The 57671-nt window shown below is 71.6% G+C and carries 44 protein-coding genes and 2 pseudogenes; 23 read left to right on the top strand and 23 right to left on the bottom strand.

All coding sequences use genetic code 11. The features are described 5' to 3' along the window. Positions 1-392 precede the first annotated feature (392 nt). Genes ACFWWR_RS27355 through ACFWWR_RS27345 form a run of 3 tightly spaced genes read left to right on the top strand, consistent with a single transcriptional unit; the run spans position 393 to position 5186 of the window. A complete protein-coding gene (locus ACFWWR_RS27355; protein WP_384305819.1) occupies positions 393-1292 on the top strand; it encodes an oxygenase MpaB family protein in 900 nt (299 codons plus the stop codon). Between the two features lie 21 nt (positions 1293-1313). Continuing rightward, positions 1314-3554, top strand: a complete 2241-nt coding sequence (locus tag ACFWWR_RS27350) for a tetratricopeptide repeat protein (protein WP_383863245.1) — start codon at positions 1314-1316, stop codon at positions 3552-3554. Positions 3555-3608: 54 nt separating this feature from the next. After that, a complete protein-coding gene (locus tag ACFWWR_RS27345) occupies positions 3609-5186 on the top strand; it encodes a phytoene desaturase family protein (RefSeq protein WP_383863242.1) in 1578 nt (525 codons plus the stop codon). Positions 5187-5567: 381 nt separating this feature from the next. Here ACFWWR_RS27345 and ACFWWR_RS27340 read toward each other — a convergent pair whose 3' ends face one another. Further along, positions 5568-7367, bottom strand: coding sequence for a serine hydrolase (locus ACFWWR_RS27340; RefSeq protein ID WP_384305816.1), 1800 nt, complete (start codon positions 7365-7367; stop codon positions 5568-5570). Positions 7368-7610: 243 nt separating this feature from the next. On the opposite strand from ACFWWR_RS27340, the gene ACFWWR_RS27335 reads away from it, so the two are divergent. The 3 genes from ACFWWR_RS27335 to sigJ all read left to right on the top strand — a co-directional run bounded on the left by ACFWWR_RS27335 (position 7611) and on the right by sigJ (position 11301). Continuing rightward, positions 7611-8720: an NAD(P)H-dependent flavin oxidoreductase gene (locus ACFWWR_RS27335; protein ID WP_383873864.1), complete on the top strand. Its 1110-nt coding sequence runs from the start codon at positions 7611-7613 to the stop codon at positions 8718-8720. Further along, on the top strand, positions 8717-10270 hold the full coding sequence (locus ACFWWR_RS27330; RefSeq protein ID WP_383873866.1) for an acyl-CoA synthetase: 1554 nt from the start codon (positions 8717-8719) through the stop codon (positions 10268-10270). Before ACFWWR_RS27335 ends, ACFWWR_RS27330 begins: the two co-directional genes overlap by 4 nt. A gap of 164 nt (positions 10271-10434) precedes the next feature. Further along, positions 10435-11301 carry an RNA polymerase sigma factor SigJ gene (sigJ, locus tag ACFWWR_RS27325; protein WP_384305813.1) on the top strand — a complete coding sequence of 289 codons (867 nt, stop codon included), beginning with the start codon at positions 10435-10437 and terminating at the stop codon, positions 11299-11301. Between the two features lie 42 nt (positions 11302-11343). On the opposite strand, the gene ACFWWR_RS27320 is transcribed toward sigJ, so the two are convergent. Then, positions 11344-13755 carry a penicillin acylase family protein gene (locus ACFWWR_RS27320; RefSeq protein ID WP_384305810.1) on the bottom strand — a complete coding sequence of 804 codons (2412 nt, stop codon included), beginning with the start codon at positions 13753-13755 and terminating at the stop codon, positions 11344-11346. 132 nt (positions 13756-13887) lie between these two features. Between ACFWWR_RS27320 and ACFWWR_RS27315 the strand changes: the two genes are divergently transcribed. Beyond that, the gene (locus ACFWWR_RS27315) at positions 13888-15387 is read left to right on the top strand and encodes an acyl-CoA synthetase (protein WP_383873874.1); all 1500 of its coding nucleotides are present in this window, start codon (positions 13888-13890) and stop codon (positions 15385-15387) included. Positions 15388-15399: 12 nt separating this feature from the next. Here ACFWWR_RS27315 and paaK read toward each other — a convergent pair whose 3' ends face one another. The 8 genes and pseudogenes from paaK to ACFWWR_RS27275 form a co-directional block, all read right to left on the bottom strand. Beyond that, positions 15400-16695 carry a phenylacetate--CoA ligase PaaK gene (gene paaK, locus ACFWWR_RS27310; RefSeq protein ID WP_384305808.1) on the bottom strand — a complete coding sequence of 432 codons (1296 nt, stop codon included), beginning with the start codon at positions 16693-16695 and terminating at the stop codon, positions 15400-15402. A 162-nt stretch (positions 16696-16857) separates the two neighbouring features. Next, a pseudogene (locus tag ACFWWR_RS27305) lies at positions 16858-17874 on the bottom strand (tyrosine-protein kinase family protein); the annotation flags it as partial. Next, positions 17871-20726: a TIR-like protein FxsC gene (locus ACFWWR_RS27300; protein ID WP_383873880.1), complete on the bottom strand. Its 2856-nt coding sequence runs from the start codon at positions 20724-20726 to the stop codon at positions 17871-17873. The pseudogene ACFWWR_RS27305 and the gene ACFWWR_RS27300, both read right to left, overlap by 4 nt. Further along, entirely contained in the window at positions 20719-21651 is a 933-nt protein-coding gene (locus ACFWWR_RS27295) for an AAA family ATPase (RefSeq protein WP_383873883.1), read from the bottom strand. The genes ACFWWR_RS27300 and ACFWWR_RS27295 overlap by 8 nt, the downstream gene beginning before the upstream one ends. Then, positions 21648-23705, bottom strand: coding sequence for a hypothetical protein (locus ACFWWR_RS27290; RefSeq protein ID WP_384305805.1), 2058 nt, complete (start codon positions 23703-23705; stop codon positions 21648-21650). The genes ACFWWR_RS27295 and ACFWWR_RS27290 overlap by 4 nt, the downstream gene beginning before the upstream one ends. Further along, on the bottom strand, positions 23702-24667 hold the full coding sequence (locus ACFWWR_RS27285; RefSeq protein ID WP_384305803.1) for an alpha/beta hydrolase: 966 nt from the start codon (positions 24665-24667) through the stop codon (positions 23702-23704). The genes ACFWWR_RS27290 and ACFWWR_RS27285 overlap by 4 nt, the downstream gene beginning before the upstream one ends. A 208-nt stretch (positions 24668-24875) precedes the next feature. Next, entirely contained in the window at positions 24876-26705 is a 1830-nt protein-coding gene (locus ACFWWR_RS27280; protein WP_383873892.1) for a sulfatase, read from the bottom strand. 96 nt (positions 26706-26801) lie between these two features. Next, positions 26802-28442, bottom strand: a complete 1641-nt coding sequence (locus tag ACFWWR_RS27275; protein ID WP_384305801.1) for an acyl-CoA synthetase — start codon at positions 28440-28442, stop codon at positions 26802-26804. 179 nt (positions 28443-28621) lie between these two features. On the opposite strand from ACFWWR_RS27275, the gene ACFWWR_RS27270 reads away from it, so the two are divergent. The 8 genes from ACFWWR_RS27270 to ACFWWR_RS27235 all read left to right on the top strand — a co-directional run bounded on the left by ACFWWR_RS27270 (position 28622) and on the right by ACFWWR_RS27235 (position 35164). Then, positions 28622-29422, top strand: coding sequence for a crotonase/enoyl-CoA hydratase family protein (locus tag ACFWWR_RS27270; protein WP_384305798.1), 801 nt, complete (start codon positions 28622-28624; stop codon positions 29420-29422). 47 nt (positions 29423-29469) lie between these two features. Next, on the top strand, positions 29470-30411 hold the full coding sequence (locus ACFWWR_RS27265; protein WP_384305796.1) for a Zn-ribbon domain-containing OB-fold protein: 942 nt from the start codon (positions 29470-29472) through the stop codon (positions 30409-30411). Beyond that, a complete protein-coding gene (locus ACFWWR_RS27260) occupies positions 30412-31443 on the top strand; it encodes a thiolase domain-containing protein (protein ID WP_383873902.1) in 1032 nt (343 codons plus the stop codon). It abuts the gene before it with no gap. Then, positions 31440-32606 carry a thiolase domain-containing protein gene (locus tag ACFWWR_RS27255; RefSeq protein ID WP_384305793.1) on the top strand — a complete coding sequence of 389 codons (1167 nt, stop codon included), beginning with the start codon at positions 31440-31442 and terminating at the stop codon, positions 32604-32606. The genes ACFWWR_RS27260 and ACFWWR_RS27255 overlap by 4 nt, the downstream gene beginning before the upstream one ends. A gap of 84 nt (positions 32607-32690) precedes the next feature. Continuing rightward, positions 32691-32933: a DUF397 domain-containing protein gene (locus tag ACFWWR_RS27250; protein WP_383873907.1), complete on the top strand. Its 243-nt coding sequence runs from the start codon at positions 32691-32693 to the stop codon at positions 32931-32933. A gap of 130 nt (positions 32934-33063) precedes the next feature. Beyond that, positions 33064-33966, top strand: a complete 903-nt coding sequence (locus tag ACFWWR_RS27245) for a universal stress protein (protein WP_383873910.1) — start codon at positions 33064-33066, stop codon at positions 33964-33966. Positions 33967-34011: 45 nt separating this feature from the next. After that, complete coding sequence (locus ACFWWR_RS27240) at positions 34012-34611, top strand: CGNR zinc finger domain-containing protein (RefSeq protein ID WP_384305790.1); 600 nt, start codon at positions 34012-34014, stop codon at positions 34609-34611. A gap of 55 nt (positions 34612-34666) precedes the next feature. Then, positions 34667-35164, top strand: coding sequence for a hypothetical protein (locus ACFWWR_RS27235; RefSeq protein WP_383873916.1), 498 nt, complete (start codon positions 34667-34669; stop codon positions 35162-35164). Between the two features lie 5 nt (positions 35165-35169). Here the strand turns inward: ACFWWR_RS27235 and ACFWWR_RS27230 are convergent, their stop codons facing one another. Next, positions 35170-37137: an N-acetylmuramoyl-L-alanine amidase gene (locus tag ACFWWR_RS27230; RefSeq protein WP_384305787.1), complete on the bottom strand. Its 1968-nt coding sequence runs from the start codon at positions 37135-37137 to the stop codon at positions 35170-35172. Positions 37138-37407: 270 nt separating this feature from the next. Beyond that, the gene (locus ACFWWR_RS27225) at positions 37408-38550 is read right to left on the bottom strand and encodes an aminoglycoside phosphotransferase family protein (protein ID WP_383873922.1); all 1143 of its coding nucleotides are present in this window, start codon (positions 38548-38550) and stop codon (positions 37408-37410) included. Between the two features lie 244 nt (positions 38551-38794). Here ACFWWR_RS27225 and ACFWWR_RS27220 point away from each other — a divergent pair, with 244 nt between their 5' ends. Continuing rightward, positions 38795-40288 carry a hypothetical protein gene (locus ACFWWR_RS27220; protein WP_384305784.1) on the top strand — a complete coding sequence of 498 codons (1494 nt, stop codon included), beginning with the start codon at positions 38795-38797 and terminating at the stop codon, positions 40286-40288. Positions 40289-40342: 54 nt separating this feature from the next. Here ACFWWR_RS27220 and ACFWWR_RS27215 read toward each other — a convergent pair whose 3' ends face one another. After that, on the bottom strand, positions 40343-41773 hold the full coding sequence (locus ACFWWR_RS27215) for a PP2C family protein-serine/threonine phosphatase (protein WP_384305781.1): 1431 nt from the start codon (positions 41771-41773) through the stop codon (positions 40343-40345). Positions 41774-42185: 412 nt separating this feature from the next. On the opposite strand from ACFWWR_RS27215, the gene ACFWWR_RS27210 reads away from it, so the two are divergent. Beyond that, on the top strand, positions 42186-42599 hold the full coding sequence (locus ACFWWR_RS27210; RefSeq protein WP_383873931.1) for an SsgA family sporulation/cell division regulator: 414 nt from the start codon (positions 42186-42188) through the stop codon (positions 42597-42599). A 37-nt stretch (positions 42600-42636) separates the two neighbouring features. Here the strand turns inward: ACFWWR_RS27210 and ACFWWR_RS27205 are convergent, their stop codons facing one another. Together ACFWWR_RS27205 and ACFWWR_RS27200 are read right to left on the bottom strand one after the other, a co-directional pair. Then, positions 42637-43743 carry a chemotaxis protein gene (locus tag ACFWWR_RS27205; RefSeq protein WP_383873934.1) on the bottom strand — a complete coding sequence of 369 codons (1107 nt, stop codon included), beginning with the start codon at positions 43741-43743 and terminating at the stop codon, positions 42637-42639. A gap of 143 nt (positions 43744-43886) precedes the next feature. Then, positions 43887-45485, bottom strand: coding sequence for an alpha/beta hydrolase (locus tag ACFWWR_RS27200; protein ID WP_384305778.1), 1599 nt, complete (start codon positions 45483-45485; stop codon positions 43887-43889). Positions 45486-45766: 281 nt separating this feature from the next. On the opposite strand from ACFWWR_RS27200, the gene ACFWWR_RS27195 reads away from it, so the two are divergent. Continuing rightward, on the top strand, positions 45767-46477 hold the full coding sequence (locus ACFWWR_RS27195; RefSeq protein ID WP_383873940.1) for a chaplin: 711 nt from the start codon (positions 45767-45769) through the stop codon (positions 46475-46477). A gap of 101 nt (positions 46478-46578) precedes the next feature. On the opposite strand, the pseudogene ACFWWR_RS27190 reads toward ACFWWR_RS27195, so the two are convergent. Further along, a pseudogene (locus tag ACFWWR_RS27190) lies at positions 46579-46768 on the bottom strand (class I SAM-dependent methyltransferase); the annotation flags it as partial. Between the two features lie 36 nt (positions 46769-46804). Then, entirely contained in the window at positions 46805-47290 is a 486-nt protein-coding gene (locus tag ACFWWR_RS27185) for a nucleoside deaminase (protein WP_384305774.1), read from the bottom strand. Between the two features lie 158 nt (positions 47291-47448). On the opposite strand from ACFWWR_RS27185, the gene ACFWWR_RS27180 reads away from it, so the two are divergent. Further along, positions 47449-48225 (top strand): GNAT family N-acetyltransferase, encoded by a 777-nt coding sequence (locus tag ACFWWR_RS27180; RefSeq protein WP_384305772.1) that lies wholly within the window; start codon positions 47449-47451, stop codon positions 48223-48225. A gap of 66 nt (positions 48226-48291) precedes the next feature. On the opposite strand, the gene ACFWWR_RS27175 is transcribed toward ACFWWR_RS27180, so the two are convergent. Beyond that, the gene (locus ACFWWR_RS27175; protein ID WP_383873948.1) at positions 48292-48999 is read right to left on the bottom strand and encodes a TetR/AcrR family transcriptional regulator; all 708 of its coding nucleotides are present in this window, start codon (positions 48997-48999) and stop codon (positions 48292-48294) included. A gap of 136 nt (positions 49000-49135) precedes the next feature. Here ACFWWR_RS27175 and ACFWWR_RS27170 point away from each other — a divergent pair, with 136 nt between their 5' ends. Both ACFWWR_RS27170 and ACFWWR_RS27165 read left to right on the top strand, forming a co-directional pair. Then, a complete protein-coding gene (locus tag ACFWWR_RS27170; RefSeq protein ID WP_384305769.1) occupies positions 49136-50095 on the top strand; it encodes an NAD-dependent epimerase/dehydratase family protein in 960 nt (319 codons plus the stop codon). A 62-nt stretch (positions 50096-50157) separates the two neighbouring features. After that, positions 50158-51090, top strand: a complete 933-nt coding sequence (locus ACFWWR_RS27165) for an NAD-dependent epimerase/dehydratase family protein (protein WP_383873954.1) — start codon at positions 50158-50160, stop codon at positions 51088-51090. Between the two features lie 5 nt (positions 51091-51095). Here ACFWWR_RS27165 and ACFWWR_RS27160 read toward each other — a convergent pair whose 3' ends face one another. Both ACFWWR_RS27160 and ACFWWR_RS27155 read right to left on the bottom strand, forming a co-directional pair. Beyond that, positions 51096-51977, bottom strand: a complete 882-nt coding sequence (locus ACFWWR_RS27160; protein ID WP_383873956.1) for a GNAT family N-acetyltransferase — start codon at positions 51975-51977, stop codon at positions 51096-51098. 281 nt (positions 51978-52258) lie between these two features. Beyond that, a complete protein-coding gene (locus tag ACFWWR_RS27155; protein ID WP_383873959.1) occupies positions 52259-52525 on the bottom strand; it encodes a GlsB/YeaQ/YmgE family stress response membrane protein in 267 nt (88 codons plus the stop codon). 133 nt (positions 52526-52658) lie between these two features. Here ACFWWR_RS27155 and ACFWWR_RS27150 point away from each other — a divergent pair, with 133 nt between their 5' ends. Continuing rightward, a complete protein-coding gene (locus tag ACFWWR_RS27150; RefSeq protein WP_384305766.1) occupies positions 52659-53438 on the top strand; it encodes a phosphotransferase in 780 nt (259 codons plus the stop codon). A gap of 98 nt (positions 53439-53536) precedes the next feature. Here ACFWWR_RS27150 and ACFWWR_RS27145 read toward each other — a convergent pair whose 3' ends face one another. The 3 genes from ACFWWR_RS27145 to ACFWWR_RS27135 all read right to left on the bottom strand — a co-directional run bounded on the left by ACFWWR_RS27145 (position 53537) and on the right by ACFWWR_RS27135 (position 57205). Further along, on the bottom strand, positions 53537-53977 hold the full coding sequence (locus ACFWWR_RS27145) for an SPW repeat protein (RefSeq protein ID WP_383873965.1): 441 nt from the start codon (positions 53975-53977) through the stop codon (positions 53537-53539). A gap of 203 nt (positions 53978-54180) precedes the next feature. Then, entirely contained in the window at positions 54181-55554 is a 1374-nt protein-coding gene (locus ACFWWR_RS27140) for a cryptochrome/photolyase family protein (RefSeq protein ID WP_384305763.1), read from the bottom strand. A 73-nt stretch (positions 55555-55627) separates the two neighbouring features. Continuing rightward, positions 55628-57205, bottom strand: coding sequence for an SDR family oxidoreductase (locus ACFWWR_RS27135; protein ID WP_383873970.1), 1578 nt, complete (start codon positions 57203-57205; stop codon positions 55628-55630). Positions 57206-57407: 202 nt separating this feature from the next. Here ACFWWR_RS27135 and ACFWWR_RS27130 point away from each other — a divergent pair, with 202 nt between their 5' ends. Further along, positions 57408-57575: a hypothetical protein gene (locus ACFWWR_RS27130; RefSeq protein WP_383873972.1), complete on the top strand. Its 168-nt coding sequence runs from the start codon at positions 57408-57410 to the stop codon at positions 57573-57575. Positions 57576-57671: the final 96 nt, after the last annotated feature.

The raw sequence follows: 57671 nt of genomic DNA, 5'->3' as shown, positions 1-57671 counted from the left end.
AACGGCGGACGGGTGGCGCCGGCACCTGAGATGCTGACCACCCGGGCAGCTTGCTCTGCCTGCTGTCGCGCGTGGATCCGCCGAGGCGCGCGAGATCTTCGGGGCGCGGAGTTCCCTCGACCGCGGCGAGCTGATGGCCCTACGACAAGCCGCCGACCTCGCCGCGGCTGTCAGTGCGCTTCGGGTCTGCGGCGTGGTCCTTTGGAGGCATCACCGCACGGATCATCACCGGAGAGGCCTGAAGTTCCCGGCGAACCACCCCTGACCTGCGGTGTACCAAAGTGCCAACTGTCTCTCTGATTCTGTACTTCCAGTCGCAGAACCTCGTTGGCATCAGTGCAGGTCACAAACGGTGCCTGGTGCCGACTGTCGATCCTGGTCATACTGCTGACATGGCCGAACCCGGTTCAGGTGACCCAGGTCTCTTCGGTCCCGACTCGGTGACCTGGCAGGTGCACAGTGATCCGATGATGTGGGTCGCGGGCGTTCGTGCGCTCTACCTCCAGGCACTGCACCCGCGCGCGGTCCGGGGCGTCATGCAGAACTCGGACTTCGGGGCGGACGCCTGGGGCCGGCTGTTCCGCACCGCCAGCTTCGTCGGCACCACGACGTACGGCACCACCGAGGCCGCCGAGAAGGCGGGCGCCCGGGTCCGGAAGATCCACGGCAAACTGGGGGCGACCGACCCCGACACCGGTGAACGCTACGGCGTCGACGAACCCGAGCTGCTGCTGTGGGTGCACTGCGCCGAGATCGACTCGTATCTGCAGGTGGCGCGCCGCTCCGGCTTCCCGCTCACCGACGCGCAGGCCGACCGCTACATAGCCGAGCACCGGGTCAGCGCCCGCCTGGTGGGCCTCGACCCGGACGCCGTACCGGCCGACCGCGCCGGGATGAACGCCTACTTCGAGAAGGTCCGGCCCGAACTCGCCGCCGGAGAAGAGGCACGCGCGGTGGACGACTTGCTCCTCCGCCCTCCGACGCACCCTCTCCTCATCCCGGCGCGCGGGGTGCTGTGGCGGCGCGTGGCGCACCTGGCGTACGCCGCCCTGCCGCCGTACGCCCACGAGCTGTACGGCAGGCCGGCCCCGGAACCCTCCACCGTCACCCGCCAGTTGCGCGCCACGGGCACCCTGCTGCGCTGCATCCCCGCACGTCTGCGCTGGCAACTCCCGCCCAAACACATTCTGCGCGCCATGGCCCGCCTGGGCCCGGGCTCCCGACCTGCGCCGTACAAACTCGGACGACAGCTCGCCATACTGGACGAGTCAGGGGAGGGTGGGGCGCGGTGACGACGGGGGCGGTCGCAGGAGATGGGGGACAGCAGGCTTATCCAGGGCCGGTACCGGTTGCTCGACGTGATCGGGCGCGGTGGCATGGGCGAGGTCTGGCGGGCGCGGGACGAGTCGCTGGGCCGGCATGTCGCCGTGAAGTGCCTCAAACCGCTGGGTGCGCAGCACGACCAGGCCTTCACCCGGGTCCTGAGAGAGCGGTTCCGGCGCGAGGCCCGGGTGGCGGCCGCGCTCCAGCACCGGGGCGTGACCGTCGTCCACGACTTCGGAGAGTACGACGGCGTCCTTTACCTCGTCATGGAGCTCCTGGAGGGCCGTAACCTCAGCCAGCTCCTGGAGGACAACAAGCAGCACCCGCTGCCCGTGGCCGACGTCGTCGAGATCGCCGACCAGGTGGCCGCCGCCCTCGCGTACACGCACCGGCAGGGCATCGTGCACCGCGACCTGAAACCCGCGAACATCGTCCGGCTCACCGACGGCACGGTGAAGATCTGCGACTTCGGCATCGCCCGGCTCGGCGCGGACATCGGCTTCACCTCACGGCTGACCGGCACCGGCATCGCGATGGGCACCCCGCACTACATGTCGCCGGAGCAGATCGGCGGCGACGAGGTGGATCAGCGCAGCGACCTGTACTCGCTGGGCTGCGTGCTCTACGAGATCGCCACCGGGGCGCCGCCGTTCGACCTCGACGACGCCTGGGCGGTCCTCATCGGACACCGTGACACGCCGCCCCGCCCGCCACGCAGCCACCGCTCCGAGTTGCCCGCCTACCTGGACCAGGTCATCCTCGACCTGCTGGCCAAGGAGCCCGGACAACGCCCGCACGACGCGAGGGAGCTGGGCCGCCGGATCGACGCGGGCCGGACCACCCCCGCCTACGTGCCGACCGTCGTCACCCCGCAGCCGGACCTCGGCCCGCCCGAGCCCGCACGCCCCCGTGAGGTGCGCCTGCCCTCGTGGACGCGCGGCATGACCACCGGTCACAAGGCCACCGGCGCCGGCCTCGGCACCACGCCCCCGGACGCCGGAGCGGGCCTCACCGGCGAGTGGATCGCGCGCTCCCTCACGGGACGGACCGAGGAACCCGTACCGGACGCGCCGCCCACCCCCTCCGCGGAAGCGGTCACCGCACTCGCCGGACGGCACAACGCCGGGCTCAGTCTGGGACGGCTGGGCCGCTGGGCCGAGGCCGGCGAGGTGCACCGCGCGGTCGCCGCCGAACGCGAACACCTCCTCGGCCCCGACCACCCCGACACCCTGGCCAGCCGCTACGAGGTCGCCTTCACCCTCAGCCGCACCGGCCGCGCCGCCGACGCCTTGCGCGAGTACAAGCACGTCACCCGGGCCAGAAGCATCGCGCTCGGCCCGGACCACCCCGACACCCTCGCCGCCCGCCAGGAAATGGCGTACGTCCTCGGCCAGTTGGGCCGCCACTTCGACGCCCACCAGGTCTACAACTCCGTCCTCACCGCCCGCGAGCGCGCCATGGGCGCCGACCACCCCGACACCCTGCGCTGCCGCCACAACCTCGCCTTCAACCTCAGCAGACTCGGCCGCCTGGAGGACTCGTACCGCATGGCCTGCGAGGTGGCGGCCGCCCGCGCCCGCGTCCTCGGCCCGCACCACCCCGACACCCTGGTCACCCGCTACGAGGTCGCCTACGCGCTCGGCCAGTTGGGCCGCTGGCCGGAAGCCCTGCAGACCTACCGCGAGGTCGCCGAGGCCCGCGCCCAGGCCCTCGGCCCCGACCACGCCGACACCCTCGCCGCCCGCTACGAGATCGGCATCAGCCTCGGCCGCCTCGGCCGCAGCGCGGAGGCCCTCCAGCTCTACCGCGACCTCATCGACGACCGCACCCGCGTCCACGGCGCCGCCCACCCCGAGACCCTCCGCGCCCGGCACGGCCTCGGTGTCAACCTCGGCCGCCTCGGCCGCTGGGAGGAGGCCCTCGCCGAGTCCCGCGACGTGTGCGCCGTCCGCGAGCGCGTCCTCGGCCCCGACCACCCGGACACCCTGGTCAGCCACCGCGAGGTCGCCGTCGGCCTCGGCTGGCTCGGCCGCTGGCCGGACGCGCTCACCGAGTACCGGCGCGTCGCCGCCGCCCGTGAACGCGTCCTCGGCCCCGACCACCCCGACACCCTCGCCAGCCGCAACGACGAGGCCCACTGCCTGGAACAGCTGGGCCGGGGCGCGGAGGCGGTCGAGTTGTACCGGAAGGTGGCGGTGCTGCGGCAGCAGCGGGCGTCGGGCGGCCACTGACCCCGACGCGGTCCATCTCTGGCCGATGTGGATCACCCCGTGTTACCAAGAACCATGCCTGCACACGAGGGACACCCGGGACACCGCACGTACGACGCCGTCATCGTCGGCGGCGGCCACAACGGCCTCGTCGCCGCCGCCTACCTGGCCCGGGCGGGACGGTCGGTGCTGGTGCTGGAACGGCTGGACCACACCGGCGGCGCCGCAGTCTCCACCCGCCCGTTCGCCGGCGTGGACGCGCGACTGTCGCGCTACTCCTACCTGGTCAGCCTGCTGCCGAAGAAGGTCGTGCGGGATCTGGGCCTGGACTTCCGCGTCCGCACCCGCACCGTCTCGTCGTACACCCCGGTGGAACGGGACGGCCGGCCGACCGGACTCCTGGTCGGCGGGGGCGAGCGGCGCACCCGGGAGGCGTTCGCGCGGCTCACCGGCGGGGAGCGGGAGTACGAGGCGTGGCAGCGCTTCTACGGCATGACCGCCCACGTGGCCCAGCGGGTCTTCCCGACCCTCACCGAGCCGCTGCCCAGCCGTGACGAACTGCGCGGCCGCATCGACGACGAGGACGCCTGGCGGACCCTCTTCGAGGAACCGATCGGGGCGGTGATCGAGGACCGCTTCAGCGACGACCTGGTGCGGGGCGTGGTCCTCACCGACGCGCTCATCGGGACCTTCGCCGACGCCCATGACCCCGCTCTCCCGCAGAACCGCTGCTTCCTCTACCACGTGATCGGCGGCGGTACGGGCGCCTGGGACGTGCCCGTGGGTGGCATGGGCGCCCTCACCGACGCCCTCGCCACGGCGGCTCGTGACGCGGGCGCCGTCCTCGCCACCGGGCACGAGGCCACGCGGATCGACACGGACGGTCGTACCGCCGAGATCACCTACCGCACGGCCGACGGGGAGGGCGTCGCCACCGCCCGGCACGTCCTCGTCAACGCCTCCCCGCAGGAGCTGGCCGTGCTCACCGGCGACGAGCCGCCGGCCCCGGCCGAGGGCGCCCAGCTCAAGGTCAACATGCTCCTCACCCGGCTGCCGAGGCTGCGCGACGACTCCGTCGACCCCCGCGAGGCGTTCTCCGGCACCTTCCACGTCGCCGAGGGCTACGAGCAGCTGGCCACCGCCCACGCCCAGGCCGACGCCGGCGAACTCCCCGCCGCCCCGCCCTCCGAGATCTACTGCCACTCCCTGACCGACCCGACGATCCTCGGCCCGGACCTCGTCGAACAGGGCTACCAGACACTGACGTTGTTCGGCCTGCACACACCCGCCCGGCTCTTCGACCGGGACAACGACGCCGTGCGCGAGGAGCTCGTGAAGTCGACGCTCGCGCAGTTGGACGCCCATCTCGCCGAGCCGCTCGCCGACTGCCTGGCGACCGACGCCGACGGGCGGCCCTGCATCGAGGCGAGGACACCGCTGGACCTGGAGCGGGACCTGCGGCTGCCCGGCGGCAACATCTTCCACCGCGAACTCACCTGGCCGTACGCCCAGGAGGGCACCGGCCGCTGGGGCGTGGAGACCCGGCACGCGAACGTGCTGCTGTGCGGGGCGGGCGCGGTGCGCGGGGGAGGGGTGAGCGGGGTGCCCGGGCACAATGCCGCCATGGCCGTGCTGGAGGAACTCGACGGCTGAGGCTCAGGCCCGCATGCCTCCGTAGACCCGCGGCACCGTGCCGGTGACGTAGGAGGCACGGCCGCTCAGGAGCCACGCCGCGGCCTGGCGACCTCGCCGGGGGCGGCGCCCGGCCCAGCGGGGTCTGCGCGCTGAGCCGGGCGACGATGCCGGGGGTGTGCGCCTCCCATGTCTCGACGTCGACCTGGCCGTACAGCTGTACGGCCAGGTCGAGGGCGGCCTCGCCGGGTCGGTCAGGTCGACGGCGGCCCGGACGCTCGCCGGGTCGGCCAGTTCGCACCGTACGTACTGCGCGGTGCCGCCGGCGACCCGGACGTCCTCGGTGACCGACTTCAGCTGGGTCTCCCTGCGGGCCGCGAGGAGGACCCGGGCCCACCCTCGTCAGTCGGCGGACGCCGTCCAGCCCTTCGCCTCGATCCGCGCCGCGTCCGCCGGACGTGCCTCGTCGAACAGGATGCCGTCGGCCGTCTCGACCCGCAGCCCGTCGACGTAGGCGCCGCGGCCGACGTACAGCCGGTCGGTCGCGTACCGCCAGCGCAGGTCCAGTTGCCGGGCCGCGGGAAGGGCCGCACCGAGCCGGTGCCAGACCCGCCCCGACCAGCCGGTGACCGTGCCGGCCGGGTGCTCCTGCGGATCGTTCCCATGGCGCGTGGTCGTGAACGGGACGGGCTGCCAGGTCGTGCCGCCGTCCGTCGTGGCCTCCAGGAAGAGCACGTCGGCCGTCGGCTCGGTGTCCCACCACAGCGCGCAGCGCAGCCGCGCGGCGCCCGAGGACGTGTCGAGTCCGGGCAGTGCGAGGGTGGCGGTGGTGGCGCTCGCCATTCCGGAGAACCAGGCGGTACGTCCGTACACGGGGCGGACCCGCACGGCGCGTGCCATGTTGTTCCCCGCGGCGACCCGGGGAGCTGAGCCGGACCGCCAACTACGCACCGGGTGTACGGAGTTGCCGAGAACGACGAGGAAGGAGTCGGTCATCGGGTCGAGCACCAGCGAGGTGCCGGTGAAGCCGGTGTGCCCCGCCGTGCGCGGTGTGGCCGTCGCGCCCATGTACCAGTGCTGGTAGAGCTCGAAACCGAGGCCGTGTTCGTCACCGGGGAAGGCGGTGTTGAAGTCGGTGAACATCAGCTCCACGGACTCCCGCCGCAGGATGCGGGTCCGGCCGTACGTGCCGCCGTTGAGCAGCGTCCGGCCCAGCACGGCCAGGTCCCACGCGGTGGAGAACACGCCCGCGTGGCCCGCGACGCCGCCGAGACCGAAGGCGTTCTCGTCGTGCACCTCGCCCCACACGAGTCCCCGTTCCAGCCCCGACCAGGGCTTGCGAGCGTCCTCCGTGGCCGCGATCCGCGGCTTCCACGAGGCGGGCGGGTTGTAGCGGGTGTGGTGCAGTCCGAGCGGGGCGGTGACCTCGTCATGGAGGAGTGTGTCCAGCGGGCGGCCCGTGACCCTCTCCAGCACCAGTTGGAGCGAGATCAGGTTCAGGTCCGAGTAGAGGTAGGTGGAGCCGGGCGCGTTGAGCGGTGCCTGCTTCCAGATGAGCTGGAGCTTCTCCTCGTAGGTCCGCGCGGCGTACAGCGGGATCCAGGCGCGGAATCCCGAAGTGTGGGTGAGGAGCTGGCGGACGGTGATGTCCTGCTTGCCCGCACCGCCGAACTCCGGGAGGTACCCGGCGACCTTCCTCTCCAGCTCCAGCGCGCCCCGCTCGATCTGCTGCACGGCGAGGATCGACGTGAAGAGCTTCGACACCGAGGCGAGGTCGAAGACGGTGTCCTTGGCCATGGGGATCTGCCGGTCGGCCGGGAACTCGACGCCGGTGTCGGTCTTCTCGTCGTACGCCTGGTAGCGCACCGCCATCCCGATGGGCTGATGCAGGGCAACGGTGGAGCCGCGCCCGGCGAGCAGCACGGCGCCCGCGTACCAGGGGTGCTTGGGGGAGGGGGCGAGGAACGCCTCGACGTCCGCGACGAGTTGCCGCAGGTGGGCGGGGAGCAGACCGGCGTGCTCGGGGGATCCGTGGCGCAGGGTCGGGTGCGCGGTCTGCGGGGCGGCGGACGCCGGGCCCGCGGGGAAGGGGGCGATGGCGAGGGCGCCGCCCAGCGCCAGGGTGCGTCTGCCCAGTTGACGACGGGTCAGCCCCGGCCGCCCGTGTCCGGCCGTCGCTCTGCCCGCCGCGTCTTCCGTCATGGATGGACCTCCCGCTGCCTGAAAGTATCTTTCCGGGATCGCTTGCGCTGTGAAACTTTCGTGTCAGGGGTGCGATGTGTCAACGGGGCGCGCTGCCATCCGTGCGGACGTCCAGGCGGCCGTCCGTGGACGTCCATGCGGCCATCCGTGGACGTCCATGCGGCCATCCGTGGACGTCCAGAAATCTGATGGAGCATCAGAAAAGCTCTTCCGTCGTCCGGTGGACTGCGGCATCCTGCGCCCATGCAGACGGAGCTGAGCAAGACACTGGGAGTCGAGCACGCCGTCTTCGGCTTCACGCCGTTCCCCGCCGTCGCCGCGGCCATCAGCCGGGCCGGCGGTTTCGGAGTGCTCGGCGCGGTCCGCTACACGGCCCCCGACGACCTCAAACGCGACCTCGACTGGATCGAGGCGAACGTCGACGGCAGGCCGTACGGGCTGGACGTCGTCATGCCCGCCAAGAAGGTGGAAGGCGTCACCGAGGCGGACGTGGAGGCGATGATCCCCGAGGGGCATCGCCAGTACGTGAAGGACACCCTCGCCAAGTACGGCGTGCCCGATCTGGCCGAAGGGGAGGCCTCGGGCTGGCGCATCACCGGCTGGATGGAACAGGTCGCCCGCAACCAGCTGGACGTCGCCTTCGACTATCCGATCAGGTTGCTGGCCAACGCGCTCGGTTCTCCACCAGCCGACGTCATCGAGCGCGCCCACGCCCAGGGCGTTCCCGTCGCCGCGCTCGCGGGCAGCGCCCGGCATGCCCGCAAGCACGCGGAGGCGGGCATCGACATCGTCGTCGCGCAAGGCTACGAGGCGGGCGGCCACACCGGTGAGATCGCCTCGATGGTGCTCACGCCCGAAGTCGTCGACGCCGTCGGCCCGTTGCCCGTGCTCGCGGCCGGCGGCATCGGCAGCGGCCGGCAGGTGGCCGCCGCGTTCGCCCTCGGCGCCCAGGGTGTGTGGCTCGGCTCCCTGTGGCTGACCGCCACCGAGGCCGACATGCACTCGCGCGCCCTGACCCAGAAGCTCCTCGCGGCCGGGTCCGGCGACACGGTCCGCTCCCGCGCGCTGACCGGGAAACCCGCACGGCAGCTGCGTACCGAATGGACCGACGCCTGGGACGACCCGAACGGGCCCGGCACGCTCCCCATGCCCCTGCAGGGACTGCTGGTCGCCGACGCGGTCTCGCGGATCCAGAAGTACGAGGTGGAGCCGCTGCTCGGGACGCCCGTCGGGCAGATCGTCGGCCGGATGAACAGCGAACGCAGCGTCCAGGAGGTCTTCGACGACCTCACCCGCGGCTTCGAGGAGGCCGTCGACCGCGTCAACCGGATCGCCGGAAGGAGCCAGGAGTGACGACTCAGTCCCCCAACGGATTCTGGGCCCAGGCCGCCGCCGACCCCCAGCGCCCCGCCCTCATCACGCCCGACGGAGAGGAGTGGACCGCCGGACGGCTGCACGCCGAGACCAACCGGATGGTGCACGGACTGCGCGCCGCCGGGCTCGAACGGGGTGACGCCTTCGCCGTCGTCCTGCCCAACGGCGTCGAGTTCTTCACCGCGTACCTCGCCGCCAGCCAGGCCGGTTTCTACCTCGTGCCCGTCAACCACCACCTCGTAGGACCCGAGATCGCCTGGATCGTCGCCGACTCCGGCGCCAAGGTGCTCCTCGCCCACGAGCGGTTCGCCGGGCCCGCCCGCCACGCCGCCGACGAGGCCGGCCTCCCGGCCACCCACCGGTACGCCGTCGGCACGGTCGAGGGCTTCCGGCCGTACGCCGAACTCCTCGAAGGACAGCCGGAGTCGGAGCCCGCCGACCGCACCCTCGGCTGGGTCATGAACTACACCTCGGGCACCACCGGCCGCCCCCGCGGCATCCGGCGCCCCCTGCCCGGCAAGCTCCCCGAGGAGGCCTACCTGGGCGGCTTCCTCGGCATCTTCGGCATCCGGCCCTTCGACGGCAACGTGCATCTCGTCTGCTCACCGCTGTACCACACGGCCGTGCTCCAGTTCGCCGGCGCGTCCCTGCACATCGGCCACCGCCTCGTCCTGATGGACAAGTGGACGCCCGAGGAGATGCTTCGCCTCATCGACACCCACAAGTGCACGCACACCCACATGGTCCCCACCCAGTTCCACCGGCTGCTGGCCCTGCCGGACGAGACGAAGCAGTCGTACGACGTCTCGTCGATGCGGCACGCCATCCACGGCGCCGCCCCCTGCCCCGACCACGTCAAACGGGCCATGATCGACTGGTGGGGCCACTGCGTGGAGGAGTACTACGCGGCCAGCGAGGGTGGCGGCGCCTTCGCGACCGCCGAGGACTGGCTGAAGAAACCCGGCACCGTCGGCAAGGCCTGGCCCATCAGCGAGCTCGCGGTCTTCGACGACGACGGCAACCGGCTGCCGCCCGGCGAACTCGGCACCGTCTACCTGAAGATGAACACCGGAGGCTTCTCGTACCACAAGGACGAGGCCAAGACCCGGAAGAACCGCATCGGCGACTTCTTCACCGTCGGCGACCTCGGCGTCCTCGACGAGGACGGCTACCTCTTCCTCCGCGACCGCAAGATCGACATGATCATCTCGGGTGGCGTCAACATCTACCCGGCCGAGATCGAGTCCGCCCTGCTCGCCCACCCCGCCGTCGCCGACGCCGCCGCCTTCGGCATCCCGCACGACGACTGGGGCGAGGAGGTCAAGGCCGTCGTCGAACCGGCCCCCGGCCACGAGCCGGGCCCCGCCCTCGCCGCCGCGCTCCTCGACCACTGCGCCGAGCAACTCGCCGGGTACAAGCGGCCCAAGAGCGTCGACTTCATCGCTCGGATGCCGCGCGACCCCAACGGCAAGCTGTACAAGCGGCGGTTGCGGGATCCGTACTGGGAGGGCCGTACGCGACCGGTCTGACCGGCTTCACCTGCACGGGCCGGCTCCACGGACCCGACACGATCTGCGGCGGCGACCGGCCGTCCCGTCACTCCGGGTGGCGCGACAGGGACGCGGCGGAGTTGACTGGGGGCACCCGCACTGGCGGCGACCACCGCGGCGAACGACTGGGAAGGACATGGGAATTGGAAACCCCGGAGCCGGCGACCGAGCAGTTCGAGACCTACCGCCCCCTGCTGCTCGGCCTCGCCTACCGGCTGCTCGGCAGCATGGGGGACGCCGAGGACGTCGTCCACCACGCCCACCTGCGGTGGACCGGCACCGACCGCGCCCAGGTCCGTGATCCCCGGGCCTTCCTCATCACCGTCCTCGCGCGGCTCGCCGTCGACCGCCTCAGGTCCGCCAAGGTGACCCGCGAGTCCTACACCGGGCCCTGGCTGCCCGAGCCGGTGGCCACCCAAGCGCTCGGCCCGCTGGACACGACCGCGCTCCGGAACACCGTCGCCTATGCCACCGTCCACTTGATGGAGCGTCTGTCACCCCAGGACCGCGCGGCTTTTGTGCTGCACGCGGCCTTCGAACTCCCGTACGGCGAAATCGCCCGTATCCTCGACGCGACCGAGACGAACTGCCGGCAGATGTACCTGCGCGCCGGCCGTCGGCTCGCCGCCGGACGCGACCGGTTCACGCTCTCCGACGACGACCACGCCAAGCTGCTGGCGCGGTTCCTGGAGGCCGCGCAGAGCAGGGACCACGCCCGGCTGACCGCGCTGCTGACCGAGGACGCCGTCGCCTGGAACGACGGCGGCGGCAAGGTCAGGGCGGCCCCGTGGCCCATCGAGGGCCGCGAGCAGGTCATCGCCTTCTCCGCGGACCTGGTCGCCCGCTACCCCCTCGGCACCCCGCGCCGCGTGGACGTCAACGGCCGGCCCACCCTGGCGATCACGGTCGACGGCATCGACCAGGTCGTCACGATCGACGTGCGGGACGGCCGTATCGACGGCATCTACGTGGTGCTCAACCCGGACAAGCTCGGCCACATCATGACCTGACCGGGAGTGTGGTCCCGCCCCATGGGGGACGGGACCACATGATCAGCGCTCGCGAACGAGGACGATCCTCAGCGCCGGCGAGGACAGGATGTCCTTCTCGCAGAACCGGGACGTCACCCACTTCTCGCCGGAGAACAACCGGGTCTGGTCGCTGTAGTGGGGCGAGTTCACATTCGAGGACTGGGAGTAGGTCAGCAGCGTGCGGGCGACCGGACAGCGGCCGCCGTCCCAGCCCACGGCCTGGATGTAGCTGGAGCCGGTCGTCACCTCCGGGTAGCCGCCGCCCGCCGGGTTCCACACCGGCTCGATCTTGTTCCACACACCCAGCGACTCGGTGCCGCCCGGAACGGGGATGCGCCGGTCGTTCCGGACGACGAACTGATGCCGCCCGAGCGGGGAGTCGAGCGTGATGCCCGCTGCCCGCAGCTCGGTGACCGCGTCCGCGAGGGCGGTGGCGAAGCCCGGCGCGGCCGTGTCGAGCGTGTGGGGCGTGCGGACCGGGTCCGTCGCCGAGAACGGCACCTTCCACAGCCGCGCGGCCGGCACGGCGGCCGTCAGTCTCCGCCAGAACCGGTCGAAGAGCAGCGCACCCCGACTGCCGGTGTCCGTGGACCGGTCCCACGCGGCGAGCACTCCGCACGCCTCACGTACGTCAACGGCCTTGCCGTCGCCGCCCGTCGCGGTGCCGCCCGGCAGCGCGGCGCACGCCTTCGCCGCGTCGGCCGCGGCCAGATCACCCGCGGGCACCCGGTTGGCGAACTGCTGCGCCTGCAGATCCCGTACGGTCAGGCGGCCCTTGTCGGCCAGCGCCGCCACGTCCTCGACCGCGCCCCGCGTCCGCATCGAACGCGGCGTGCCGACCGTGCCGAACACTCGCTCGTAGCCCGTCAGCGGCCGGTCGGCGTTGGCCAGCCAGGCGCTGTCGTTGGAGTTCTCCGCGTACGGGGCGTCCTTGAGGACCGGCATCTTCGCCGGGCCGAAGATCCCCGGCTGTACGGCGTCCCCGTCGCTGCCGGGCGCGCAGTCCCCGCGCGAGCCGTCGAGGATCGCGAGCCCGGACGCGGGGTAGGTGACCTTGCCGAGGGCGGTGGAGCAGCGCTGGGCCAGTTCGTCGGTGATCCGCGGGAGCACCTGCGACTGCGTGAACAGCGTGTGCCCGCCGGAGTCGGCGGCGACCGTGTTCACCCAGGGCAGCCCTTGCGTGCGCTCGAGGGAACCGAGGACCTCGCCCGTACTGCGGGCCCGGCTGAAGCCGAGGGCGGTGTCGGAGGCGCGCAGGTTGGCGGCGTTGGGGTCGTTGAGCGCGTACGCCGTCGTGGTCGTCCACGGCAACGGCAGCGCGGCGCCGAGCGAGGTGACGACCGGGCCGTACCGCGTCCACCACTGGGTCCGCGTCACCGCGATGCCGTCCTTGACCGCCACGGTGACCGTGCGCTTCGTCATCCGCTCCGGCGTGCCGTCCACGAGGTACCTCGTCGGGTCGGCCGGATCGAGAGCCAGCTGGTGGAGGTTGAGGGGCACCCCCGTGGCGACGGTGTGGCTCCACGCCACACGGGCGTTGTGCCCTATGGACACGGTTGCCGAGCCGAGCAGCGAGCCGCCGGAGACGTTGAGCTCGCCGGGGATGGTCTGCTGTACCTGCCAGAAGCGCCGACCGCCCTGCCAGGGGTAGTGCGGGTTGCCGAGCAGCAGCCCGCGGCCGTTCGCCGTCGTGGTGCCGCCGAAGGCGACCGCGTTGGAGCCCATGTCGGCGGTGTCGGCAAGGAGTTCGCGGGCGGCCCGGGCGGTGTCGTGAGCGTCCGGGGTGCCGGATGCCGTCGTCGTGGCGGCCGCCGGCGGCTGCGCCGCCGCGATGCCGTCCACGCCCCGGCCCTGACCGCCGAGGACGGACAGCGCGAAACCGCGCGCGGCCACGTCGAGGGCCGTCACCGGCCGCACCCAGGCGGCCCCCTTGCACGCCGGGTCGGTGATCCGGTTCTGCTTCAGCCAGGCGTTGTAGCCCGCAGCGAAGCCCCGCATCAGGTCCTTCGCCGGCCGGCTCGGTCCGCGCGGCGCGGGTTCGGCGAGCAGCTTCTCCACCGTGCCCGCCGCCCGCACCCCGCGGAAGTACAGGTCGCTGGAGAGGTTCTTCGTGGCCGAGGAGAGCGAGAAGTCGGGTGCCGCGTCGGGCCCGAAGAAACGGGAGCGTTCGCCGCGTACGGTCACGAAGCCGTCGGCGAGCGTGCACACCTGGTCGGCGGCCTGCGCCCACCCGGTGCCGAACCCGAGGTTCGCGTAGTCCTTCGCAAGGATGTGTGGAATGCCGTACTCGGTGTAGCGGACGACGGCGGACAGCGCGCCGTGGGACGGGTGTTCGGGTCGTTCCCGGCTCTGTGCGACGGCCTGGGGCAGTGCGGTGGCGGCGGTGAGCAGGGCGACGGCCGCGACAGCGGTTCGTCTGAGGCGGGTGCGCATCGTGCCTCCCAACGTCGTTGAGGGAAGGGATGGTTGAGCGTACTGGCAGGTAGGTGTCCTGAGCCCCGTGCGGACATGGCCTTCGGCCCCGGTGCTTGACCTCCTTCTTCCGCGGACCGAGGATCATGTGTCATGACGCCCGGACACGGCAGCACGGTTGACGGAGTGCTGCGACGCAGCGCCCGACGCACCCCGGCGCGGGTCGCGGTGGAGTACGGCGACCGCTCCTGGACGTACGAGGAACTCGACGAGGCCGTGTCCCGCGCGGCGAGCCTCCTGCTCGGCCAGGGCCTGGACCCCGGTGACCGGGTCGGCGCCTACGGCCACAACTCCGACGCCTATCTGATCGGCTTCCTCGCCTGCGCCCGCGCGGGCCTGGTGCACGTGCCGGTCAACCAGAACCTCACCGGCGACGACCTCGCTTACCTCGTCGGCCAGTCCGGCAGCTCCCTGGTCCTCGCCGACCCGGATCTGGCCGCGCGACTCCCCGACGGGGTCCGCACGCTGCCCCTGCGCGACGCCGAGGACTCGCTGCTGGCGCGGCTGGGCACCACACCCGCGTACGACGGTCCCGAGCCGCGCAGCGAGGACCTGGTGCAGCTGCTGTACACCTCCGGGACGACGGCCCTGCCGAAGGGCGCGATGATGACGCACCGCGCCCTGGTGCACGAGTACCTGAGCGCGATCACCGCGCTCGACCTCAGCGCGGGTGACCGGCCGGTGCACTCGCTGCCGCTGTACCACTCGGCGCAGATGCACGTGTTCCTGATGCCGTACCTCGCGGTCGGGGCGACCAACCTCATCCTCGACGCGCCCGACGGCGACCGCCTCTTCGATCTCGTCGAGGCCGGCCGCGCGGACAGCCTGTTCGCCCCGCCGACGGTGTGGATCGGCCTGACGAATCGTGCGGACTTCCCCACTCGTGACCTGAGCGGTCTGCGCAAGGCGTACTACGGCGCGTCGATCATGCCGGTGCCCGTGTTGGAGCGGCTGCGCGAACGCCTTCCGAAACTCGCCTTCTACAACTGCTTCGGGCAGAGCGAGATCGGTCCCCTGGCCACCGTCCTCGCGCCCGACGAGCACAAGGGCCGCATGGACTCCTGCGGCCGGCCCGTCCTCTTCGTGGACGCCCGGGTGGTCGACGAGGACGGCAAGGACGTGCCCGACGGCACGCCCGGCGAGATCGTCTACCGCTCCCCGCAGCTGTGCGAGGGCTACTGGGACAAGCCCGAGGAGACGGCCGAGGCCTTCCGCGACGGCTGGTTCCGTTCCGGCGACCTCGCGGTGCGCGACGCCCACGGCTACTTCACGATCGTCGACCGCGTGAAGGACGTCATCAACTCCGGCGGCGTTCTGGTCGCTTCACGCCAGGTCGAGGACGCGCTGTACACGCATGACGCGGTCGCCGAGGCCGCCGTCATCGGGCTTCCCGACGAGCGGTGGATCGAGGCCGTCACCGCGGTCGTCGTCCCGCGCGGCGAGGTCACGGAGGAGGAGCTCGTCTCCCACGCCCGCGAGAAGCTCCCCCACTTCAAGGCGCCGAAGCGGGTGGTGTTCGTGGACGAGCTGCCCCGCAACGCGAGCGGGAAGATCCTCAAGCGGGAGCTGCGGGACCGGTTCGCGGGCGGCTGACCTCGGAGGCGTCTAGCGGGGGCGCAGGTCCACGATCCGGCGGATCTTCCCCACGGAACGCTCCAGTGACTCCGGATCGACGATCTCGACGGCGACCGACACGCCGATGCCGTCCTTCACGGCCGCCGTGATGGCCCGCGCGGCCGTGTCCCGGTCCTCGGGGGTGGCTCCGGGGCGGGCCTCCGCCCGTACGGTGAGGGCGTCGAGGCGGCCCTCGCGGGTGAGCCGGAGCTGGAAGTGGGGCGCGACCGCCGGGGTGCGCAGCACGATCTCCTCGATCTGGGTGGGGAAGAGGTTCACCCCGCGCAGGATCACCATGTCGTCGCTGCGACCGGTGACCTTCTCCATCCGCCGGAAGACCCGGGCCGTGCCCGGCAGCAGCCGCGTCAGGTCCCGCGTCCGGTACCGGACGACCGGCATCGCCTCCTTGGTGAGCGAGGTGAAGACCAACTCGCCCCGCTCGCCGTCCGGCAGCACCTCACCGGTGATCGGATCCACGACCTCGGGGAAGAAGTGGTCCTCCCACACGTGCAGCCCGTCCTTGGTCTCCACGCACTCCTGCGCGACGCCCGGGCCCATCACCTCCGACAGTCCGTATATGTCGACGGCGTCGATCGCGAACCGCTCCTCGATCTCCTGCCGCATCCGCTCGGTCCAGGGTTCGGCCCCGAAGACACCCACCCGCAGGGAGGTGCCGCGCGGGTCGACGCCCTGCCGCTCGAACTCGTCGAGGATCGTCAGCATGTACGACGGCGTCACCATGATGATCCCGGGCCCGAGGTCCTGGATCAGCTGGACCTGCCGGGCCGTCATGCCGCCGGACGCGGGGATGACCGTACAGCCGAGCCGTTCGGCCCCGTAGTGCGCGCCGAGGCCCCCGGTGAACAGACCGTAGCCGTACGCCACATGCACCTTGTCCCCGGGCCGCCCGCCCGCCGCACGCAGGGAACGGGCGACCAGGTCGGCCCACAGGGAGAGGTCGTTCTCGGTGTAACCGACGACGGTCGGGCGTCCGGTGGTGCCGCTGGACGCGTGGATGCGCCGGATGTGGTCCTGGGGGACGGCGAACATCCCGTACGGATAGTTCTCGCGCAGGTCCGCCTTGGTCGTGAACGGGAAACGGGCCAGGTCGGCGAGGGAGCGGCAGTCGTCCGGACGGACGCCGGCCTTGTCGAAGGACTCCCGGTAGAAGGGCACGTGGTCGTACGCGTGCCGCAACGAGCTTCGCAGGCGCTCCAGTTGCAACGCCCGCAGCGACTCGGCATCCAGCCGTTCCCCCGAGTCCAGCAGCTCCGCCGCATCCGCCATCGGCACTTCTCCCTCGCCAACCACACCATTTCGGGCGACCGATCATTCGGTCGAGGTGCTGGGGATCAGTAATCCAGTTCTGCGCCGACCAAGGCAAGAGGGTCGGCCGCACAATCTCGACGGACTGCCCCGAGAACGCCTGCGGACCTACGGACAGGCGTCGTCAGGCGGGAGAACGGGCCGCCTGCGGATGTACGCGGCACAGCACCGCGATCGCACGGGCTCGGGAATGGGCGGCAGTGCCGACACCTCCCCGTCCGAGATCACGGCGGTGAGCCGTTCGAAGGCCGCCAGGAGCGAGGTGGCGATGCCCGTCCGGTCGCCGAAGACAGCAAGGATCTCCTCGTACGCGTAGTAGGGCCGATACGGCACCTCCACGGAACCCCAATAAGCCTCCAGATCCGCACCGCTGAGCCCTTCCGGCAGACCCTCGAACCGCATGCGGGCCAGAGCTCGCCCGGCGTCCGCCCTCTCCTTCTCGCCGTCATCGATGCGCATCACCACCGGCAGAACCGTGACCTTGCGCCCCCGACTCTGCTCTGCGACGCTGCGCGCCACGGCGGCTGCCCCCTCCAGCGACTGGTCGCTGAGCGTGAAGCAGTCGACGAGGACGTCGGGCATCTGAATGGTGCAGATGTCGGCGTTGTCGGACAGTCCGGTCCGGCTGTCGATCAGTACGTAGTCGTATGCGGCCTTCATGTCGTCGCGCAGGGCGTCCAGGAACTGGCCGCCGCCCAGGCGGTCGTAGAAGTTGTCCCATCCCAAGGCGGACACCTTCATGGAGTAATCGGGGTCCTGGCGGCCGGTGGAGAGGAAGTCGAGGTAACCCCCGTCGGGGAACGTCAGGCCCAGGTTCTCCGGCGTGAGCGATGTGGCGTGCGGCTCCACACGGGCGTATTCGAGGTGCCACGGGCCCGAGGGATGGCGCGTCGTGGTCGCCGCCCACGCGTAGTCCTGGATGAGATCGATGACGCCGGTGGTGGCAGCGAGCACGTTGGGATCGAGGAAAGGGTGGAAGTAGCGGTGCAGTCCGGGGGCCTCCAGGTCCCAGTCGACGGCCAGCACCCGCTTGCCGTTGGCCGCGAGGATCCAGGCCGTGTTGGCGAGGGCCATGGAGCGGCCCACACCACCTTTGTACGAATAGAAGGTGACGATGCGTCCGCCGCGCGCCGCGGTCATGCGTTGTCCCCTCGATCGCTCGGTACGTCCGGGGAGGGGTACGGCGGGTGCGTGGGACCCATGAGACGGGGCCGGGGAGTGGCCGGACCGGGGGGCGGGTGGGCCGTCGCGTGCTGGAGATACTGACCGGTCACGTGGGCCACGACGCGGGGGAACACGTCGGTGAACGTCTTGAGCGTGGGGACACCACGGACGGCAATCCGGGTGTCGGTGCGGAGAACCCGTTCGATGGTCAGCGGAATGGTGTGCTCCAGCTGCTCCGACAGACGCCTGCCTTTTTCGCCGTGGCCCTGCACGTCCGCGTGGCTCCAGGGGAGGATCGCACCCTGCCACGGGCGGGCCTGCCTGTCGAAGAGCCTGAGCCTGTCTCGGCGTTGCTCGTCGGCGAGAACCCAGCGGTCGAGGATGAGGATGCCCGGAGAGCCCTGGTCGGTGTCGGATTCCCCCTCCTCGTCGTCGAGGGTGGAGACAGTGACCCGGTAGTCGAGCGCACGCGTCAGCTCTTCGGCGAGGACCGCGATCGGCCGCGTGGACTCCGAGGGGTACGGATTCCAGTCGAGGGCCGATTCGCCGTAGGGACGTGGGTCACGGAAGGCCGGAACACTGTCGCGAGTGGGAGCCGCCACGGTGAGGTGGATCCTGCGGGGGCTGTCGCCACGTGGCTTGAACGCACTGGGTGTGGCTGTGAGGGGTCGTGGCCTGCCCGGCGGCAGCGGCGCCTCCTCCGCGGCGCTCACGATCTGGCGGGCCAGCCGGTGGACGGTTTCCTCGTACTCGTCCCGCAGTCGCCTGAGCTTGATCAACCCGTAGATGCCATCGTCGGCGTAACGGTCACCGTACGACGGGTGGTGGATCTGGAAGCCGCGTACGGACTCGGGAAGTTGCTCGAAGTCGACATGTGTCCACAGGACGGGGACGATCGGTGACGTCCGTCCGAGCGCCCCGTCCGCCTGGGCCTGAATGATGCGTTCGAGGAACGCGTACCACTCGCGGCCGCACAGGTCGCTCGCGAAGTATCGAGGCGAGATGAGGGGCACGAGCACCCGGCAGCTCGCCAGGCTCTCGCTGAGCTCCCTGGACCAGTCCTCGCCTGAAGACATGCCACGGTCCATGTAACCCACGGCGGCGCCCGCGGGCAGCGATGTCATCGCCATGATGTTGTCGCACAGGTCCTGGTAGAACACGCGCACCCAGTGGTCGGGATCGAATCGGCCCTCCCCCCAGGACGGCGTGTGCGCGTAACTCAGGAAGAAGTAGGGCCGACTGTCCGGCATCCACGACGGGTCGGTACCGGTGTGGGACTCGGATGTCACGGCGGCGGAGGTGCCCCCGGCCGGCAGCCCGAGCAGCTCCAGCGTCCGCCACGACGCCTGCGCGAACGGCCTAAGGGCGGCGGGGAGTTCCGCCTGCCCCAGGGGAGCCTGGGCCACCGCCGGTAGATGCCCGCTCCAGCCCTTCAGAGAGGCCATGTGCCGGTGCAGTGCCCTGTTGATGCGCCACACCTCGTTCTCGGTGATCTCCTTGCGCAGGCGCTCCTGCGCGGGGTGGGGCACGCGCAGTTCCACCGAGCCGCCCTGGTCCGTGCGGACCGGGAAGAGCCCGCTGGTGAGCAGTTCGGCCACGTCGGCGACCTCTGCCTCGGGCACCAGCTCCTGCCGGATGAGGTGCAGCAGACGAATGCTCATCTCGTCGAAGGGGGAGCTGAGCACGGCGAGACGGGCCGCCGCGGGCGAAGCGGTCCGCAGAAATCGGTCCGCGGTGGCGCTCCCGGCCCGCGGTACGGGACGTACGTCGGGCGGTCGGCCCGTGCGCGGGACGAGGACCGCGCCACACCCGACGGAGCTTCTCCGCATGACGGTGCGTGACCAGCGCCCGACGGAGTGCGGGGAGAGCGACAGCACCGGTACGGGCAGCCAGGCGGCCCGGTCGCCTGCCGGCAGCAGCGGCGGCGGGTCGAAGACCAGTCGGGAGTTGTCCGCGCCGGGCGCCCCGGGCAACACCCGCACACCCGGCAGGTCGAGCCCCGTCCTGCGCCACAGCTTCACCGGAAGCGGGTTGAGCAGCGCCACCGGCGAGGTGGTCGCCCACTCGCGCAGCTGCCGCCAGACCTCAGGCCCGCGCCAGCCGGGGTGCGCGCAGTCCGAAACGGTGATCACGAGCCGGCGTCCGTCCGGCGAACTCAGCCGCCCCGGCCCGATCAACCGCCCCAATGTGTCGCGGAGTTCGGGGCCCCGCTCACCGAAGACGAGACCGCACACCTGAAGGGTCCGGAAGGCGCCGAGACGGTTCAGTACGGCAGTGAAGTCGTCGACCACCTCCTGCCACACCTGCATGGTCGGCGAGCAGTCCACCACCAGCACCAGTCCGAACCACCGTTCGGGCGCGGGCCGGAACTGCGGGACGAGCTCTCCACTGCGGGCGTAGGCGTCGACCGTGGCGTCGATGTCCACGGCGGTTCTGCGGCCTCGGGGCCAGGACCGTTTCCAGGGCCGCAGTGCCCGGCTCACCGACAAGGGCACGGGCAGGCCGGACGCCCCGGAGGCGGCGACGGCGTCCCCGCGGACCCGTCCCCGTGCTCCGGTGAGACGCTCATGCAGGGACCGCTCCCCAGCCCGGTCGGTGGCCGACGCGGAACGAGGCTCCGGCGTCCCGGTCGACGGCTGTGGCGTGGGCGCATCCTCGGGAGGCGGTGCGTCGGAGGCGGTGGCGCCCCGCGCGGCGCTGCCGTCCAGCCGCGAGGCGAGCCAGAGCAGGTCGGCGAGCGCGGTGCCGTCCAGCTCCGGCGCCACCGAGTTGAGCGCGGACACCACCCGCGCCAGCGGCTCAGCTTCCTGAGGGTGCTGCTCAGGCACGAGACAACTCTCGCAGCACCAGGTCGAATACCTCCTGTCGGTCCGTACCGGACAGGGCGGTCTCTCCCATCAGCAGGTGCACCGCGTTCAGCAGTTGGTCGATCGCCAGGTTCTGCCCCTCGGCGACCCGCTCGACGTACGTCCTGATGAGCCGGTCGACGGCCTTGCCGCGCTGCTGGTCCGGGCCGATCTCCAAGTGGGCCTCGACGACGGAGCGCAGCGCTTCGGCGGTTGGTGTCGGCATGGTGAAGCGGATGCAGCGGCGCAGGAAGGCGGCCGGGAACTCGCGTTCGCCGTTGCTCGTCAGCACGATGAACGGGAAGCTGTCGCACTGCACCCGCCCCCGCTCCACGGGACTGCGTTCGTCGCCGCCCCAGTGGCGGATCTCGACGACGTCCCTGGTGTAGCGGGCGAGCTCGGGGATCTCGTACTCGCCGCGCTCCAGCACGTCGAGCAGGTCGCTCGGCAGGTCCAGATCGCTCTTGTCGATCTCGTCGATCAGCAGGGCTCTGGGGTGCTCGGCCGGGAGCAGCGCGGTCCCCAGGGGCCCGAGGCGCAGGAAGGGCGCGATGTCGTCGCCCTCGGGACCGGACAGCCGCTGCGCGTGGATACGGCCGAGCGCGTCGTAACGGTAAAGAGCCTCGGTGAGAGTGCTGCGTGAGGTGATGTGCCAGCGCAGCGGAGCACCGAGCTTCAGTTCCGCCGCGACCTGTTCGATCACCGTGGACTTGCCCGAGCCCGCGGGCCCCGTCACCAGCAGCGGACGGCGTAGGACCAAGGCCGCGTTGACGGCCTCGACCAGGCCGGGCGGCGGCTGGAACTGCCGGTGCAGGGGCCGGCGCGGAAAGCTGCGCCACGGCGGCGGATCGCCGAGGTCGACATCGCGCGGGACGCCGTCGCCCACGTAGAAGGGCTGCCAGGTCATGTGGGCTGTTCTCCTTCGCTGAGCGGCTCGAACAAGTCGCAGAAGTCGAGCCATTCGATGTCGTGCCACACGCTGCGCCACAGCGCCAGATGGTCCAGGGCGTCACGCCCCGCTCTTGGCCCGCGTCCCCAGCTGCGGCGGTAGGCCTCGTTGAACTCCTTGGGCAGAAGGTGCCAGTACTTGTCGAGGCTGTCCCAGCACGCCCGGGGCATACGGCCCTCCGTACCGGGCCACAGCACGATCGGGGCGTAAGCCAGCAGGACCTCCATCACCTGCGCGAACCTCTGCGGCCGATGGCCCAGCCCGACCGCCTGGGTGTACACCCGGCGCACGAACCGCGCCCGGAGCTCCTCGGTCCGGCCGGTCTCCCGCGCAGTGAGCCAGTCCACCGGTGCCCGTCCCGCTCGGCACGCGTCCATCGCCGCCAGCTGCTCCCGGGCTCGCCTGTTGATCCACCACAAGTGTTGGGGCGGGCACAGTCGTTCGCTCCAGCGCAGTATGACGTCGTGTCGGTCGCCGAGCAGTTCGCCGAAGTCGGTCAGTTCCGGCCGCCAGCTCAGCAGCAGCGGTGCGGACGCGGCGATCTCCACTCTGCGCGGAGGTGTGCTGCCCTTCGGAGAGGCCCAGTGCAGCACCTCCTGAAGCGACTGCTCGACACCGCGTTGATCGGGTGCGCACTCGACCTGCCGGCGTCCGAGCACCTCGCCACCGTCCAGCAGCCAGGCCTCAAGCGTCTCGGGCCATTCCTCGGCGAGGTCGGTGTGCAGGCTCACGACCAGCCGCAACCGGGTCCGATCGCTGTCCGTCAGCAGTGTCTCGAAGGCGTCGCTCAGCTCAACCGTGGCGCCCGCCCGGCGGGCCCAGGCGGTGAGCGCGGAGCTGTGCCGGGAGAGTCCTTCCTGGGTGGCCAGCGAGGCGACGAAGTGCGCGAGCCGGGCGGTCCGGGACTCCCCGAGGCGCCGGGCTCGAATGCGCAGGAACTCCACGGCGTCCCGCAGCAGTTCGCTGCCGTCGCTCCTGGGCAGCTGCTCCTCTGAACGTGCGGCGGCCCGGACGAGTGCGGACCTCAGCCGCTCGGTTGTCAGTTGCTCGCCCGGCCAGGAGTGGAGCAGGTCGACCGTGGTCAGCACGTCGCGCAGGTCCTCGACGACGCGCAGGGCCCAGTCGCGCTCGTAGGGATTGCCTGCCCGGCTCTGCCACAGCTGCTCACGCAGCGACTCCAGCGCGTGGAGGCCGGTCACGGGTGCCGACAGCAGGGCCGGACCGCCCACAGGGGCTAGTGCCTCCTCGAGGTGCTCGGTGGCGACGTCTCCCAGAACCGACGCCATCGCCTTGAAATGCCGTACGTTGCGCGCGAGCCAGTTCAACTCTCCGAATCTGGCCCCGTCGTGTTCCACCCGGCGGGGATTCTGGCCCGGCACACGTTTGCGCACGGCGTCGAGGACGTCGACCGCGCACAGGAACTCACCGGCACCGTCCACCCCTTCCTCCAGCACTCGGACGAGGGCCGTCGTGAAGGCGAGCCGATACGCCTCCTCGGCGGCTCCTGCCGACATCAGCAGCGAGAAGCGGGTCTCGCCCCGGCGTACCCCGGCGTCCAGCGCCCTGATGTCGGGCGTCGCACCTCCGGCATGGCACGTGTCGACGACGGCGACGAGACCCGGAAGGCCGGGTGTCTCCAGCACCTCGGTCAGGGTCCTGCCGACATCGACGGCGGAAGCGATCACATCGGCCCGGGAGTCCCCGGCCATCAGGTACAGCGTGGGATTCTGGCCCGGGGTGCTGCCGTGACCGAGCAGGGCGAGCACGAGAACGGCCCCGGCATCGGCCGCCGCTTCAGCTGCTTCCCGCACCGCCGTGTCGATGTCGGCCCGGCGGAGGCCGTCCCCGTAAAGGAGCCCCGACCGGATCGCCGGACTGCGGTCGCACGCTCCCGCCCAGGGGTGTGTGAGCACATCCCGCAGGTCGGCCGCGGCATCGTTCAATTCGTCGAGGATGCCCAGCTCCGCGCACTGCGGCGCGATGACCAGGGTATGGCGGGGCGTCATCGTCATGTACGCGGCGCCGCCCTGTTCGCGGTGAGGGCCTCCAGCACGGGGCCGGCGACGCCGGGCTGTCCGAGGTACTGGATCGCGGGATGTACCCAGGCGCCGTCGGAGTCGATGCGTCTGGTGTCGGGGAGCACTGAGCGGGCATTGGGTCGTACGGCCTTCTCCAGCCGGGGAAGTCCGACCACGAGGTCATCGCGATCCCAGAAGTTGAGCCACACCTCGACGGATTCGGGAACCCTTAAAGGGTGAGGGCGCATCCGATCGCGCACAGCGCCGCGCAGGCCCATGGGCGAGCCGAGGGTGACAAGGAGCGGGACCGACCCCTCGTACGACTGGAGCGCCTCCAGCGCGACGACGGTGCCCAGCGAATGGGCGACCACGATGGTGGGCCCGGCGGGGCCCAGCTGCCCCGCCACGCGGCGCCGGATCCTGCTGTCGAGCGTGGTTCCCGAGTCGTCCGGTTCTGCCCTGGCCAAGTAGCGGGCCACCTGCCGCAGTTGCCCCACCATGAGGCTCGCGCCGGCCCAGCCGCCGAACGTGCGGACACCGGGCAGGGACAGCAGGCTGTTGGCGGCACCCAGCACCTGTCGGGCGACCGAGCCGAGGCCCTGCGCGCTGCCGTGCGGGGTGAGCTGGGCCTGAGCGTGGTGGAGCATCCGCAGCTCCTCGTCCCGGGTGGCCCGGGCCCGTCGCTCGTCGATGGCCTCCAGGAGTAACTCCCGTACGAAAACGGCCTCGTGTTCCTCCAGAGCCCCGCCCGCGCTCTGTGCCTGCCCGAGACCGAACAGATCCCCGTAGTAGGCGAACCTGGAATCCGCCACCCGGCCACCGACCAGATCGGGAACGTGGCGCGAGTGTCCGGAGAGAGAGGCTCCCGCGCCCAGCGCGCGCAGCCACGCGTCGAGTTCGGTGGCAGGCTGCCTCGGACCACCGATGCCGTGCACGAACACCAGACGCGGCTGCATGGCTCCCCCGTAAGAGCTCCGCCCGGCAGTCCGAACGGACTTCGAGGATATCGGCCTGTCCCCGTCACGGGCGCGGGATCACGGAAGAGACGTGGGCCACCAAGTCGGCACTCGCCCGGTGTACTGCACCCTTCCGGTCAGCAACCGGGGTATCCGACTCCGGCCTGTTCGACCTGGCGCGGCAGGCACGTTGCTTCGCAGCGGCGCGTCACTTCGCGTAGGCCGTCATGAAGCGGTCGCGGAACTTGTCCATGCCCCACGTCGGTGCGTTCTCGGCGGGCTTGAGGCCGTCCGTCCAGCCCCAGTCGGAGATCCGGTCGAGCACCTTCGGGTCCTTGGCGACGATCGTGATCGGCACGTCCTTGCTCGCGCTGCCCCCGGTGACGGTCGGAACCGGCTGGTGGTCGCCGAGGAAGACGAGGACCGTGTTCTCGTCGCCGTAGCGCTCGAGCCATTGGGTGAGGCTGTCCACGGAGTACTGGACGGCCTTGCGGTACTCGGTGCGCACGCGCTCCCGGCTCTTCCAGACCTCCGTCGGATTCGTGCCCTCCTTCTTGATCTGGTGGAAGACCGTGCCGTCACCGAGGTCGTCCCAGTCGATCGTGTGGGCGATCGGCGACCAGGGGTTGTGGCTGGAGGCCAGGATGATCTCCGCCATGATCGGGTCGCGGTTCTTCCTGCCGTGCTCCAGGCGCTGGAAGGCCTCCAGGCTGAACTGGTCCGGCACCGGCGTCCAGCTGAAGTAGGGACCCTGGTAGCCGAGGTGCGTGGAGTCGTAGATGTTGTCGAGGCCGAAGTACTTGCCCTCGGGCCAGGCCTTCCGTACGCCGGGGACGATGCCGACCGTGCGCCAGGCGCCGGTCTTCTGGAAGTAGCTGGTGAGGGTCGCGCGGTCGCCGGTGGTCAGGCTCAGGTAGCGCTGCTGGTTCTTGATCCACAGACCGGACAGGAAGGTCGAGTGGGCGAGCCAGCTGCCGGCACCCGCCACGGGCGACCTCAGCCAGCCGCTGCGCGAGTCGAAACCGGCCGCCTTGAGCCGGCTCGTGCCTTCCGCGAGGGTCGCGTCCATCTCGGGCGCCATCGCCGGGTCGTCGATCGCGACACGGCCGTAGCTCTCGACGAAGGTGAACAGGACGTCCTTGCCGCGCAGCCCGGTCAGCAGCTGGTCGGGCGGGGTGTCGGCGAAGGCGTCGACAGCGGCCTGTTTCCGGAACACCTTGGCGTCCCCGAGGCCGTTGTGGACGTACTCCACACGGTTGGCGAGGACCTCGGAGTTGCCCTTGCTGGCAAAGGGGGTTCCGCCGGACTGCACGCCCAGAGTGAAGCAGGCGACCCACGCGGTGCCGAGGACGAGGGTGGTGGGGACCGCCACGGTGCGGTGTCGGTCGATGACGTTCGCCAGCCGTACCACCGCCCACGTGCTCAGCGTGAGCACGGCGACGAGCAGAACGATCACCCCGGTCACCACGAGCACCTGGCCCGATCGCCCGAACGACTCCCTGAGGAAGTCCGTCGCGTCGTTCAACAGGATCCAGTCGAAGACGAGGTCGAACGGCCGTGCGAGGAACTGGTAGAAGCCCATGTCGGTGAGTTTGAGGACGGTGAACAGCCCGAGGAACAAGCCCGCGCCGATCGCCGTGAACCGACGTGGTTTCGGCGGCAGCGCGAGCAGGACGACAGCGAGAAGGATCCCCTCGACGGGGAGGCGGACGAACGAGAGGAGGGAGGTCCGGTCGAGGCGATTGGGCAGGAGCAGCGCGAGCGCTATCAGCACTCCGGCCAGCACGCTCGTCCCCACGGACACGCCACGCGACGCGCGGGGGTAGCGACGCCGCCAGCCGAACCAGCCAGGGGAGGGGGCGACGGGCTGGGGTTCGTCGGCCGACTCCTCGTGCTCCGGTGCCTCGCCGGCCTCGGCCGACGGGGTCTCCTTCACGACGTCCTCGGCCACCTCTTCCCCCGCGGCCCCTCTCTCGCCCGCGTCCGCCTCGCCCCCAGCGATACCCGGCAGTTGGCGAGAGCGAGTGAAGAGTGACACCCGGTGGTCCTTCCGTGCGGTCGTGCGATGGCATGGCAATCAGGGCTCGAAGGCCCAGCCTGCCATCCCCCAGTACGTCCGCACGTCGCCTTCGGTTCAAGCCGGCGGCCCCGGAATTGATCCTTCCGCCGACGTCGCCACCTCCCGGGCCCACCGGTAGTCCGCCTTGCCGCTGGGTGACCGACGGAGCGTCTCCGCGATCACCAGCCGGCGCGGGATCTTGTAGCCGGCGAGCCGGGACCGGCAGTGTGTCTGGAGGTCCTCCAAAGACGGCTGCGCGGCGCCCCGGCGCACCTGCACCACGGCCGCCACATGGTGGCCCCACTTGGCGTCCGGCACCCCGGCGACCAGCGCGTCGTACACGTCCGGGTGGGACTTGAGCGCCTGCTCGACCTCCTCCGGATACACCTTCTCGCCGCCCGTGTTGATGCACTGCGAGCCGCGGCCGAGGACGGTGACCACGCCCTCCTCGTCGACGGTGGCCATGTCGCCGAGCAGCACCCACCGCTCGCCGTCCTTCTCGAAGAAGGTCTCGGCGGTCTTGCGCGGGTCGTTGTAGTAGCCGAGCGGTACATGGCCGCACTGCGCGACCCGGCCCACCTCGCCGACGGCGACCGGTTCGCGCGTGGCCGGATCCACCACCTGTGTGCGGGAGTTGACGCGGACACGGAAGCCGCGTTCGGGGCCGGAGTCCTCCGTCGCCGTGCCGTTGAAACCGGACTCGGAGGAACCGAAGTTGTTCAGCAGCATCACGTTCGGGACGAGCGCCTGGAACTGCCTGCGCACCGTGTCCGACATGATCGCCCCCGACGACGACACACTGAACATCGACGACATGTCGACGCCCTTCAGCGGGCCTTCGAGCGCGTCGATCAACGGTCGCAGCATCGCGTCGCCCACCAGCGACATGCTGGTGACCTTCTCCCTCTCGATCGTCCGCAGCACCGCCTCGGGCACGAACTTGCGGTGCAGCACGACCCGTTGACCGAAGTGGAAGCCGATGAACGCCGTCAGGGTGGACGTGCCGTGCATCAGCGGGGCAGCGGGGAGGAAGGTGATCCCGGCACCGCCGGCCGCGACCCGCTCGGCCAGCTCCTCCGGCTTCTTCACCGGCTCGCCGGTCGGCGCGCCACCCCCGAGCCCCGAGAAGAACAGGTCCTCCTGGCGCCACATCACGCCCTTGGGCATGCCCGTGGTGCCACCGGTGTAGATGATGAACTGGTCGTCGCCCGAGCGGGCCGGGAACCCGCGTTCCGCGGAGCCGGAAGCCTCCGCGTCCGTGAAGTCCACGGCGGCCACCTCGGCCGCCGCCGGTCCGGGCGCCCCGACCCGCACCAGGTGCCGCAGCGCGTCCGCGTGCGGCAGCGCCGCCGCGACCCGGTCGGTGAACTCCGCGTCGAAGACCAGCGCCACCAGGTCGGCGTCCCGATACAGGTAGACCAACTCGTCCTCTACGTAACGGTAGTTGACGTTGACCGGGACGATCCGCGCCTTCAGGCAGCCGAGCACGGTCTGGAGGTACTCCACGCCGTTGTAGAGGTGGAGGCCCACGTGCTCGCCCGGGCGAACCCCGCTGTCGGCCAGGTGGTGGCCGATCCGGTTGGCGGCGGCGTCCAGCTCCGCGTACGTCATTCGGCGCTCAGCGCCCGTACCGGGGTGGTCGATGTACACGAGCGCCTCGCGGTCCGGGACCACGTCGACGACCGACTCGAACAGGTCGGCAAGGTTGTACTCCACCGCTCCTCCTGACCTCTGACGGGCCCTGGTTCTTCGACGGTTCGCCGGTCATCTGAGCAAACGGCGCCGTAACTGTGAAGGGTCCGCGTCGAAGAAATCTGACTGACTGTCAGAAAACTCTTGAAGTGCCCAGGCACCTACTGCAACCTGTTCTCGTTCTTTCAGAGGGGAGATGGGCAATGGGTGGGACGGAACACCTCACCGTGCGGCGCCAAGGCGCCACACTGGTGCTCACGCTCAACAGGCCCGACGCCAGGAACGCGCTCTCGCTGTCCATGCTCGTCGGCCTGTACGACGGCTGGACCGAGGCCGACGAGGACGACGAGGTCCGCTCGATCGTGCTGACCGGGGCGGGCGGCGCGTTCTGCGCCGGCATGGACCTCAAGGCCCTCGCAGGGCGGGGCATGGAGGGCGAACAGCACCGGGGCCGCCTCAAGACCGACCCGGACCTCCACTGGAAGGCGATGCTCCGCCACCACCGCCCCCGCAAACCGGTGATCGCCGCCGTCGAGGGGTACTGCGTCGCCGGGGGCACGGAGATCCTCCAGGGCACCGACATCCGGGTCGCGGGCGAGTCGGCAACCTTCGGTCTCTTCGAGGTCAAACGCGGGCTCTTCCCGATCGGCGGCTCCACGGTCCGGCTGCAACGCCAGATCCCGCGCACCCACGCGCTGGAGATGCTGCTCACCGGCCGCCCCTACACCGCCCGCGAGGCCGCCGGCATCGGCCTGATCGGCCATGTCGTCCCCGACGGCACGGCACTCGACAAGGCCCTGGAGATCGCCGGACAGATCAACGCCTGCGGCCCGCTCGCCGTCGAGGCCGTCAAGGCGTCCGTGTACGAGACGGCCGAGATGACCGAGACCGACGGACTCGCCGCCGAACTGAAGCGCGGCTGGCCGATCTTCGACACCGCCGACGCCAAGGAGGGAGCTCGCGCCTTCGCGGAGAAACGACCGCCCGAGTACAAGCGCGCCTGACCTCTCGTACCAGCGCGTCCGACCTCCCGCCGAAGGAGACACCCGGGATGCCCGAAGTCCTCAAAGCGCCGCTCGTCGTCGAGTTCCCCTTCACCCGCTCCCTGGGCCCCGTCCAGAGCGCCTTCCTCACTGGCCTGCGCGAACGCGTCGTCCTCGGGGTGAAGACCGCCGACGGCCGCGTGCTCGTTCCGCCCGTCGAGTACGACCCCGTCACCGCCGAGGAGATACGCGACCTCGTCGAGGTCGCCTCCACCGGCACGGTCACCACCTGGGCCTGGAACCACGCCCCCCGCCGCGGCCAGCCCCTGACCAACCCCTTCGCCTGGGCCCTGGTCCGCCTCGACGGCGCCGACACCGCCCTCCTGCACGCCCTCGACGCCCCGGGCCCCGACGCGGTCCACACCGGCATGCGCGTCCGCGTCCGCTGGGCCGGCGAACGCACGGGCGCCATCACGGACATCGCCTGCTTCGAGCCGTACGACGGCGACACCGCCGGGCCGTCGGGACACACCGGCGAGTTCGAGGACCCCGTCACGGGCATCGTCACCCCGGCCCGCCTCGACTACACCTACTCGCCCGGCCGGGCCCAGTCCGCGTACATCCACGCCCTCTCCGACCAGCGGGTCGTCGGCGAGCGGTGCCCGTCCTGCCGCAAGGTGTACGTCCCGCCGAGGGGTGCCTGCCCCACCTGTGGCGTGGCCACATCGGAACAGGTCGAGGTGGGTCCGCGCGGCACGGTCACCACTTTCTGCATCGTCAACATCAAGGCGAAGAACCTCGACATCGAGGTCCCGTACGTCTACGCGCACATCGCCCTCGACGGCGCCGACCTCGCCCTGCACGGCCGCATCGCGGGCATCCCCTACGACCGGGTGCGCATGGGTCTGCGCGTCGAACCCGTCTGGACGGCGGGTGGCGGCCACCCCGACCACTACCGGCCGACCGGCGAGCCCGACGCGGACTACGAGACGTACAAGGAGTTGGTGTAGATGCCGCCCCTCAGGGATGTCGCCGTCGTCGCCTTCGCGCACACCGGCCACCTGCGCGGTGCCGACGAGCTCTCCGAGGTGGAGATGCTCATGCCCGTCCTGCACGACGTGCTGAACCAGACCGGCCTGAAGACCGCGGACATCGACTTCACCTGCTCCGGCTCCTGCGACTACCTCGCCGGCCGCGCCTTCTCCTTCACGCTCGCCCTCGACGGGGTGGGCGCCTGGCCGCCGATCTCCGAGTCCCACGTCGAGATGGACGGCGCGTGGGCGCTGTACGAGGCGTGGACCAAGCTGCAGACCGGCGACGCCGACACCGCACTCGTGTACTCCTACGGCAAGTCGTCACCCGGTTCCGTCCGCGACGTCCTGACCCGCCAGCTCGACCCGTACTACGTTGCGCCCCTGTGGCCCGACTCCGTCGCCCTCGCCGCCCTCCAGGCACAGGCACTCATCGACGCGGGCGAGACGGACGAGCCCGCGCTCGCCGCCGTGGCGGACCGCAGCCGCAACTCCCCGCCAGGCACGGCCTCGCGGAGGGACTACGTCGTCCGGCCGCTGCGCACCGGCGACTGCCCGCCCGTCGGCGACGGTGCCGCCGCCGTCGTCCTCGCGGCGGGGGACCGGGCCCGGCAACTGTGCACCCGGCCGGCCTGGATCCGCGGCATCGACCACCGCGTCGAGGCACACGGCCTCGGCGTCCGCGACCTGACCGACTCACCCTCCACCCGGCTGGCCGCCGAGAAGGCCGGCGCCTTCGAACGGCCCGTCGACACCGCCGAGTTGCACGCCCCCTTCAGCTCGCAGGAGGTCGTCCTGCGCAAGGCGCTCGGGCTGGACGACGGCGTGTCGGTCAACCCCTCCGGCGGCGCACTCGCCGCCAACCCGGTCATGGCCGCCGGGCTCATCCGCATCGGCGAGGCCGCCGCCCGCATCCATCGCGGCGAGTCCGACCGGGCCCTCGCCCACGCCACGTCCGGCCCCTGCCTCCAGCAGAACCTGGTCGCCGTACTCGAAGGGGATACCCGATGAGCAAGGAGCCCGTGGCCGTCGTAGGCATCGGCCAGACCAAGCACGTGGCGGCACGCCGGGACGTGTCCATCGCCGGGCTCGTGCGGGAGGCCGCCCGAAGGGCCCTGGACGACGCCGAGCTGGACTGGGCGGACATCGACGCCGTCGTCATCGGAAAGGCGCCCGACTTCTTCGAGGGCGTGATGATGCCGGAGCTGTACCTGGCCGACGCGCTGGGTGCCGTGGGCAAGCCCATACTCCGGGTGCACACCGCGGGCTCGGTCGGCGGGTCGACGGCGCTGGTCGCCGCGGGCCTGGTCGCGGCCCGGGTCCACGCCACGGTGCTCACCCTCGCCTTCGAGAAACAGTCCGAGTCCAACGCGATGTGGGGGCTGTCCCTGCCCGTCCCCTTCCAGCAGCCGCTGCTGGCCGGGGCCGGCGGATTCTTCGCCCCGCACGTGCGCGCGTACATGCGACGCAGCGGCGCGCCCGACACGGTCGGCTCCCTGGTCGCGTACAAGAACCGGCGCAACGCGCTGAAGAACCCGTACGCGCACCTGCACGAGCACGACATCACCCTGGAGAAGGTCCAGGCCTCACCCATGCTCTGGGACCCGATCCGCTACTCGGAGACCTGCCCCTCCTCCGACGGTGCCTGCGCCATGGTCCTCGCCGACCGCGCGGGGGCCGTCCGCTCGCCCCGCCCGCCCGCCTGGATGCACGGCGGTGCGATGCGCAGCGAACCCACCCTCTTCGCCGGCAAGGACTTCGTGTCGCCGCAGGCCGGCAAGGACTGCGCGGCCGACGTGTACCGGCAGGCCGGGATCGCCGACCCGCGCCGGGAGATCGACGCCGTCGAGATGTACGTCCCGTTCTCCTGGTACGAGCCCATGTGGCTGGAGAACCTCGGCTTCGCCGACGAGGGCGAGGGCTGGAAGCTCACCGAGTCGGGCGTGACCGAACTCGACGGCGACCTGCCCGTCGACATGTCCGGCGGCGTCCTGTCGACCAACCCCATCGGTGCCTCCGGCATGATCCGCTTCGCGGAGGCCGCGCTCCAGGTCCGCGGCCTGGCGGGGGAACACCAGGTGGAGGGCGCGCGGCGGGTGCTCGGGCACGCCTATGGCGGAGGATCGCAGTTCTTCTCCATGTGGCTCGTGGGGTCCGAGCCCCCAGCCTCCTGAAAGGTCCCCTCTCACGTGGCCTGTCGGCGTCCGGGACCGGTCGCTAGGCTGGCCGCGGACGACGCAATCGGGAGGAGCACGGACGTGGCCGAGACCACCATCCAGCAACAGCCGCTCGCGGGCTGGGACAAGCCCGAGCTGGACCTCAGCACCGCCGACTGGCACTCCAGCAGCCGTGGCCTGGGGGATGTCCAGATCGCCTTTGTCGAGGGATTCATCGCGATGCGCAACAGCGGCCGGCCCGAAAGCCCTTCCCTGATCTTCACGCCCGCGGAGTGGGGCGCGTTCGTGTCGGGGGCGAGGGAAGGGGAGTTCGACCTGACCTGACCGACGGGCCGATCCGGCGGTGTTCCGACCGTTTTTCCGGACACGCGACCTCGAGCGCTCTCCTGGCGCCGATGCCTGAGCAAGGCTTTCCCCAGGAAACGGAAGGTCGCACTCCGGAGGTGAGGAACGCATGAGCACTCTGCCGGTGGTCGCGGCGGTCGACGGTTCGGACGACAGCCTGCGCGCCCTGGAGTTCGCCCTCGACGCCGCCCGTCGGCGCGAGGCGCCGCTGCGGGTGGCCCATGTGCGGCAGTACGCCGCCTGGGCCCAGCCCGAGGTGCTGGCCGCCGGACCGGCCGACCCGGACGACGACCCGGTACTCGACCAGGTGCGCGGCCGTCTGGAGGGCCGGGACGGTATGCCGGCGGTCGAGTACCTGGTACTGGAGGGCGCCCCCGGCGCGTTGCTGCCCGAACTCGGCTCCACAGCGCAGCTGTTGGTGCTCGGCTCCCGGGGCCGCGGCGGCTTCGCCAGCCTGCTGCTCGGCTCCAACGGCATGGCCGCCGCCCGTGACGCCGAGTGCCCCGTCGTCGTGGTGCCCCGCCCTGGACGAGAGGTGCACGGCGAGGCGCCGACCGCGCCGGGCCCCCGTGTGGTCGTCGGCCTCCAGGTGGACAGCCCCGACGAGGCCACGCTCGCCTTCGCCTTCACCGAGGCCGCTCTGCGCGGTGCGCGCCTCCAGGTCGTCGCCGCCTACCCGTGGCCGGTCCAGAACTGGGCGGTCCCCGGCGAACTCGCCCCGGTGATGATCGACCAGGACACCGTCGAGAGCGAGACCCGCGTCCTCGCCGAGGGCTTCCTCGCCCCGCACGGCGCCCGCCACCCCGACGTCCGGACCGAGCCGTACGTGACACCCGGCGACGCGGCCGGTCACCTGGTCGCCGCCTCGAAGGACGCCGACCTGGTCGTCGTCGGCCGCCACCGCCGTCGCCTGCTGGCGCCCGCCCGCATGATGGGTTCCGTCACCCAGGCCGTCCTGCTGCACGCGGCAAGCCCGGTCGCGGTGGTGCCGCCGGCACCGCCGGTGGACTGAGACACCCCTCATCTAATGGATGCCGCCGTGCCTATCATTAGATCCATGCAGGACACGCTCAGCAGGGACGCCCGCCTCGCCCTCGACCTCGCCCTGACCATCCGGCACGACGGGCACGGCACAGTCGCCGACGACCTCGCCGACCCCGCCGGTCTCACCGCCTGGGTCCGCGCCCACTCCGACGCCCTGCCGGAGGCCGCCGGACTCGTCGCCGACGAGGCCGCGCTCGCTGCCGTCCGCGACCTGCGTGCCGCCGTCCGTGCCCTGTTCGCCCGGGCCGTACGCCCCGCCGAGCCGAGCCCCGCCGACGCGGCCCGCCTCCTGCCCGTCCCCGAGGCCGTGCGGCGGCTCAACGCGGCGGCCGCCCGCACGCCCACCGTTCCCGTACTGCACTGGGCCGAGAACGCCGAGCCCGTCGTACGGCACGAGGCCGCGCAGGGCGGCGGCGAGCTCGTCGCGGCGCTGGCGCACGCCGCGATCGCCTTTCTCGACGGTCCCGAGCGGCAGCGGCTGCGGGCCTGCCACGCGCCGCGCTGTGTGCGGTACTTCCTCAAGGAGCACCCGCGGCAGGAGTGGTGCAAGCCGTCCTGCGGCAACCGCGCCCGCGTCGCGCGACATCACGAACGGCACCGCAACAGCGCCTAGCGGAGAAGAGCTGCCCGCACGCCACACGACGGGTCCGGGCACGTACCATTGCGGCATGTCGTTCCTCCGCCGCCGTAGCGCCACGCCCGCCGGGCCCGACTTCGACGTACTGGCCATGGACCCGGGCGACTGGCCCGGCAATCTGGGCGCCGGTCTGCTGCCCGCGCCCGACGGCAGCTGCCAGGGCGTCTACCTTCGCTACGACCTCTTCGGCGGCCGCGGCCCTGCGATGATCATCGGCAATCTGCCGGAGGGCTCCCCGGCCCGCGAGGTCACCGCGGACGAGATCCCCTTCGAGGTCGGTCAGCTGTTGCTGGCGCTGGAGAACGACGAGGAGGTGACCGTCGTCGGCTCCGAGGACATGCCCGTGATGCAGGGCGACAACCTCCTGATCGTGCGCCGCCTCAAGCTGTCGGAGAGCCGGATCTCCTGTGTGCAGTTCGACCGCAGCGACAATGTCCTGGTGACCATCGCCGCCTGGGACCGCCCCATCACCGACGACCTGTACGCCCTGCTGAAGCCGCTCCCCGCGGAGCTTTTCCAGCAGGACTGAGGCGACTACCCGGCCGACTGCCCCACGCGGACGTCCGCCGCGCGCACGAACGCCACCCGGTGGCCGAACTGGATCTCGTAGTACAGGTCCTCGCCGGCCACCACCTGGTGGGAGGCCTCGTCGAACGTCACCGCGTAGTAGTACTCGCCGGGCACCTTGTCCCCGACCACGTACCTCTGGTCTTTCAGCAGCTTGTACGGCAGGGGCGACACGGTCTGGGCGGGCACTCCCGCCGGGTAGGCGGACGCCTCCGGGTAGGCGCGACCGTAGACCGGGACGCTCGGCAGCCCGTCCTTGGGCGTCACCACCAGGCCGGTCGCGTTCACCGCGGTCGGCTTCTTCTTGGCGTTCTTGAACCAGGCCTTCTGGCCGAGGTACCAGATCGCCGTCCAGTCGCCGTCGCGGCCCGCGACCGCGTACTGCTGGCCGGTGGAGACCCGCGAGGACAGGTCGTTCACCCCGGTGCTCGGCGTCGTGCCCAGACCGATGTCCCTGATCAGGGGATAGGACTCGCCCGGCCCGGAGTGGAGCCGCACCGCGCTGGACCCGTGGGCCACGCACGGCTCGCCCTTGGCGACGCAGCCCGTGAACCCCGGCCGGTTGGTGGCATAGTCGGGGCGGATCGTCACCAGGCCGCCGTTCTTGCCGGCCGTGGGTTCGAAGGGACGGCCCAGCAGGTTGAAGTAGTGCCGCCAGTCCCAGTACGGGCCAGGGTCGGTGTGCATGCCGCCGATGGTCCCCGCGGTCGGACCGGGCACGTTGTCGTGGCCGAGGATGTGCTGCCGGTCCAGCGGGACGCCGTACTTCTTGGCCAGGTACGCCACCAGCCGCGCCGACGACCGGTACATCGCCTCCGTGTACCAGGCGTCGGGGCTGGCCAGGAAGCCCTCGTGCTCCAGGCCGACCGACTTGGCGTTGACGTACCAGTTGCCCGCGTGCCACGCCACGTCCTTGGCCTTCACGTGCTGGGCGATGTGGCCGTCCGTGGAGCGCAGCGAGTAGTTCCACGACACATAGGTCGGGTCCTGCACGAGGTCGAGGACGCCTTCCCAGGCGCCCTCCGTGTCATGGACGACGATGTACTTGATGCTTTGCGAGGCGGGACGGTTCCCCGTGTCGTGGTTGCCGTAGTCGCCCTCGCCGAACTCCTCGTAGGGGGCCGGGATCCACTCGCAGGACACCGTCTTCGGGCACTCCGTGCCGTCCGCGGCGGGCGTGCGCAGTCCCGTCCGCGTCAGCTGCGCGGCGTCGGGGGCGAGATCGGGCTGGGCGGCCAGGGTGACCTGCTGACCGGCGTCGGTGGTGCGCCGCTGGCCGGTGCGCAGCACGTCGAACACGTCGTTCGCGTACGCCGCGCCCGTCGCGCCGTCGTCCGCGCCGGAGAAGCGGGCCACCGCCCCGTACCAGTCCGCGGGGTCCTTGCTGAGTGGTTCGCCGAGGTCCTTCTGGGCGGCGGCGAGCAGCGCGGCGCCGCCGGCCACGTTCGCGGCGGGATCGGTCCGCAACTGATCGGCGGGCAGACCGGTGAGCCCGGCCGCCTTCGGCAGGGTCCTGAGACGGGCCGGGAGGTCGGCGTTCTCCGGCACCTTCGCCTCGGGGTGCACAGGCGGGCGGGCGCTGTCGCCGCGCGCGTCCTCCGTGCCCTCGCTGTGGTGCGGCGATGCCTCGGCGAGTGCGGTACGGGCGTCGGTGAGGTGCATCGGGCCGTAGCCGCCGGTCACGCTGGGCGCCCCGGCGTGCGCGTCCCAGCGGGACTGCAGGTAGGAGACCCCAAGGAGCACACTCTGCGGCACGTGGTACTCGGCGGCCGCGGAGGCGAACGCCGACTGCAGGCCGGCCGCCGAGGCGTGGGCGTCGGACGGGGCCGCGCCGAGCAGCGGCAGCAGCAGGGCGGCGCAGCCCACCGCGCCCGCGGTCCTGCGGATACGTCTGTGCCCGGCGGCTCGGTCGGTGGCGGTGGCGGATTCTCGCAATGCAGCCTCCTGGGACGGTCGAGCGCGATGCGCCGTGCGGGGCCGGGTCCGTCAGTGGTACCGGCTTGCCGACGATCCGTCAATGATGCCCAGGAGCAGGCAATTTCCCTCATCAGCCCAGGTGGCTGGGGAGTTTCGCGGCGGTGCCCCGCGGGCCTGCGGAGCGTCAGTGGCGTACACCATTGGGCCGTAAGGGACGAGCCGTGAATCCGGACATACGACGGTCCGCGGTACGCCGCTGACTTGGCGCACCGCGGACCGTCGTCCCCGTCAGCGAGTGCCGACCGCCGCGCGCACGGCCCGGCGGGCCAGCTGGCAGTCGTCGTGCAGCCGCCTGAGCAGCAGCCGCTGTTCCTCGCCGGACGGCGCAGCACCCGGGTGGGCCATTCCCGGTGCCGCCGGGGTCGTGTCGTGCATCGAACGCTGCACGGCCATCTCGTAGGTACGGATCTCACGGGTCAGGACGAGCATCAGGTTCACCAGGAACGCGTCCCGCGAGGCCGGGCCCGCGGACTGGGCGATCTGGCTGATCTGCCGCCGGGCCACCGGCGCGTCGCCGAGGACCGACCACAGCGTCGCCAGGTCGTAGCCCGGCAGGTACCAGCCCGCGTGCTCCCAGTCCACCAGCACTGGACCGGCCGGTGACAGGAGGATGTTCGACAACAGTGCGTCGCCGTGGCAGAACTGGCCCATGCCGTGCCGGCCCGCGCTCGCCGCGATGCCGTGCAGCAGCTTTTGCAGGTCGCCCAGATCCCGGTCGGTGAGCAGCCCCAGCTCGTGGTACCGGTTGATGCGGGTCGCGTAGTCGAGCGGGGCGTCGAAGGTGCCCGCCGGCGGCCGCCAGGCGTTCAGCCGGCAGATCGCGCCGAGCGCCGCCCGGATGTCCGCCCGGGGCGGGGCCTCCGCCGGGTGCCGGTGCAGTGCCGCCACCCGGCCCGGCATCCGCTCGATCACCAGCGTGCAGTTGTCCGGGTCCGCCGCGATCAGTCTCGGCACACGCACCGGAGGGCGGTGCCGGACGAAGGAGCGGTACGCGGCTATCTCGTGACGGATCCGCTCGGCCCACGCGGGCGAGTGGTCCAGTAAACACTTGGCGACGGCGGTGCTGCGTCCTGTCGTACCGACCAGGAGCACGGAGCGTCCGCTGCGGCGCAGCACCTGCACCGGGGCGAACTCCGGGCAGATCCGGTGCACCGACGCGATCGCCGTGCGCAGCTGGGCGCCCTGAGGGCCGGACAAGTCGAGTCTCCCGCTGAGGGGTTGGGTGCCGACCCCTGGAACGCGCCGCGTCCTGCCCGCACCGAGCACGGGAGCCGCCGGACGCGCGGGGTCGAGGTAGGGGCCGCCGCCACCCGCCGGACGGGGGTGCAGTGACCGGGGCGGGGCGGACACGGAGGACGATGCTGCGTACATGGGCGAAACAGATCCCTTCGTGTGCCTGCGAGACAGTGCGCTGCCCGGCCCGGTCGCCCGGGTGCACCCTGGGGAATGCATCCCTTGTTCCGAGACGGCGACCGGGTCGGGGTGGCGCTTTCCTACCTGACACCGGATGCCCAGTGGCACACCATCTGGCGTGCCCTGGCGAAGCCTGGCGAATAGTCGCCCGGCAACTCTCACCGGGCTACATTCAACTCAGCCGAGTACCTGGGGGCTTGACGTGAGCGGACAACCCAACACCCGTCTGTCGGACCTGTTCGGCCTCGCCGGCTGGTCCAAGGGCGAACTCGCGAGGCTGGTCAACCGGCAGGCGGCGGCCATGGGCCACCCCCAGCTCTCGACCGACACCTCCCGGGTGCGGCGCTGGATCGACATGGGAGAGATCCCGCGCGATCCGGTACCGCGGGTGCTGGCGGCTCTGTTCACCGAGCGTCTCGGCCGTGTCGTGACCATGGAGGACCTCGGTCTGGTCCGGCACGGGCGTGCGGGGAAACGGCAGAGCGCCGGGAGTGCGGAACATCCCGACGGAGTGCCGTGGGCGCCCGAGCGGACTGCTGCGGTCCTCACCGAATTCACGGGAATGGACCTCATGCTCAACCGACGCGGCTTGGTGGGCGCGGGTGCCGCGCTCGCCGCGGGATCAGCACTCAGCAGCGCCATGCACGACTGGCTGCACACCGATCCGGCCCTGACCGCCGATGCTCCACAGTTCGACGACCCCCTGCAGGCCGACCCCGCCGGGTTCGACCGCTACGAGGCCGCCCCCATCGGATCGCAGGAGATCGAGGAGCTGGAGCGCTCCGTCGAAGTCTTCCGGGCCTGGGACGCGGCCCGCGGCGGCGGACTGCAACGCAAGGCGATCGTGGGCCAGCTCAACGAGGTGGGCGGCATGCTCGCCTACCGACACCCCGACCATCTCCAGCGGCGCCTGTGGGGCGTCGCCGCCAACCTCGCCGTCCTCGCGGGCTGGATGTCGCACGACGTCGGCCTGGAGCCCACGGCCCAGAAGTACTTCGTCATCGCCGCCCATGCCGCAAGAGAAGGCGGCGACCGGCCCCGCGCAGGGGAGGCGCTCTCCCGGGCGGCTCGCCAGATGGTGCACCTGGGCCGGCCCGACGACGCACTCGACCTGATGAAGCTCGCCCAGTCCGGCTCCGGCGACGAGGTGCTGCCCCGCACCAAGGCGATGCTCTACACCATCGAGGCCTGGGCACAGGCCTCCATGGGCAAGGGCCAGTCCATGCGCCGCACCCTCGGACAGGCGGAGGACCTCTTCGTCTCCGACCGGGGCGACGTGCCACCGCCGAGTTGGATGCAGACCTTCAAGGAGGAGGACCTGTACGGCATGCAGGCCCTGGCCTACCGCACACTGGCGGAGCACGAGCCGGGCGCGGCCGTGCACGCCCAGTACTACGCGGAGAAGGCCCTGGCCCTGCGGATCGACGGCCGGGAGCGGTCGAAGATCTTCGATCACCTGTCCATGGCCTCCGCCTGCTTCATCGCGGACGACCCCGAACAGGCGGACCGGTACGCACGGCTGGCCCTGATGGCGATGGGGTCGAACTCCTCGCGCCGCACCTGGGACCGGCTGGGGCAGATGTACCGGCTCACCGCCGAGTACTCCGGCTACCCGAGGATCCACGAGCTGCGGGAGGAGATCAGGCTGGCGCTGCCGAAGACGAAGGGGAAGAGCGGCAGCAGCGCCAAGGCATAGGAACCGGCAAGGCACAGGAACAGGGTGCCGTGCCCCCGCGTTCCGCGGTCGACGTCACGCGGTCACCCTGGCGACGAGCACACAGGCGTCGTCCTCGCGCTCGGCCTCGCCGAACTCCTCCACGACCAGCCGTACGCAGTCCTGTGCGGTGCGCGCCTCGCCGAACCGCGGGGCCAGGTCGAGGAGGCGGTTCACCGCCGCCGCACCGCTGTGCCGGGGCACCAGTCCGTCGGTGTGCAGCAGGAGCAGGTCGCCCGGCCGGAGGGTCTCCTCGGTCTGTTCGTACACGGCTCCCGAGGTCGCGCCGAGCAGGACGCCGTCCGGGGCGTGCAGCCTGCGCCCCGTCCCGTCGCGGAACAGCAGCGGGGCGGGGTGTCCCGCCTGGGCCCACACCAGGGTGCGGTTGTCGGGCCGGTAGCGGCAGCAGACCGCGCTGCCGAGGGCCGGCTGCACGGTGGCGTCGAGCAACTGGTTGAGCCAGGCCATCAGTTGACCCGGCTGGGTGCCGGCCATCGCCATGCCGCGTACGGCGCCCAGCAGGGTCGCCATGCCCGAGGCCACGGCGACTCCGTGGCCGGTGAGGTCGCCGACGCTGAGCAGGGTCTCGCCGTCGGCGAGTTCCAGCGCGTCGTACCAGTCGCCGCCGATCGTGGCGCTCGTCGACGACGGCAGATAGTGGGCCGCCAGGTCCAGCGTCCCGGGTCCCTGGTGCGGGAGCCGCAGGGAGCCGCGCCACGGCGGCAGCACGGCTTCCTGCAGCTCGACCGCGAGCCGGTGCTCGGCCTGCGCACGGTGCCGGTGACGTTGTAACGAGTCACGGGTCTCGCTCACCGCCCGCTGGCTGCGGCGCAGTTCACTGACGTCCCGCAGCACCGCCCACATGGACGCGGTGCTTCCGTCGGTGTCGAGCACGGGCTCGCCCATCATGTGCACGGTCCGTACGCCGCCGTCCGGGCGCAGTACGCGGAACTCGCCGTCGATGGGCTTGGCGTCGACGAGGCAGTCGGTGACCATCGCCGTCAGCTTCGGCCGGTCCTCGTCCAGCACCAGCGACGGCAGTTCGTCGAGGGTCAGCGGGGGAGCGGCGGGGTCCCGGCCCAGGATCTGGTAGAGCTCCCCGGACCAACTGGCCTCGTCCGTCAGCAGGTTCCACTCCGCACTGCCGACCCGGCTGAGCAGCGAGCGGCGCCGGGGAGCGGGCGGCACGGCTCGGACGGCGGGGGCCGCCTCGGGTGACGCGGGCACGGGCGGCGGGCCGTCCCGCAGCTGTGCCAAGTGCTCGTCCAGGTCGTCGAGTTGGTGCAACGCGAGGTCGCACAGCGCGCGCTGCCAACGCTCCTGCGGGTCCAGACCGTCACCCTGCGTGTCCCGGCGAACGGCGTCCACGTCGCCCTTGAGCCGGCGCGCCTGCGAAATGAGCGCGTCGACCGAACTGCCTTCTGGCGGTTGGGCGGCTGGGCGGTCCGCAGAGAGATGGGACGGCATGACGCACTCCGATGCGGGGACGGTACGACCAAGGTGGGCGGAAGGACCGTTACGACTGTTGCACAGCCCGCGACGCCCTGTAAGGGATTCGGCGACACCCGATACGGTGGTGCTTCTGGCATATGCCACAGTCTTCACGGGGTGAGGTCGACGTACGTCTGGCGTACGGCACCGGGTGGGTCAAGTCGTAGTCGAGGTACGTGACTTGCAGGTCTTCGGGGTGGCCGGTGCCGTGTTCATTTGTGTGTTCGACGGCCGTGTGTTCTAGGGAGTGTGGCATATGTGGAACGGGTCCTGCCAGGGGGCGGGGGCGGGGTGGGGAATGGGGCGCGGGAGTAGTCTGTGACGCAGGTCACATCAACTCATGGCGGGTTCGGCGTAATGCGAACGGCACCTACGAGCTCGTAAAAGCATGGACATCACACTCGAGCAGCCCGCCCGCGCCCGACTGGTCACCGCGGAGAGCCAGGAACTGCCCGTTCCCGCCACGCTCCGCTACACCTCCGCGGACCCGCTGGCGGTGTACGTCGACTTCCCGCCCGAGGTCGCCCTGGACGGCGAGCGGGTCACCTGGACCTTCGCCCGCGCCCTGCTGGAGGACGGGCTGACCGGCCCGGCGGGGGACGGCGATGTGCACCTGTGGCCGTGCGGCCGGGCCCGCACGGTCGTCGAACTCCACTCACCGCGCGGTCTGGCTCTGCTCCGGTTCGACACCGCGGCCCTGCGCCGGTTCCTGCTGCGGTCGTACGCCGTGGTGGGCGCCGGTCAGGAGGACCTCGGCGCCGCCGTCGAGCAGGGGCTGACCTCGCTCTTCGGCGGCGTCTGAGGTGTGGCGGTACCGAAGTGCCGTGGTGTGACGGGGTTCAGTACCGCAGGACGCCCGCGATCCCGTCCGCGTCCGCCAGCGTGCCGTCCGGCACGAACCGCACCTCGGCGCCGGTCTCCAGGCACTGCTCGACGATCTCGTCCACGATGTCCTCGCGGGCGTCCAGGTCGCCGCTGACGGCCGGGATCAGATGGTCCCCGCCGTCGTCACGGACCGTCACCCGGAAGTTCTCCTCGACGGCCAGCAGCCGTACGCGGCCCTCGCGGGCGCTCTGCCACAGCTCGTCGATACCGGCCGCGAACGCCCGGTGGCCGCGGGCGGATTCGAGCTCCCGCGTCACCGAGTCGGTGTTCTTGCGCGCCTCGGCGGCGACCAGTGGCCGGACCGCCTGCCACACGGCGTCGGGCGTGCCGTGCGCGAGCCCACCGTGCGGTACGTGGACGGCGCTCTTGGTGACGCTGCCGACCTCGTCCATCAGGGACAGCGCGGCCGTCTCGCCGGTGACGTACAGCGGCCTGGGCGCCTCGCGCAGGACCGCGCTCATCGCGGTGTCCACCTCGCGCAGGAACTGGCGGGTGCCCTCGTCCCGGAAGGTGCTCGGCTGGTCGCCGACCCGTTCCTGGCGTTCCGCGTCGAAGTTCTCGCGGCTCCTGGTCAGCCTGGTCAGCGGGAAACCGCCGGTGCGGTCCTCGGTGACGCGGTCCGTGCCGCCGCTCCACAGGGTGACGTGGTCGGCGGAGACCGAGAGCACCCAGAACGGCTGCTCGGCGGCCTGCGCCGAGACCAGGTTGCGGGTCAGGAAGGTGTCCGAGAGCACCACGCGTTCGGGCACGGGGCGGGCGAGTGACCACACCTGGTGCTCACCCGGGGCGGCGAAGATCACCAGGCCGTCCTCGGCGTGCGTCAGGTCGATCTCGGTGAGGGCCTGGTCGAGCTGCCGGGCGACGTCGAGGCGCCGGTCCCGGGGGATCGCGGGATCGGCCTCCAGCTGCTTCTTGGCCTCGGCCACGACATTGCGCAGCCGGACCGGATCCTGGGCGTTCTCGGGCTCCCGGCGATGTGTCGGCGTCAGCACCGACACGGCCGGATAGGGGCGCGGGCGCCGCAGCTCGGTGAGGGTCGTGGGACTGAGTGCGTGCTCCATAACAGCACGATAGGGCCGAATCGCCGATCGGGCATCAGGGGTGATCAAGTAGGGCGATCCCGGCAACTCGCTTCCGGCGTGGCTCGAATCGCCGGACGCCGTGGCCGTCGGTCCGAGAGCGGCCGGACCGGCCGCGGCGTGCGTCAGTGGCCGTCGCGCTCCGGTCCGCAGGAGCTGCCGTCCGGCGGCAGGGTGCCGTACAGCAGGAACGTGTCGACCTTGCGGTGCACGCACTTGGAGGACGCGTAACCGGTGTGCCCCTCGCCCTTGTTGTCGAGCACCACGGCCGAGTCGCCCAGACGCTCGGCCGTCTCCACGGTCCAGCGGTACGGCGTCGCGGGGTCGCCCCGGGTGCCCACCAGGAGCATCTTCGGGGTACGGACGTCGCGGACGTCGTCGCGGATGAAATCGGTGCCCTTGGGGCGGCCGTAGCACATCAGTACCTCGGTGAGCCGGTATCGGCCGAACACCGGAGACGCCTGCTCGTACTCGGCGCGCAGCCGGCCGAGCTGCTGGGAGATCCGGCGGGCGCCGGGGCGGTCGGGGTCGTCCGCGCAGTTGATCGCCATCAGCGCCGCCGGAAGATTGTCGAGCGGTACGTCGTCCTGGTCGACCAGGCCGCCGTCCGTCCCGTCGTCGGCGCGGAGGGCGACGCCGTCACCGGCACGGACGCCCGAACCGCCGCCGGAGAACCACAGGAGCGGGCGGGTGTCGCCGTCCTCGACCAGCGCGGCGAGCGCCCGCTGCAGGGACGGCCACAACTCCCTGCTGTAGAGGGCCTGGCCTATGGCGGCCACGAGGTCCTGCCCGGTGAACTCCTCGCCGAAGTCGGTCGGCACCGGGTCCTGGTCGAGCGATTCGACGAGACGTTCGACTTCCTCCCGGGCCGTGCGCGCGTCCGTACCGAAGGGGCAGGCGATGTCCTCCACGCACCAGGCGACGAAGTCCTCCAGCGCGGTCTGCTGACCCGCGGCGCCCGCCACGCCCTGCTCGGTGAGGGGTTCGGTGAGCGTGTCCACGCCGTCGAGCACCATCCGGCCCACCTTCTTGGGGAACTGGGCCGCGTACACCGCGCCGAGCCGCGTTCCGTAGGAGAAGCCGAGGTAGTTGAGCTTCTTGTCGCCGACGGCCTGGCGCATCACGTCGAGGTCGCGCGAGGCGTTGACCGTGCCGATGTGGGGCAGCACGGGCCCGGAGTGCTCGGCGCAGGTGCGGGCGGCCTTCCGCAACTGCCTGAGGACGCCCTGCGGATCGGCGTCCATGTCCGCGTCCTCGTCCACCGCGACCTCGGCGGAGCCGTTGCCGCACGTCACAGGCGAGGACCGGCCGACGCCGCGGGGGTCGAAGGACACCACGTCGTAGCCGTTCGTCAGACCCATGAAGTCCTTGCCGCCGGCGGCGAGTTCACTGACGCCCGCGCCGCCCGGGCCTCCGAAGTTGAGCAGCACCGAGCCGCGCGACTTCCCCGTCGCGCGATAGCGGGCGAGGGCCAGTTCGAGGGTGCCGGCCCGGGGCCTGGCGTAGTCGAGGGGGACGGTGACCTTCCCGCACTGGAGGTCCTCGGGCATGTCCACGCCGTCGCACTTCGACCACGCGACCTTCTGGCGGTAGAACCGCGCCAGGCCTGCCTCGGTGTCGTCCGCGGACGAAGTCGGCAGACCCGCGCCGAGCAGGGCCAGGCCGACGCCCGCGGTGATCGCGCAGCGCCGGAGCGTGGGCCGAGTCGACAGCTTGGCCGGCATGAATGCCTCCAGGGACGCCTGCCGCGGACCGGGACCGGCGCCCGGTCCGAGCGCCCTCGATCACGATAGGCGTACGTCGCGGGGCCCGCCTCCGGACGAGCGGGACGTCGGCCTGTGCCCTACCCTGTGCCCCTTCGTGCGCATACGACGGTTTTGCCGACAGTTCGATGACCGTGACTCGATGGGGTGAAAGGTCGATAAGCCATAACTCGGATGGTTCACCCGCCGTTCTATCCGGTGCGGGCGAGTGCCCGCGACCATGTCTGGAAGGCAGGGACCCCATGAGACGGGTTACTCGAAACGGTGTGATCGCCGTCGCCGCCGCGTCCGGCGCAATGGCGGTGGCGATGCCCGCGTACGCGAGCTCCGGCGCGGACGGCGCCGCGGCAGGCTCGCCCGGAGTGATCTCCGGCAACACTGTCCAGATCCCGGTGCACATCCCGGTGAACGTGTGCGGGAACACCGTGAACGTGGTGGGGCTGCTCAACCCGGCGGTGGGCAACAGCTGTGCCAACGGGCGCGACGGGCGCGACGGGGGCGGCGGTGGCGGCGGTGGCGGCGACGCGGCCGGGACGCCCGAAAGGACGGCCACGGACGGCGGGGCGACCGCGAACGGAGTCGGAAAGGATTCACCGGGTGTGCTGTCCGGCAACGTTGCGCAACTGCCGGTCCACGTTCCGGTCAACCTCAGCGGCAACAGCGCGAACGTCGTCGGCATCGGCAACGCGGCCGTCGGCAACGAGTCCGTGAACACCTCCGGCGGTCGGCCCGAAGGCCCCCGGGCGCCCGAGCAGCCGGCGCCGAAGCCGACACCGTCGCCCAGGGCGCACGCCGGCCCGCAGGCGCCGCCGCCCGCCCCGCAGCCGCACTTCACCGCCGAACTCGCCGAGACGGGCGCGGACCAGGCCCTGTCCGCCATCGTGGGGAGCGCGGCGCTGATCCTCGGCGGAGCGGTCGTGTACCGGCGCTCCCGCCCGCGTGCGATGCGCTGACCGTCCTTCGACGGAGCACGGAAGGCCCCACCGGGCACGACCGGTGGGGCCTCCGCCGCCGCAGCGGCGACGCGGTCGCCCGGCGCACGTCGTCCACGTGATCACGCCGCCGACACCGCTGTGAGCAGCACCGTTCCCGAGTCCCCGTAGTCGGGCAGGGCGGGGTCGGCGTCGATACGGGTGACGGTCAGTTCCGGGCAGTGGCGCGAACACCTCCGTGACGACGTCCGGGTCGACAGGGCCGCCCGGCCGGCGCGACGCGGGCCCGATGCGAGAGGTCGGCATGTTCTCATGAACGCGGCTCGCCGGTTACGGACCGTGTGGCCGTCAGTGCTCGCCGCGATGGAAGCGGCGGTGCAAGGCGCGTACCTCCGCGATCAGTTCGGGCACCGGGCCCTCCACCGACACGCCGGGTGCGACCTCGTTGACCGGCAGGGTGCGCACCGGCGGCGCGGGCACCCCCAACTCGGTGAGCCACTCGGCCAGTTGCTCCGACGAGGCGACGTACACGATCCGCCCGAGGCCCACCCAGGCGTGCGCGGCCGCGCACATCGGACAGTGCTCGCCCGAGGTGTACACGGTCGCGGCCGCCCGCTCCTCGGGCGTCAGACGGGCCGCTGACCAGCGAGCCAGCTCGAACTCGGGGTGCCGGGTGCGGTCGCCGGATGCCACCCGGTTGTGGTCCTCGGCGAGCACCGTGCCGTCAGCGCCCACCAGCACCGACCCGAACGGCTCGTCCCCCACCTCCAGTGCCCGGGCCGCCAGCTCCACACAGCGGCGCAGGTACGGCAGCTCCGCGTCCTTCACGGTCATGGCGAAGAACCCTTCCTCGTGACGTGATCCCCGTGGCGCAGACTACGGCCGTCGGCGCGCGGCCGGAAAGGCAGGAGCGACTCGCGGCGGGGCGGCGCCGAACGGGGAGGACCGGTAAAGCGGTTGCTCTGACAGGGCCCCGGTGCTGGAGTGAGCGCATGGATCATGCCGCGATACTCGCCCTGTACGACCGGGACCTGCGTGAAGGCGCTCAGCCGGACGGTCCCGGTGCACGGATCGAGCGGGCGGGGAGCGTGGTCCGTCAGGTCTCCGACGCGCACGGCTGGAACGGCGTCGTCTGGTCGGACCTGGACGAGACGGATGCCGACGCGGCGATCGCCGCGCAGATCGACCACTACTCCGGGCTCGGCCTCGACTTCGAGTGGAAGCTCTACGGGCACGACCTGCCCATGGACCTCGGGGCGCGGCTCGCGGCCGCCGGGTTCACGCCCGAGCCGGAGGAGACCCTGATGATCGCCGAGGTCGCCGATCTGACCCTGGACGTCGAAGCGCCCGAGGGCATCCGCTTCCTTCCGGCCACCGACCGGGCGGGCGTCGACCTCGTGGCGGAGGTCCACGAGAAGGCGTTCGGCACCGACAGCTCCCGGCTGCGCCACCAGTTGCTCGCCCGGCTGACGGACGACCCGGACACCGTGGTGGCCGTCGTGGCGCTCGACGGTGACACACCGGTCAGCGCCGCCCGCATGGAACTCGTGCCCGGCACCCGCTTCGCCGGCCTCTGGGGCGGCGGCACCGTCGAGGCCTGGCGTGGCCGCGGCATCTACCGAGCCCTGGTCGCCCAGCGGGCCCGCGCCGCCGTCGACCGCGGCTACCGCTACCTCCAGGTCGACGCCACAAGCCAGAGCAGGCCCATCCTGGAGCGCCTCGGCTTTCATCCTCTGACCACGACGACGCCGTACGTGTACGTGCCGTAGCCACCGCTTCTCCCGTACGGCCCCCGGCGCGCCCCCGGCGCGCCCCCGGCGCGCCCCCGTCGTGGCTCAGTCGAGGGCGAACGCGTCCGCCAGCGCGTCGATCTGGGCCATGAGCAGTGTGCCTCCGTCATGGCCCATGCCCGCGAACTGACCCGACACCTCCAGGCTGACCGCCCCATGCAGGTGCGCCCACGCGAGCACCGCTCCGGCCAGCGCCGGGCCCTCGGCCCCGGCGGCCACATGCCCGTGCGCCCAGGCGGCCACCGCCGGATCGTCGTCCGCCCAGGCCTTCATCTGCGCCACCACCGGCGCCACCGCCGCCGACGGCTCGGCCCCCTCGAAGGCCCGCAAGAAGGGCGAGAGCACCGCCCGCGCGCTGTCGAGCGTGTCCGGTGGCGCCGTATAACCCGGCACCGGCGTGCCCTGGATCAGCAGATAGCGGTGCGGCTGACTCACCGCCCACCCCCGGCAGGCCGCCGCGAGTGCCCGCATCCGCGTGCGCGGTGAGGTGTCCGGCGTCAACACCTCCCCGGCTGCAACCACGGCCGCCGCCAGGTCGGCGTACGCGTCACGGATCAGGTCCGTCAGCAGCGCGTCACGGCTGTCGAAGTAGCGGTACAGCGCCGGTCCCGAGAGGCCGACCTCCTTGGCGATCCGGCTCAGGGCCACGGCCGCGGTACCCCCTTCGGCCAGCTGCCCGAGCGCGATCTCCTTGATCTCCATGCGCGTCTGCTCGCGGTATCGGGCCCTCGGACTCTGCACGCTCCCGGCCATGGGCGGCTCCTCTCTCGATGCTTGTGACACACCTTAATGGCAGGTCGAAACCCACACTATTGCTAGATATATTCATAAGAGTTACAGTCTCTAACAGAAGTGATGGGTACTCGCTCCTCCAGGGAAAGGGATCACCATGACTGCCCACGCCACCGCCGCTCGCTCCCTGCACACCGTCCTGGGCTCCGGCCCCGCCGGCACCGCGCTGGCCCGCGCACTCGTGCGCCGCGGCCACGCCGTTCGCCTGGTCGACCGCCAGGGGCAGGGGCCCGCCGTCGAAGGGGTCGAGCGGTACGCCGCCGACGTCAGCACGGTCGAGGGTGCGCGCGAGGCCATGGCCGGAGCCGCCGTCGTGTACCACTGCGTCAATGTCGCCTATCACCTCCAGGCAGAGGTGATGCCCCGCGTCCAGGAAGCCCTTCTCGCGGCCGTCGCGGCCACTGGTGCGCGACTGGTCGTGCTCGACACCCTCTACCCGTACGGCGAGACCGGGGGAGCGGTGATGACCGAGGACTCCCCGTGGAAGGCGACCAGCGGCAAGGGCAGGATGCGCGCGGAGCTCGACGAGAAGTACCTCGCCGCGCATCGCGAGGGCCGCGCCCGGGTCGCCCTCGGCCGGTCCGCCGACTTCGTCGGCCCAGGGGTGCTCAACTCGTCGCTCGGCGCGGCCGTCTTCCCGGGCGCGCTCACCGGCGGGCAGGTCCTCGGCCTCGGGGACATCGACCTGCCGCACAGTTACACGAACATCGCCGACGTGGCCCGGGGCCTCGCGATCCTCGGTGAGCGTCCGGAGGGCGACGGCCGTGTCTGGCACCTGCCGACCGCGCCCGCGGTCAGCACCCGCGAGATCCTCACCATGATCGAGAAGCGGGTGGGCCGGTCGCTGGACGTCGTGATCATGGCGGAGCTCCGCCCCTTCGGGCCGTTCGACGAGCAGTTCGTCGCCGAGTACGCGGAGATGTTCTACCAGCACATCGAGCCCCAGATCGTGGACTCCTCCGCCTTCGAGCAGGCCTTCGGCGCGAGCCCGACACCGCTCACCGAGACGGTCGACGCCACCGTGGCCTGGTACGGCGAATGGCTCGCGCAGCAGTGACGGGACGGCGGTAGACGCCGCCGGGATGTCACATCTCAGGCGGCCCCGTCCGTCGCACTGTCATGGCGACCAACGACACGATCCACCAGAAGCAGAGCATCCTCCTCGCGGGCGCGACCGGCGTACTCGGGCGACACGTCGCGCACGCCCTGACCGAGGCCGGCCACAAGGTCACCGGTCTCGGCCGCGGACCGGCGGCCGGCCTCCGCGCCGACCTCATGGACCGCGACGCACTGCTCCGAGCCGTGGACGGGCACCGCTTCGACACGGTGATCCACGCCGCGACCGCCCTGCGCAAGGCCCCCATGCGCCACCGCGACATGCACGCCACCAACGCGTTGCGCACCGAGGGCACCGCCCACCTCGTCGAGGCCGCGCAGGCCGTCGGCGCCCGCCGCTTCGTGACCGAGTCGATGGTCTTCGGATACGGCTACGGCGACCACGGCGACCACCAGGTCACTGAGGACGACCCCTTCGGCCCGCACGGCACCACGCCCGAACTGGAAGGGCACCTCGCGGCCATGCGCACGAAGGAGCGACTCACCTTCGGCACCAGCGGGTTGGAGGGCATCGCTCTCCGCTTCGGCCTGTTCTACGGCCCCGGTGGCACCGACGCCCTCCTGCCCCTGCTCCGCAGGCGGCAGCTGCCCGTGCCCGACGACCACGGCCGGGTCCTGCCGTGGGTGGACCTCACCGACGCGGCACGGGCGGTGGTGGCCGCGGTCGAACGCGGCCGGCCCGGCCAGGCGTACAACGTCGCCGACCGTACGCCGCTCGGCTTCCGGTCCCATGTGCTGTGCGTGGCCGAGGAGTTCGGACTGCCGAAGCCGATGACCGTACCGCTGTGGCTGATGAAGCCGATGTCGTACGCGCACACGATGATGTCGACGACCCTGCGGGTCTCCACGGCGAAGGCGGAGCGGGAACTGGGGTGGGCACCGGTGCATCCGTCGACCCGGGACGGCCTCGCGGCGATGAGGGGCACGGCTCGGTGAGCGGCCTACAGGTCGAGCTGGTACTCCACCGCCCGATGCGTCGGTACGTACCCCAGCGCCTCGTTCACCGCGCGCATCGGCCCGTTGCTGTCCGCCGTGTCGGTGCACAGCCCGGCGAGTTCGGGGTGCCGTGCGCGGGCCCGGAGGATCGAGGCGGCCTTCATCCAGCGGGCGAGGCCGTGGCCGCGGTGGTCGGGGAGGACCGCCGTACCGTAGTGCTGGCCGTCGCCCCGGCCCTCCCCGGGGACGACCAGCTCGGAGAACCCGACCACCGAGCCGTCGGACCCGTCCAGGGCGGCGACGGTGTGCAGCAGGTCCCCGCGCTTGGCGACCGCCTCGGCCACCGCGACCACACGTTCCACGTCCCAGACGACCGTGCCGTAGTCGGTGCCGTCCATCGGCATGTCGTCCATGGCCCGCCGCGCGTCGGCGTAGGACCGCGCCAGCTCGGGTGGGACGGTGCCGTCCCACTCCGTCAACCGGTAGCCCGGGCGCGGGAGTCGGGAAAGCCTCTCGACCGCCGCGAGGTCGGCGTCGGCCAGCGGCAGCCGGGCGTACGTCAGTCCCAGCACCCGGCGAAAGCCCCGCGCCGCCAGAAACAGATCGGCGGGGGAGTCCCGCTCGGCCTGCGCGAGGACCGACCGCCGCCCATCCTCGCGCGCCGCCGCCACGGCGGCCTCCAGCAGTCGCGTGCCGACACCACGCCGCCGTTCCGCGCCGTGCACCGCGATGTCCACCTCGGCGAGGTGCTCCTGGCCCGCCCTGGTGAACAACCGGAGGAACGCGGACCCGAGCGGAACCCCCTCGGTTCCGGAGGCCAGCCAGGCCAGACGACGGCTGGAGGCGCCGGCCTCGGGATCGGCGAGCGGGGTGATGCGGGGGGTCAACGGGGCTCCGTCACGGTTGATTCGGGCACGAGCGGCCGAAGCTAGCCGTCGTGACGTGCTGTCCGCAACGCAATTCCCGGGCGTCGGTTCGCGGGGCGCCGGGCGCGGTCCGGGGCCGCCTCGTGGTGCGCGCCGGGTGCACGAAGGAGGCGAGGCGCGCCCTGCCTGTGCAGGTCGCGCCTCGCCTCCCACTCGGCGCCCAGCCGTGCGCGCCGTGTCCTTGCACGCCCTCGGCCGGCCCTACGCGTACGCCGCCGGCCATCCGCCGCCGGTCGCACGCCTCAGCGGCGGCGCGCCTTCGACCGGTCCAGCGCGGTCACGCCGAGCGCGGCGAGGCCGATCTGGATGAGCCACTCGACCCAGTCCAAGCCGTTGGTGTCGGCCACGTCGAGCGCGCCGGCGATCGCGGAACCGATCAGCGCGGCGATGATGCCGACGAGGATCGTCCACAGGATCCCGATGCGCTGGCGCCCGGGGACCACGAGCCGGCCCAGGACACCGATGACGATGCCGATCACGATGGCACTGATAATGCCGTCGATCTCCATCTCCGCCCCTTTTCGTCAAGATCCAAGCGTCTGTGTCAAGACCTCCGCATCAGTGCGTGTGCCCCCTGGAACCGCGGACAGTCCGGTCCCGTTTCCACCTCTGGCCAAGGCCGGGCGCGGTCACGGTGATCGTGTGGAACCATCGGAGTCGAGCGGTGGCAGGGAGGCGGTCGGGGTGGAGGAGACGGCCCTCGAAGGCGGTGCCGTCAGCGAGGTCGTGCGGATCGGCGCGACCGTGCGACGTACATCGACGGCACGGTCGGCCTACGTGCGGGAACTGCTCGCACTGTTCGAGCGGCGGGCGTGGGCGGGTGCGCCGCGCTTCCTGGGGACGGACGCGCAGGGCCGCGACACGTTCGGCTACATCGAGGGGCGGTCGGCCCTGACCTCGCGGGACCGGGCCGCCGCCCGCACCGACGCGAGCCTGGTCCGTGTCGCCCGACTCGTCCGCGCCTTCCACGACCTGACACACGGCACGCCGTCGGCCGGTGACAAGGACGTCGTGTGTCACAACGACCTCGCCCCGAAGAACACCGTGTACGCCGTGCGAGGCGACCACTGGCGCCCGCTGGCCTTCGTCGACTGGGATCTCGCGGCTCCGGGTGAGCGCGTCCACGATGTCGCCCACCTGTGCTGGCAGTACCTGGACCTTGGCCCGGGGGTGAGGGACGTGCCGGAGGCGGCGCGCCGGATCCGTGTCGTGTGCGACGCCTACGGACTCGTCGAGCGGGGCGGCCTCGTCGACACGGTCCTGTGGTGGCAGGACCGCTGCCGGCGGGGCATCGACGCCGGCGCGGACCGCGGGGAACCGGCCATGGTCGCCCTGCGTGAGGCCGGGGCCGTCGACGAGGTGCGGGGCGCCTGGGAGTGGGTCGCCGAGCACCGTCGCGAGTTGGGTGCCCGGCTGGCCTGACGTCAGCACCGTGTGCTCCCTGGCCAGGCGCGCGAGGGCCGGTCCGCGCGGGCGCGGACCGGCCTGGGCGTACGTCTGTCCTTCGTCGCGGGGTGTGCCTACGCCCGCGGGGCGCTCCTCGCCGCCGTGGCGATGCACATCAGCCCAAGGATCACTGCGAGGGCACCGATGATGATGTTGTTCCAGATGACCCCGGCGTCAGGGCTCTCGCCGACGATCCACGGCGAGACGATCATCCACACGCCCAGCGCGCACATGGCCCAGCTCAGGCCGTACATGCGCTCGGGAGTCTGGGTGAACCCGAGGGCCAGCAGACCGATCGCTATGCCCACGATCAGGTTGTGGGTCACGAGGTTGGGCTGGCTCGTCGTGTAGTGGAGTATCCACGGGGACACGGCACAGTACAGACCGAGCAGGAACACCGGTCCGTCCACGAGCGCCACATCGCGACCACCGAGCATGCGGGCGTAGCGTTCCCGCATTTCCGGAGCATCGGGGTGAGTGGTGATGTCACCTCGGGTGTGCGAGACGTTGGCCATGACTAGTCTCCTTTGACTTGCTGGCCCGACCGCGTCTGGTGCGGTATGCGGTAAACGCCGCGTAAGCTCATTCTGCTCTTATTAATCCTTTATGTGTAGAGGTGGGCAGCCCTTGGTGCAGTCGGCCGGACCCGGCTGGGCCGGCCGGTCCGCGTGGGTCCGGTGCCGCGAGGTGAGACCCGGCCTGCCGGTGGGCCGCCTCCTCACTCGCCTCCACGGGCACGCCTGAAGCGGGCGAGTCCGTCGGACAGCTCGATGATCGGGTCCGGATAGTCGACCGCCGCCCGGTCCAGGCCCTGGAGTTTCCAGGGTTCGTGCACCGACGGCCCGGTGAGGCCCGCGAGTTCGGGCACCCAGCGGCGCACGTACGCCCCGTCGGGGTCGTGGCGCCTGGCCTGGGCGGTCGGGTTGAGGACCCGGTTGGGGCGGGTGTCCGTGCCGGTCCCGGCCACCCACTGCCAGTTGAGCTGGTTGTTGGCGACGTCGCCGTCGACCAGCAGGTCGAGGAAGTGCCGGGCGCCGATACGCCAGTCGACGTACAGCGTCTTCGTGAGGAAGGAGGCGGTCAGCAGACGTGCGCGGTTGTGCATCCAGCCCTCGTGCCGCAGCTGGCGCATCGCCGCGTCGATCACCGGGTAGCCGGTGCGGCCCTCCTTCCATGCCTCGACGTCCTCGCGGGCCGTGCGTTCGGACCGCCAACGGTCGTGCTTGGTGCGGTAGTCGGCGGTGGCGACGCCCGGCCGTGCCGCGAGGACCTGCCGGTGGAAGTCGCGCCAGGCCAGTTGCCGTACGAAGGCCTCGGCGCCGGGGCCGCCCGTCCGGCGCGCCCGGTTGACCAGCTCGACGGGGGAGAGGGTGCCGAAGTGCAGGTGCGGTGACAGGCGTGAGGTGGCGTCACCGGCGAGGTCGTCGTGCCGGTCCTCGTACGCGGCGACGCCGTCACGCAGCCATGCCGACAGGCGTTTCCTGCCCTCCTGTTCGCCGCCCCGGGGCAGTCCCTCCGACACTCCGGAGAGGCCGCCGCGGGCGGGGAGTTCCTCGGAGCCGATGCCGTCCGGCACCCGAACGGCAGGCGGTGCGTGGAGAGTGTCGCGCAGGTGCCGGTCGGACCACTGGCGGAAGTACGGGGTGAAGACGGCGAAGTGGTCGGAGGCCGCAGGGGCGACCGCACCCGGCGCGACGGCCGTGGTCACCGTGTCGTGCACGTGCAGCCGACGCCCCTGCGCCTCCAGGGCGAGACGCAGGCGTTGCTCGCGCCGGTGCGCGTAAGCGCTGACGTCGGCCGCCAGGTGCACCTCGTCGGCGTCCGCCTCGGCGGCCACCCTGCATACCTGGTCGACCACGTCCCCGGAACGGACGACGAGCCGGCCGCCCCTCTCGCGCAGACCGGCGTCCAGCTCACGCAGGCAGTCCGCCAGGAACGCCAGCCGGTTGGCGGCGGCGAAGCCGGCCCTGTCCACGGACCGGTCACGCACGAACAGCGGCACCACCTCGCGGGGCCCGTCGCCTGCCGCCCGCAGGGGCGGGTGGTCGTGCAGGCGCAGGTCGGCGGTGAACAGGACGACCGAGACGTTCATGACGCGTGCTCCGGGGCGAGGGGACGGTGTCGGTGGTCTATTTCCGGTGTGACCGCCTTCGTGGATGCGGTGATCAGCGAGCGGGCGTCCGGTCGGGCGTGGGTGTGAGCGGCGCGCGGGCCGCGGCCTTCGCGATGTTGCGGGCCATGCCGCCGAACACCAGGGCGTGGAAGGGCGAGACGCTCCACCAGTAGGCGTGCCCCAGCAGCCCGCGCGGGTGGAAGAGGGCGCGCTGGCGGTAGCGCGTGCGGCCCTCGGGGTGCGCTGTGTCGCCGCTCGCGTGGCCGGCCCCGCCCTCCTCCTCGCCCTCCGTCTCGGCGTACATCTCCAGCCAGGCCAGACCGGGCAGCCGCATCTCCGCCCGCAGTCGCAGGAGCCGCCCCGGCTCGATCTCCTCGACGCGCCAGAAGTCCAGCGAGTCGCCCGCCCGCAGCCGGACGGCGTCCCGGCGCCCCCGGCGCAGGCCGACCCCGCCGAACAGCCGGTCCAGTCGGCCCCGCACCGCCCAGGCGAGCGGGAACGAGTACCAGCCGTTGTCCCCGCCGATTCCCTCGATCACCCGCCACAGTGCCTCGCGGGACGCGTCCACCGGCAGTTCCCGGTGGTCCGTGTACAGGCTGCCGCCCGCCCAGTCGGGGTCGGTGGGCAGCGGATCGCTCGGGGCGCCGGGAACGGAGGCGGACGACCAGCGGGTGGCGACCTGGGCGTCCCGGACGCGCTGCAACGCCAGCCGGACGGCCTCGTCGAAACCGATGGGGTGGCCGGGCGGATCGGGAACGTACCGAGCGATGTCGTGTTCGTGGCACACGACCTCGTGACGCAGCGACTCGGTGAGCGGGCGTGCGATCGCCGCGGGGACGGGGGTCACCAGCCCGACCCAGTGGCTGGAGAGGCCGGGGGTGAGCACGGGGACGGGGACGATGATGCGGCGCGGAAGCCCGGCGGCGGCGGCGTACCTGCTCATCATGTCCCGGTAGGTCAGGATGTCCGGGCCGCCGATGTCGAAGGCCCGGTTCACGTCGCCCGGCATGCGCGCGCTGCCGACGAGCGCCCGCAGCACGTCCCGTACTGCCACGGGCTGGATCCGGGTGCGCACCCAGCTCGGGGTGACCATCACCGGCAGTCGCTCGGTGAGGTAGCGCAGCATCTCGAAGGAGGCCGAGCCGGAGCCGATGACCACGGCCGCCCGCAGCACGGTCGTCGCAACGCCCGAGTCCAGCAGGACGCGGCCCACCTCGGCGCGGGAACGCAGGTGCGGCGACAGTTCCCGCTCGGGCACGCCCAGAGGGGTGAGAGCACCCAGATAGACGATGCGTCGCACCCCCGCGGCACGCGCCCGCTCGCCGAAGACGCGTGCCGCCTCGCGGTCGGTCTCCTCGAAGCGGTTGCCGGTGCCCAGGGCGTGCACCAGGTAGTAGGCGACGTCGACGTCCCGCAGCGCCCCGGCGACGGACGCGGCGTCGGTGACGTCCCCGCGCACCACCTCCACGTCGCCCGCCCACGGGTGATCGCGCAGCTTTCCGGGGGAGCGGGCCAGACAGCGCACCCGATGCCCCTCGGCGAGCAGCTCCGGTACGAGCCGGCCGCCGATGTACCCCGTGGCGCCGGTCACCAGGCAGCGCAGTCCCGGTCCGGAATCGTCCGTGCTCATCACGCCTCGCTCCCTCGGTTCTGTGTCCCCGTCATCCCTTCCACCGAACGGACCGGATCGGACGCGGCGATTTGCGTGGATTTCGTCGGGCGTATCCGATGGGGTGCACAGAGCGACACATGCCCGGGCACTTCGCGGGCAGGCGAGTCGTACGAGAGTGGTCGTTCTGGAAGTCGAGAGTCGAGCTGGAGGTGCTGCCGCTATGGGCGCGAAGGTGTTGGAGCGGTTTCCTGCGGGGGCTCCGCGCGGATCGTGGCCGGCGGAGGAGTACGCGGCGGCGCGCCGCGCCGAGGGCGAACCGGCGAAGGTCGTCATGGACCTGAAGTCGGACGCGTTCCTCGTGGTGGTGCCGGCGCACGACGAGGACTAGGTGTATTGATCACGAGCGTTGTTAACGCTGACCGGGCTTGAACATGGCGAAGGCCTCCGTGTGTGGTGGAGGTGTCGAATCTTCACCGCACGGAGG

Origin of the sequence: Streptomyces sp. NPDC058678, assembly GCF_042714835.1 — a bacterium.
Lineage (GTDB): Bacteria > Actinomycetota > Actinomycetes > Streptomycetales > Streptomycetaceae > Streptomyces.
Note: the sequence above shows the minus strand (reverse complement) of the source record. Positions and strands in the feature narration are given on the sequence as shown.

What these genes read in the sequence shown, in the direction of transcription:
- ACFWWR_RS27355 (WP_384305819.1), top strand. Translation starts at nt 393, where the DNA reads ATGGCCGAACCCGGTTCAGGTGACCCAGGTCTCTTCGGTCCCGACTCG.
- ACFWWR_RS27350 (WP_383863245.1), top strand. Translation starts at nt 1,314, where the DNA reads ATGGGGGACAGCAGGCTTATCCAGGGCCGGTACCGGTTGCTCGACGTG.
- ACFWWR_RS27345 (WP_383863242.1), top strand. Translation starts at nt 3,609, where the DNA reads ATGCCTGCACACGAGGGACACCCGGGACACCGCACGTACGACGCCGTC.
- ACFWWR_RS27340 (WP_384305816.1), bottom strand. Translation starts at nt 7,367, where the DNA reads ATGACGGAAGACGCGGCGGGCAGAGCGACGGCCGGACACGGGCGGCCG.
- ACFWWR_RS27335 (WP_383873864.1), top strand. Translation starts at nt 7,611, where the DNA reads ATGCAGACGGAGCTGAGCAAGACACTGGGAGTCGAGCACGCCGTCTTC.
- ACFWWR_RS27320 (WP_384305810.1), bottom strand. Translation starts at nt 13,755, where the DNA reads ATGCGCACCCGCCTCAGACGAACCGCTGTCGCGGCCGTCGCCCTGCTC.
- ACFWWR_RS27315 (WP_383873874.1), top strand. Translation starts at nt 13,888, where the DNA reads ATGACGCCCGGACACGGCAGCACGGTTGACGGAGTGCTGCGACGCAGC.
- paaK (WP_384305808.1), bottom strand. Translation starts at nt 16,695, where the DNA reads ATGGCGGATGCGGCGGAGCTGCTGGACTCGGGGGAACGGCTGGATGCC.
- ACFWWR_RS27295 (WP_383873883.1), bottom strand. Translation starts at nt 21,651, where the DNA reads ATGACCTGGCAGCCCTTCTACGTGGGCGACGGCGTCCCGCGCGATGTC.
- ACFWWR_RS27290 (WP_384305805.1), bottom strand. Translation starts at nt 23,705, where the DNA reads ATGACGATGACGCCCCGCCATACCCTGGTCATCGCGCCGCAGTGCGCG.
- ACFWWR_RS27285 (WP_384305803.1), bottom strand. Translation starts at nt 24,667, where the DNA reads ATGCAGCCGCGTCTGGTGTTCGTGCACGGCATCGGTGGTCCGAGGCAG.
- ACFWWR_RS27270 (WP_384305798.1), top strand. Translation starts at nt 28,622, where the DNA reads ATGGGTGGGACGGAACACCTCACCGTGCGGCGCCAAGGCGCCACACTG.
- ACFWWR_RS27265 (WP_384305796.1), top strand. Translation starts at nt 29,470, where the DNA reads ATGCCCGAAGTCCTCAAAGCGCCGCTCGTCGTCGAGTTCCCCTTCACC.
- ACFWWR_RS27260 (WP_383873902.1), top strand. Translation starts at nt 30,412, where the DNA reads ATGCCGCCCCTCAGGGATGTCGCCGTCGTCGCCTTCGCGCACACCGGC.
- ACFWWR_RS27255 (WP_384305793.1), top strand. Translation starts at nt 31,440, where the DNA reads ATGAGCAAGGAGCCCGTGGCCGTCGTAGGCATCGGCCAGACCAAGCAC.
- ACFWWR_RS27245 (WP_383873910.1), top strand. Translation starts at nt 33,064, where the DNA reads ATGAGCACTCTGCCGGTGGTCGCGGCGGTCGACGGTTCGGACGACAGC.
- ACFWWR_RS27240 (WP_384305790.1), top strand. Translation starts at nt 34,012, where the DNA reads ATGCAGGACACGCTCAGCAGGGACGCCCGCCTCGCCCTCGACCTCGCC.
- ACFWWR_RS27235 (WP_383873916.1), top strand. Translation starts at nt 34,667, where the DNA reads ATGTCGTTCCTCCGCCGCCGTAGCGCCACGCCCGCCGGGCCCGACTTC.
- ACFWWR_RS27225 (WP_383873922.1), bottom strand. Translation starts at nt 38,550, where the DNA reads ATGTACGCAGCATCGTCCTCCGTGTCCGCCCCGCCCCGGTCACTGCAC.
- ACFWWR_RS27215 (WP_384305781.1), bottom strand. Translation starts at nt 41,773, where the DNA reads ATGCCGTCCCATCTCTCTGCGGACCGCCCAGCCGCCCAACCGCCAGAA.
- ACFWWR_RS27210 (WP_383873931.1), top strand. Translation starts at nt 42,186, where the DNA reads ATGGACATCACACTCGAGCAGCCCGCCCGCGCCCGACTGGTCACCGCG.
- ACFWWR_RS27205 (WP_383873934.1), bottom strand. Translation starts at nt 43,743, where the DNA reads ATGGAGCACGCACTCAGTCCCACGACCCTCACCGAGCTGCGGCGCCCG.
- ACFWWR_RS27200 (WP_384305778.1), bottom strand. Translation starts at nt 45,485, where the DNA reads ATGCCGGCCAAGCTGTCGACTCGGCCCACGCTCCGGCGCTGCGCGATC.
- ACFWWR_RS27195 (WP_383873940.1), top strand. Translation starts at nt 45,767, where the DNA reads ATGAGACGGGTTACTCGAAACGGTGTGATCGCCGTCGCCGCCGCGTCC.
- ACFWWR_RS27185 (WP_384305774.1), bottom strand. Translation starts at nt 47,290, where the DNA reads ATGACCGTGAAGGACGCGGAGCTGCCGTACCTGCGCCGCTGTGTGGAG.
- ACFWWR_RS27180 (WP_384305772.1), top strand. Translation starts at nt 47,449, where the DNA reads ATGGATCATGCCGCGATACTCGCCCTGTACGACCGGGACCTGCGTGAA.
- ACFWWR_RS27175 (WP_383873948.1), bottom strand. Translation starts at nt 48,999, where the DNA reads ATGGCCGGGAGCGTGCAGAGTCCGAGGGCCCGATACCGCGAGCAGACG.
- ACFWWR_RS27170 (WP_384305769.1), top strand. Translation starts at nt 49,136, where the DNA reads ATGACTGCCCACGCCACCGCCGCTCGCTCCCTGCACACCGTCCTGGGC.
- ACFWWR_RS27165 (WP_383873954.1), top strand. Translation starts at nt 50,158, where the DNA reads ATGGCGACCAACGACACGATCCACCAGAAGCAGAGCATCCTCCTCGCG.
- ACFWWR_RS27155 (WP_383873959.1), bottom strand. Translation starts at nt 52,525, where the DNA reads ATGGAGATCGACGGCATTATCAGTGCCATCGTGATCGGCATCGTCATC.
- ACFWWR_RS27145 (WP_383873965.1), bottom strand. Translation starts at nt 53,977, where the DNA reads ATGGCCAACGTCTCGCACACCCGAGGTGACATCACCACTCACCCCGAT.
- ACFWWR_RS27140 (WP_384305763.1), bottom strand. Translation starts at nt 55,554, where the DNA reads ATGAACGTCTCGGTCGTCCTGTTCACCGCCGACCTGCGCCTGCACGAC.
- ACFWWR_RS27135 (WP_383873970.1), bottom strand. Translation starts at nt 57,205, where the DNA reads ATGAGCACGGACGATTCCGGACCGGGACTGCGCTGCCTGGTGACCGGC.
- ACFWWR_RS27130 (WP_383873972.1), top strand. Translation starts at nt 57,408, where the DNA reads ATGGGCGCGAAGGTGTTGGAGCGGTTTCCTGCGGGGGCTCCGCGCGGA.